Genomic DNA, 56662 nt, shown 5'->3' with positions numbered 1-56662 from the left:
CTTGGGATCGAATGCGCCATGCCACTTGCAGAAGTTGATCATCTCCTGGTAGATGCGGGCGAAGGTGGACTCGGGCATCACGGCCTTCACGTCCTTCAGGCGGCCATCGGCGCCCCACATCTTGCCGCCGTTGCGGATCATGGCGGGCATGGAGGCATCCACGATCACGTCGTTGGGCGAGTGGAAGTTGGTGATGCCCTTGGCGGAATCGACCATGGCCAGCTCGGGGCGGTGCTCATGGCAGGCGTGCAGGTCACGCTTGATCTCGTCCTGCTTGCTTTGCGGCAGCGTGGCGATCTTGTCGTAGAGATTGACCATGCCGTTGTTGACGTTCACGCCCAGCTCTTCGAACAGCTTGGCGTGTTTCTCGAACGCGTCCTTGTAGAAGATGCGCACGCAGTGGCCAAACACGATGGGGTGCGAGACCTTCATCATCGTGGCCTTGACGTGCAGCGAGAACATCACGCCCGTCTTGTGCGCGTCCTCGATCTCTTTTTCGTAGAAGGCCAGCAGGGCCTTCTTGCTCATGAACATGCTGTCGATGATCTCGCCATCCTTGAGCGCGACCTTGGGCTTGAGCACGATGGTCTTGCCGCTGTCGGTCACCAACTCCATCTTCACGTCACGTGCCTTGTCCAGGGTGATGGACTTTTCGCCGTGATAGAAGTCGCCGTGGTGCATGTGCGAGACGTGCGAGCGCGACGCCTGGCTCCACTCGGCCATGGAGTGCGGGTTCTTGCGGGCGTATTCCTTGACGGCCTTGGGGGCGCGGCGGTCGGAGTTGCCTTCGCGCAGCACCGGGTTCACGGAACTGCCGATGCACTTGGCATAGCGCGCGCGGATGGCCTTTTCCTCGTCGGTCTTGGGATCTTCCGGGAAGTCGGGGATCGCATAGCCCTTGCCCTGCAGTTCCTTGATGCAGGCCATCAGCTGGGACACGGATGCGCTGATGTTGGGCAGCTTGATGATGTTGGCATCGGGCTCCAGCGTCTTCTTGCCCAGTTCGGCCAGGGTGTTGGGCACCTTCTGGTCATCCTTCAGGTAGTCAGGGAACTCGCCCAGCACGCGGGCGGCCACCGAGATGTCGCTTTCCACCACATCGATGCCGGCAGGCGCGGTGAACGTGCGCACGATCGGCAGGAACGACGCCGTCGCCAGGCGCGGCGCTTCGTCCGTCAGGGTATAGATGATGGTGGGTTTCTCGCTACTCATGAAATCTCCTCAATGGGGCGCCAAGGCCCCGATGCACTGGAAAAAAGAAAGCGCTGCAGCAGGCACTGGCGGTCGCTGCAGGCCGGCGGCAAGGAGCCGGCGATCGGAATGCGCCGGCAGTGTTCTCACATGTTCTCGATCATCACGCGGCCGAAGCCGGAGCAGCTGACCTGGGTCGCGCCCTCCATCATGCGGGCGAAGTCGTAGGTCACGCGCTTGCTCTGGATGGCCTTCTTCATCGCGCTGATGATGAGGTCGGCCGCCTCGGACCAGCCCAGGTGACGCAGCATCATCTCGGCCGAGAGGATCTCGGAGCCCGGGTTGACGTAGTCCTTGCCAGCGTACTTCGGGCCCGTGCCATGGGTGGCCTCGAACATCGCCACCGAATCGGAGAGGTTGGCGCCCGGTGCGATGCCCATGCCGCCCACCTGCGCGGCCAGCGCGTCGCTGATGTAGTCGCCGTTGAGGTTAAGCGTGGCGATCACGCTGTACTCGGCCGGGCGCAGCAGGATCTGCTGCAGGAAGGCATCGGCGATGCTGTCCTTGACCGTAATTTCCTTGCCAGTCTTGGGATTCTTCAGCTTCATCCACGGGCCGCCGTCGATGAGCTCCGCGCCGAATTCCTTGTGCGCCAGGGCGTACCCCCAGTCACGGAAGCTGCCTTCCGTGAACTTCATGATGTTGCCCTTGTGCACGAGCGTGACGCTGGGCTTGTCGTGGTCGATGGCGTACTGGATGGCCTTGCGGACCAGCCGCTCAGTGCCCTCGCGCGACACCGGCTTGACCCCGATGCCGGAGGTTTCCGGAAACCGGATCTTCTGGATGCCGATCTCGTTGCGCAGGAAGTCGATGAGGCGCCTCGCCTTGTCCGAGCCGGCTTCGAATTCGATACCCGCATAGATGTCTTCGGAGTTCTCGCGGAAGATCACCATGTCGGTCTTGTGCGGGTCCTTCAACGGCGAAGGCACGCCCTCGAAATACTGGATGGGCCGCAGACATACATAGAGGTCGAGCTGCTGGCGCAGCGCCACGTTCAGCGACCGGATGCCGCCGCCGACGGGCGTGGTGAGCGGACCCTTGATCGACACCAGATACTCGCGCACAGCCTCGACGGTCTCTTCCGGCAGCCAGACATCTGGACCATAGACCCGGGTGGCCTTCTCGCCGGCGAACACCTCCATCCAGCGGATGCGGCGCTGGCCCCCATAGGCCTTTTCCACCGCAGCGTCCACCACCTTCAACATGACCGGGGTGATATCGACCCCTGTGCCATCCCCCTCGATGAAGGGGATGATGGGCTGGGCCGGCACATTCAACGACATGTCGGCGTTGGCGGTGATCTTCTGGCCCTCGGCAGGCACCTGAATGTGCTGGTAGCTGGTCATGTAGGGGGTATCTCCGGTGAATTCGTTCAAGGCGTTCTCTGCGCACCGACGAGCTGTCTGCAACCTTTCGATTCTAGCGATAAAGACATTGCGTACTTTGTCAACGAGGGAGGCCAGAAATCCGTTAAAACATGGCCTCGCGGACTTCCCCGCGAGCCTCGTCCTCTAGGAATTGGCATATATGAAAAAACTCCTCGCTGTCCTGATCTCCGCTGGCCTGTACACCGCCGGTGCATTCGCCCAAACCCCGGCTCCAGCCGCTCCCGTGCAGGCTGCACCTGCAGCTCAAATGGCTGACACTCCCGCGCCCAAGGCAGCCAAGGCTCACAGCCACAAGGCTTCCAAGAAGGTGGCTTCCAAGAAGCACAAGAAGCACAAGGCTGCGGCCTGATGCAAGCATGCCCAGCCCCCCGGGGCTTGGCCGAGCAGCCCGCCCCGTGCGGGCTTTTTCTTTTGTCCGCCGTTGTCCCGGCTCGTCCGGCAAGCGCCCAAAGCGACTCCAGGTAGCGACACACCACTCCCCGCCATGACACACAGATTTCTCTCCCGCCTTCCCGTCCGCCGCATGGTCCAGGCCATGGTGATCGCAGCAACGCTGCTGACGGCGTATGGACCGGCGCAGGCGCAACCGCAGGAGCCTCAGCTGCAACTGCAGCGCGTGGACATCACCGCCGGCATCCACCGGATCGACGCACAGGTCGCCGTGACGCCCGAGCAACGGGAGATCGGCCTGATGTTCCGCAAGGACATGCCCGCCCAGGAAGGCATGCTTTTCGTTTTCGAGCGGCCCGCAACGCAGTGCTTCTGGATGAAGAACACTCTGCTACCGCTGACGGCTGCATTCGTCGCCGATGACGGCACCATCGTCAACCTCGCGGACATGAAACCGCAGACACTCGATTCGCACTGCTCCTCCAAGCCCGTGCGCTACGTTCTGGAAATGAACCAGGGATGGTTTGCCCACAAAGGCATCAAATCCGGGTTCAAACTCTCAGGCACACCCTTCCGCAAAGCGCCCTGACTTCAGCGCGCTGCTGCAGCAGGCACACAAACGTGCGGACAAGAAAAAAGCCCGCAGTCTTGGGGACTGCGGGCTTTTCTGAGCGCCAATGAAGGCAATTCTGGTGGGACGTGCGGGGGTCGAACCCACGACAAACGGATTAAAAGTCCGCTGCTCTACCAACTGAGCTAACGTCCCATTACTGCAGCAATCAGCTTTTCTACTGCAGCAAAGCCTTGAATTATAGCCCGATTTTTTGCGGCTTGGCGAGAGCCATCGTATCGAGCACCCAACCAGCCGCACATTGCCCGAACGTCGCGGTCACGGACACCACGGAACCATAGCCATGGCAGTTCAGGCTGCCATCGCCCGCGGCCTCCAGCTGACAAGACGCGTGCGGCGGCGCCACCGGCTCCCGGCTGAACACGCAGGCCACGCCGATGGTCTTGCCTTCGCGGCGGGCGCCGTGTTCCTTGCGCAAGCGGTAGCGCAACTGAGCCAGCAGCGGGTCATGGGTGGTCTTGGAAAGATCGTCGATATCCACCCGGTGCGCGAGCCGCTTGCCCCCGGCTGCCCCCACAGTGATAAAGGCCGTGGAACGCTTGGCCCGCATCGCCCAAGCCGCCAGAACGACTTTCGCTTTCACGTCATCACAGGCGTCGATCACCGCATCGCACCCGGCGGGCAGGAGATCGGGCCAATTGGTCGCCGTGACGAAGTCGTCGATGCCATCGACGACACAACCGGGATGGATGAGTGCGATGCGCTCCTTCATGGCCTCGACCTTGGCTTGCCCCAGCGTCGGCGTGGTCGCGTGGATCTGGCGATTGACGTTGGATTCGGCGATGTGGTCCATATCCACCAACGTCAAACGGGCGACGCCGCTGCGGGCCAGCGCTTCGGCAGCCCACGAGCCCACGCCGCCGATACCGATCACCGCGACATGCGCGGCACGGATGCGGGCGGCGCCCTCCACACCGTAGAGGCGGGCCAGGCCGCCGAAGCGGCGTTCGGCGTCGGCCTGCGCTTCGTGGTCAGCCAGCGCCAGCGCCTGCGCGTCGGCACTGCCGTATGGACTTTCCTCGATCACTTCAACCGAGCGAGGCGTTCCTTGGCAGCCGTGGCCGCCTCGGACTGGGGATACACCCGGATCAGGTCTTCCAGCGTCTTGCGTGCCGCACGCGTGTCTTTCAGCTCAACCTGGCAGTTGGCAATGGAAAGAGCCGCCTCGGGTGCGCGGGCGTGGTCGGGCGCAGCGGCCAGCAAGCCCTTGAAGTTGTCGATGGCGCCCTTGTAGTCGCGCGTGGCATACAGTGCGTTGCCCAGCCAGAAGCGCGCTGAAGGCGCGTAGCCGCTCGACGGGTACTGCCGCAAAAAGCTGCTGAAAAGCGGTGCCGCATCGGCGAACTTGCCAGAGCGGAAGATCGCCAGAGCCGCTTCAAAGTCGCGCTTTTCCGCAGGGTCCGCCTGGAACTCACGGCCATCCACGTTGACCTTGGCGGGCTCGAACTGCCGCAGCCGCTCGTCCACGCCCTGGGCCATTTCCTTCTGGCGACGCTGCATATCGGCCGCGTCGCGCGTCAGCTGTTCGCTCTGGCCGCGCAGCGAAGCCTGGTCGGAGCGCAGCGTCTCGATCTGCGTCTGCAGATCGAGGAGGCTGCGGCGCATCTGCGCTGCGTCATCCGCCGAGCGCGCAGCACTTTGCTGCAGGCTGTCAACACGCTGGCGCAGTTCGAGGATGGCGCGACGAGCCTCGTCGTCCTCGAACAGCGCAGCATGCCCTGCCGGCGCCGCAGCGCCCAGCACGGCAGCCACCAGCGCAGCAGCCGCGAAAGGTGCACGCCTGACGCGATGTTGTGCTGCTGCGGCCATTAGCGGTACGACAGCTCAGCGCGGCGGTTTTGCGCGTACACGTCTTCGGTGTTGCCTTGAGCGGCAGGCTTTTCCTTGCCGAAGCTCACAGCTTCCATCTGGCTGTCAGGCACACCCAGCAGCGCCAGCGCGCGGCGCACGGCCTCGGCACGCTTCTGACCCAGGGCCAAGTTGTATTCACGGCCGCCGCGCTCGTCGGTATGGCCTTCGATCATGACCTTGCGGGTGGGCGCAGCCTTCAGGAACTTGGCATGCGCCTCCAGCACGGACTGGAATTCGTTCTTGATGACGTAGCTGTCGTAGTCGAAATAAATGATGCGGGCCACGCCCACGGGACCTGCGGCATCGCGGGCGGAGGCATCCAGGTTCACCGGAGCCACACCGCTCTGGCCTGCGCCGCCGGCGTTCGCGCCGCCGTTAGTGGACGTCGCGCCGCGGTTTTCCACCGGAGCGTCTTCCAGCTTGACGCCGGAACTGCATCCGGCCATCAGGGCCGTGATGGCGAGGGCGAGGGATACGCGCTTGAGCTTGGCATTCATCATTCAATTTCTCCTGTCAGACTGATCTTCGATAAAGGTAAAGGGTGAATCACTGCTTCTGGAACGGGCCCCAGTCGGGCTCGCGAATGTCGCCACTCTTGCCTGCCAGGCGGGCCTTGATGCGGCCGTCCAGAGTGGTGGTCATGAGCGCCTCGCGGCCTTGCTGCTGGGTCGCGTAGACGATGAGCTTGCTGTTGGGGGCGAAGCTCGGACTCTCGTCAGCAGAGGTGTCGGTGATGGCATTCACGGTGCCCGCTTTCAGGTCCATGACATGCAGTTTGAACGCCCCGCCGACCCGAGAGATATAGGCCAACCACTGGCCATCCGCGCTGACGGACGGAGAAATGTTGTAGGAACCAGAGAAGGTCACGCGTTCGGCGTTGCCACCGCTGGAGGCGACGCGGTAGATCTGCGGCGAGCCGCCGCGGTCGCTCACGAAATAGATGCTGCGTCCGTCGCTGGAGAACACCGGTTCAGTGTCGATGCCGCTGCTTTGCATCAGGCGCCGGGGTTCGCCGCCGTTGGCGTCGATCAGGTAGAGCTGCGAGCCGCCGTCACGGCTCAGCGTAACGGCCAGCGAGCGGCCGTCCGGCGCCCAGGCCGGAGCACTGTTGGAGCCGCGGAAATTGGCGATCAGGCGGCGGCGGCCAGTGGCCACGTCGTGCACATAAACGACGGGCTTGCGCGATTCGAAAGACACATAGGCCAGCTGGCCGCCGGTGGGCGACCAGGCCGGCGAGATGATGGGCTCGGGACTGGAGAGCGCCGACTGCGCGTTCTCGCCATCGGCGTCGGCCACCCAGAGGCTGTAGCGTCCGCCCGCCTTGGTGACATAGGCAATGCGGGTGGAGAACACTCCACGTTCGCCGGTCAGCTTTTCGTAGACGAAGTCCGCGATGCGGTGGGCTGCCAGGCGCAGATCGCCCTCGGTGATGACGAAGCTCTGGCCGCCCAGATCCTGGCCCTTCACCACGTCCCACAGCCGGAAGCGTACGTCGTAGCGGCCATCGGGCTGGCGAGTGACGCTGCCAGACACAAGGGAGTCCGCCTTCTTCTGGCGCCATTGGGCCAGGTCAGGACGGGAGGATTCGTCGAGCGAAGCGTCCGAAGCATCGACGCCCACGAACTGGCCGCTGCGCTCGAGGTCGGCCTGCACGATGGCAGAAATCTTCTGCGGAGACTGCGCTTCGCCCCGAAAAGGCGCAATGGCGATGGGCAGCTGGGTCAGCCCCACGCCCTTGATCTCGACACGGAACTGCGCCAGGGCCGGAACGGCGGGAAGCGCCGAGGAAGCTGCGAGAGCGGCGACCATATGGCGGCGGGAGAGTCGCGGCGCGGCCGCAAGGGGAGCGAGAAGATGAGGAGTTCGGTCAGTAGTCATTGGTCCAACGATCGGGTAACCGTGAGTGCTGGCAACGGAGCCGTGCATGTTACACATCACCTAACGATGCCTGTGACAATCTGTGCAAAGCCAAAACGTAGAATCCGATCCCTCATGCAAGTTCCGAATCATAGCGCCACGCAGGTGCCGCCAGTGGGGGAAACCAGGACCCCCACCCTCCTCGCCCGCATCAAGCGCCTGTATCCGTACTTCGGGTATCAGCATGCGCTGTGGGCCATCGCCATTGCCGCGACCCTCATGGGCGCGATCACCGAGCCGCTCATCCCCGCCCTGCTCAAGCCCCTGCTGGACCAGGGCTTTACAGAGGGCACGCTCAAGCTCTGGATGGTGCCGCTGGCCATCATGGGCGTCTTCCTCATGCGCGGCATCGCGCAGTTCTGCGCGCAGTACGCGCTGGCGCGCATCGCCAACGAAGGCATGCTGAAACTGCGCACCGCTCTGTTCGATCGCCTGCTGGCGGCCGACATGGGTCTTTTCAGCCGGCAGTCGGCCAGCGCGCTCTCGAACACCGTGGTCTATGAGGTGCAGACCGGCTTTCAGTCGCTGGTGCAGGCGCTGATCGGCGTATCGCGCGACGGTTTCACACTGGTGGCGCTGCTGGGCTACCTGATCTACCTGAATTGGCAGCTGACGCTGATCGTGACCGTGCTGGTGCCCGGAGTGGCATGGATCATGAAGAGCCTGTCGCGGCGCATCTACAGCCTCACCAAGAGCAGCCAGCAAGCCACCGATGACCTGGCCTACGTGGTGGAGGAAAACGTGCTGGCCCACCGCATGGTGCGCCTGCACGGCGCCCAGCCCGGCCAGGCCAGGCGCTTCGACCACCTGAGCCAGAGCCTGCGCCGCCTGGCCATCAAGTCCACCATTGCCTCGGCCGCGATGACGCCGCTGACCCAGTTGCTGGCCGCCGCGGCGCTTTCGACCGTGATCTGCATCGCGCTCTGGCAGAGCCAGGCCGCCGGCACGCGCGGCATCACCGTGGGCGGCTTCGCCTCGTTCATCGCCGCCATGCTGATGCTGATCGCCCCGATGCGCCGCATGGCGGACGTGGCCAACCCCATCACCCGCGGGGTGGCAGCGCTGGAACGCGGCCTGGCCCTGCTGGAAAGCTCGCCAGCCGAGCAAGGCGGCGAACACCGCGCGCAGCGCGCGAGCGGCGCCATCGCGCTGCGTGACGTGGGCGTGTCGTTCGGCGCCGAGCATGCACCGGCGCTGGACCAGGTCAACCTGGAAATCCGCCCCGGCGAGGTGGTGGCGCTGGTCGGCCCTTCGGGTGCGGGCAAGACCACGCTGGTGAATCTGCTGCCGCGCTTTCTGGCGCCGACCTCAGGCGAGGTGCTGCTGGACGGCCTGCCGGTGCAGCAGTGGGACCTGGCCGCGCTGCGCAGCCAGTTCGCCATGGTCAGCCAGGACGTGGTGATGTTCAACGACACGGTGGCCGCCAATGTGGCGCTGGGCGCCGCCATCGACGAAGCCCGTGTGCAGGCCTGCCTGGATGCCGCCAACCTGGCCGGCCACGTGGCGGCGATGCCGCAAGGCATGCACACGCTGGTCGGGCACAACGCCACGCAGCTGTCAGGTGGTCAGCGCCAGCGGCTGGCGATTGCCCGGGCGCTCTACAAGGATGCGCCCATCCTCATCCTGGACGAAGCCACCTCCGCGCTGGACACCGAATCGGAAAGGCTGGTGCAGGATGCCCTGCAGCGCTTGATGCGTGGCCGGACCACGCTGGTCATCGCCCACCGCCTGTCGACCATCGAGCACGCTGACCGCGTGGTGGTGATGGAACGCGGCCGTATCGCGGAACAGGGCTCGCACGCCGAACTCATCGCCCGCGGCGGCCTCTACGCCCGGCTACAGGCTCGCAGCGGCCTGCACTGAAACCAGGGTCCACGCGGGGGGCGACGGTGAAAGGCCCCGCACGCCCCCCCTTCAGCCAGGCTCCCAGCAGGCCATCACCACTTGCCCTGGCTGGGCTGCGGCTGGCGCTTGCGCGCGGCTGCGTTGACCAGATCCGCCATGTCGTTACGGTCTGCGCCCTTGGCGAAATCGTAGGCCGTCATGCCCAGCTGGTTCTTGATGGTCGGGTCGGCCCCCTGCTCCAGCAACAGGCGCGCCACGTCACCGGCACCATACCGCACCGCCATCATCAGCGGCGTGGTGCCGTTGGGCGAACCCGCGTCGATGTAGGCATGGTTTTCAAGCAGCAGCGCCGTCATGGGCGCGGCGTCCGGCGTCGTACAGGAAGCCGCGTAGTGCAGTGGCGCCCAGCCGGTCTTGTTGACGTCAGCGTCCTTGGCGATCAGGGCGCGCGCGGCTGGCAGGTTGCCCTTGATGGCGGCCATCATCAGCGGGCTTTCGTCCTGAGCGTTGCGCGCCTCCACGTTGATGGTCGGCGCTTTCATCAAGGCATCGAAGGCTTTCATGGAGCCTTCGCGCAGCGCCAGCGTCAGGCCCACCTGCCCTTTCGCATCGCGGGTGTTGGGATCGAATCCGCGCTTGACCAGCGACGTGATGGCATCGCCGTTGTCGCGGATGATCGCGGTGAAGAACTCGTCGTGGGCTCCCGCGTGGGCGCAGCCCCCCATCGCCAGCATGGCCACCCAGGCCATGCAATGCCGCCGCTGGATCGTCATGGCGTCACTCCTTTGAAAAACAGGTTGTCGAAATTGCGGCTGGTGGCTTCCGCCACATCCTCCACCGGCACGCCCCGGACCGCAGCGATCTGCTGGGCAACGAAGGGAACGTAGGCGGGCGTGTTGGTCTTGCCCCGGTAAGGCACCGGCGCGAGATAAGGGCTGTCGGTCTCGATCAGCATGCGGTCCATGGGCACGAAGGCCGCCACGTCGCGCAGGTGCTGGGCGTTCTTGAAGGTGACGATGCCGGAAAACGAGATGTAGTAGCCCAGGTCCAGCGCGGCCCGGGCGACCTCGGCGGTCTCGGTGAAGCAGTGGAACACGCCGCCGGCCCGGTTGCCCGGGCCGTCCTCGCCCTCTTCCCGCAGGATGGCCAGGGTGTCGTCCGAGGCGTTGCGGGTGTGGATGACCAGCGGCTTGCGCGTGGCGCGCGCGGCGCGGATGTGGGTGCGGAAGCGCTCGCGCTGCCATTCCAGGTCGGCCACGGTGCGCCCGCCCTTGCGGTCGTCCATGCCGTAGTAGTCCAGCCCGGTTTCGCCGATGGCCACCACGCGCGGCAGGGCGGCGCCGTCCAGCAGGTCCTGCACGGACGGCTCGGTCACGCCCTCGTTGTCGGGGTGCACGCCGACCGTGGCCCAGAAATTGTCATGCGCCGTGGCCAGCGCGTGCACGCTGGAGAACTCTTCCATGGTGGTGCAGATGCAGAGCGCACGATCGACACGCGCCTCGGCCATGGCCTGGCGGATCTGCGGCAGCTGCGCCTGCAGCTCGGGAAAGTTGAGATGGCAATGGGAGTCAGTGAACATGCGGGCAGTGCAGTGATTGGAGAAATGGAGGCGCGCCGTGTCAGAAGGTTCAGCGCCGGGCCCGAAAAAAGGCGGAGACCCGTGTGGGACCGCCGCCGATGCCACCCATGCCGCAAAAGCAAATGCCGACCGTGGATCACGATCGGCATGGCATTGTGAGCAGTAACGGCGCCGCGCCCTGTCGGATCAGATCGTCTGCGTGGGCCGGTCGGCCCCCAGGCTGGAGCCCAGGATGGCTTCGATCTTGGCCTTGAGCTGCAGGGATTTCTCGTCCTTGGGGAACTGGATGCCCACGCCCTGGATGCGGTTGCCTGCGGCCCGCGCGGGCGTGACCCAGGCCACGCGGCCGGCCACCGGGTAGCGCTGCGTGTCTTCGGGCAGGGTCAGCAGCACATAGACATCGTCGCCCAGGCGGTAGTCGCGCGGCGTGGGCACGAAGATGCCGCCTTCGGCGAAGAACGGAATGTAGGCTGCGTACAGGGCCGCCTTTTCCTTGATGGCCAGCTGCATGACGCTGGGGCGCGGCGTGGAGGAAGGGCTGCTCATGGAAGAAAGGGGTGGCGGGCGGTGCGAAAGGCGGTGGGCACGGCAGCGGGGCTGCGGCCGGTCAATAACGCGAGTGTAGGGTGTTTCGCGCCTGCGCCGCGAGCGCTTCCAGCATCAGGCCGGCGTTGAAGGGGTGGTCGGCCGTGCGCGACTCCTTGGCCAGCGCCCGGCCCCAGCGGGTGAGTGGCCCCACACCCGGGGGCGTGGGCAGGTCGGCGGCCTCGAAGTAGCGCGGGGCGGCGCCCACGCGCTGGGCCAGCAGGTCGTGGCAGAGCTTCTGCAGCGCGTCCACGGCCTCTGCGGGCGACCAGTCGGCGAGAGCCGTGGCATCGCCGCGCGCCATGGCACGCGGCAGGCGTGACCAGGACTCGGGGCCGCGGCCGGCCTGCGCCAGAGCGAGCGCATCGGCAGGCCGCCCGCCCGCGGCGCGCAGGAAGGCCTTGGCGGCATCGGCCGCTACGCCCTGCGCGGCCAGCCACGGCAGCATCTCGGCCTCGTGTGGCCAGACCATGGTGTGACCCAGGCAGCGGCTACGGATGGTGGGCAGCAGCTGGTGCGCGGCCTCGGTGGCGAGCACGAAGCGCACGTCGCCGGGCGGCTCCTCCAGCGTCTTGAGCAGCGCATTGGCGGTGACGTGGTTCATCTGCTCGGCCGGATAGACCAGCACCGCCTTGCCGCGCCCGCGCGCCGAGGTGCGCTGCGCGAACTCCACTGCATCGCGCATCGCGTCCACGCGGATCTCGCGGCTGGGCTTGCGCTTCTTGTCGTCGATCTCGGCCTGGGCCTTTTCGGGCAGCGGCCAGCCCAGCTCGACCATCTGCGTTTCGGGCATGAGCACGCACAGGTCGGCATGCGCGCGCACGTCGATGGCATGGCAGCTGGTGCAGTGGCCGCAGGCGCCTTCTGGCGTGGGCGCATCGCAGAGCCAGGCACGCACCAGCTCCATCGCCAGCGTGTACTGGCCCAGGCCGGAAGGCCCCTGCAGCAGCCAGGCATGGCCGCGCTGGGCCAGCAGCGCCTGCCGCTGCCGGTCGAGCCAGGGGGCGATGGGCGTGGCGGCTTCGGTCATGCCGCGGCCCGTGTCAGATAGCCGCGCGCGACCAGGGCCTGTTCGAGCTGTGCCCAGACGGCCGCACGCTCCTGGCGGGCATCGAGCCGCACGAAGCGCCCCGGCGCACTGGCGGCGCGGGCGGCGTAGCCGTCGGCCACGCGGGCGAAGAAGGCCTCGGGCTGCGATTCGAAGCGGTCGGGCGCGCGCGCGCCGGCCAGCCGGACGGCGGCCTCGGCGGGCGGCAGGTCGAACCACAGCGTGAGGTCGGGGTTTCGGATGGAATCGCCCTCCAGCCCAGGTGTGGCCTGCACCATGCGCTCCAATATCGATAGCACCTGGGTGTCGAAGCCGCGCCCCGCGCCCTGGTAGGCGAAGGTGGCATCGGTGAAACGGTCGCACAGCACCACGTCGCCTCGGGCCAGGGCCGGTTCGATCACGCAGCGCAGGTGGTCGCGGCGGCCGGCGAAGGCCAGCAGCGCCTCGGTCAGCGGGTCCATGGCGTCGCCCAGCAGCAGCGTGCGCAGCTTTTCGGCCAGCGGCGTGCCGCCGGGCTCGCGGGTGACGACCACATTGCGGCCCTGGGCGCGCAGCGCGGCGGCGAGCGACTCGATGTGCGAGGACTTGCCGGCGCCGTCGATCCCCTCGAAGGTGATGAAGACGCCCTGCGGCCCTGCCCCGCCGGCAGCGGGCGCAGCGGCGGTGGAAGATGCGGAGGAGGAATGCGGAGATAGGCCCATGGCTGGATTCATTGCTGCGTCTGGCCGCGCTGGTAGCGGTTCACGGCGCGGTTGTGTTCGTCCAGGGTGGGGCTGAACTGGCTGCTGCCATCGCCCCGGGAGACGAAGTACAGCGCATTGGTGCGCTCCGGCTGCACGGCGGCCAGCAGCGAGGCCTTGCCCGGCATGGAAATGGGCGTGGGCGGAAGGCCGGGGCGGGTGTAGGTGTTCCAGGGCGTGTCGGTGAGCAGATCGCGCCGGCGCAGGTTGCCGTCGAACTTCTCGCCCATGCCGTAGATGACGGTGGGGTCGGTCTGCAGCAGCATGCCGGCGCGCAGGCGGTTGACGAACACGCCGGCGATCTGGGCCCGGTCGGAGGCGCGGCCGGTTTCCTTCTCGACGATGCTCGCGAGGATCAGCGCCTGGTCGGCCGACTTGAGCGGCGTATCGGGCGCGCGCTGCGCCCAGGCGGCTTCCAGCCGGTGATCCATGGCGTGCAGGGCGCGGCGCAGCAGGGCCAGATCGCTCGTGCCCTTGGAATAGTTGTAGGTATCGGGGAAGAAGCGCCCTTCGGGCGGCACGCCCGGGCGGCCCAGGCGCTGCATGATCTCGGCATCGGTCAGCCCGGCCGTGTCGTGCTTGAGCTGGTCTTCACGGCCCAGCGCCTGGCGCACCTGGCGGAAGTTCCAGCCTTCCACCAGCGTCACGGCGCGCAGGGCCTCTTCGCCGCGCACCAGCTTCTGCAGCAGGCCGTAGGGCGTGGTGCCCACGGGGATTTCATAGTTGCCGGCCTTGATGAGCCGGTCTTTGCCCGACACGCGGAACCAGGCGTAGAGCACGCGCGGGTCGATGGCCACGCCCGCCGCTGCCACGGCCTGGGCCACGCCGCGCGGCGTGGTGCCGGGGTCGATGGCCAATTCCAGCGGCTGGTCGGCCGCCACGCCTGCGCGTGGGCGCATGAGCATGGGCGCCTGCAGCCACCACGCGGCCACGGCGCCCACCGCCAGAACCAATACCAATATCCACGCGATGAAACGACGCACGACGACCCTGCACTCCATAGAAAAGTAGCCGGGCATCATAATTCAGCATGACCTTTTCCCTGCCCGCGCCGCTGGAAGGCGCCACTCCCCTCTCCCACCTGGGCGTGATCCGCGTCGAAGGCGAGGACGCCGCCCATTTCCTGCATGGTCAGCTGACCCAGGACTTCGCCCTGCTGGGCCTGCAGCACGCCCGGCTGGCCGGGTTCCTTTCGGCCAAGGGGCGCATGCAGGCGAGCTTCATCGGCTTCAAGCGTGCCGGCGCCTCGGGCGGTACCGAGGTGCTGCTGATCTGCTCGCGCGACCTGCTGCCCGCCACGCTCAAGCGCCTGTCCATGTTCGTGCTGCGGGCCAAAGCCCGGCTGACCGACGCCACGGCCGACTTCGCGCTCTACGGCCTGGCCGGCAGCGCCGCCGAGGCCGTGCTGGCCGATGCCGCCGAGCCCTGGGCCAAGCGCGATCTGGAAGGCGGTGCCGCCGTGGTGCGCCTCTACCCCGCTGCCGGCCAGGCCCGCGCGCTCTGGGTGGCGCCCGCCGGCACGCCCGCCCCGGCCGGCGCGGCGCTGGAGCCCACGCTCTGGCTCTGGAGCGAGGTGCAGAGCGGCGTCGCGACGCTCACCACGCCGGTGGTGGACGCCTTCGTGCCGCAGATGCTCAATTACGAATCGGTGGGCGGCGTGAACTTCAAGAAGGGCTGCTACCCGGGCCAGGAGGTGGTGGCACGCAGCCAGTTCCGCGGCACGCTCAAGCGCCGTACCTATGTGGCCCATCTGCCAGGTGCCACGGCCGACGCCGCCGCAGCCGGCACCGAAGTCTTCGCCCAGGCCGACGCCGAGCAGCCTGTGGGCACCGTGGTGCAGTCCGCCGCGGCGCCGAATGGCGGCGTGGATGCGCTGTTGTCGCTGCAGATCGCCTCGGCCACGCCAGACGCCGGCCTGCGGGTGGGCAACGCGGCAGAGGGCCCTGCCGTCACGCTGCTGCCGCTGCCTTACGCGCTGCTGGAAGACCTCTGAGCCGCAGCGGGTTGGCCGACCCGTGGGCCGGCCCGAGGGGCTGAGCCTACCCGGCCTTTATCGGCGGGAGCCCTCGGAAATAAAGCGCCATGAGCTATTGAAAACATAGCAAGGCAACGGCTTGACAGCAGCGCCGGCAACCCCTATTCGCCCTCGGCAGCCAGCCACCGCTCCATGGTGACGTGGAGCAAGCCGGCTTCTTCGAAAGGCGCACCGACCGGCGAGAACCCTGCCCGCCGGTAGAAGGCCTCGGCACTGCATTGCGCATGCAACTCGACCAGTTGGTCGCCACGCGCACGCGCCGCCTCGACCAGCCCATCCAGCACCGCAGCGCCCCAGCCCTGGCCGCGCAGAGCCCGGTCCACCGCCATGCGCCCGATGCGGCCGAGGCCAGTCGCAGGCTGCAGCAGCCTCCCCGTGGCCACGACGGCGCCCAGCCGGTTGCGCAGCACGGCGTGAAGGGCCGTGGCGTCCAGCGCGTCGGCCTCCAGCGCTGCGGGCACGCCCTGCTCCTGCACGAACACCGCCTGCCTCAGCGGCCCGGCGGCCTCGCCCAGCGTGGACCAGGGGCCCAGTTCCACATCGACGACCAGATCGCCGGCCTCGAAGGCGCTGAACAGATCCCGCAGCACCGTGGGCACCGGCGCAGGCCGCTGCGTGGCCGGATCGGCGAAGACGTAGATCATTTCGCCATCGACCAGCAACTGCCCCGAACTGGAAAAGATGCCTGCCTCGAACCGCACCGACGACCGGCCCACGCTTGCGCAGCGCAGGCCGATGTCCAGCACGTCGTCCAGCCGGGCCGATGCGTGGTATTGCAGCGTGGCCTTCTTCACATAGAGCTCGCCGCCCAGAGTGGGCATGGCCGTTTCATAGGGCAATGCCAGGGCACGCCAGTAATCCGACATGGCCGTGTCGATATACATCAGATAGTGGGCATTGAAGACGATCTTCTGCATGTCCACCTCGGCCCAGCGCACCCGCAGGCGGTGGAGGCAGCGGAAGCCGGCCTTCTGCAGCGGTTGCGGCCGCGCGGCATTGGCCGGAGCTTCGATGCCGGCGGCAGACGCGGCGGAGTCAATGGGTGCGCTCATGCGGCCCCCTGCCCTGCCAGCTCGGACATACCGAAAGCCTCGCGCAATGCACGGGCGGCATCGGCATGCGCGCGACGTGCCTCCGGAATGGCGCGGCCCATCTTGATGAACTCATGCGTCACCCCACGGTAGATCTCCAGATCCACCGGCACGCCGGCCGCCCGTAGCTTGTCGGCGTACTGCACGCCCTCATCCACCAGCGGATCGCATTCGGCCAGGCCCACCCACGCCGGAGCCACGCCATCCACATCAGGCGCCAGCAGCGGGGCGAAGCGCCAGTCCTCGCGTTCGGCGGGGCTGGACACGTAGTTGCCGAAGAACCAGTCGATGGCCTCACTCTCCAGCACCAGCCCATGGCTGAAGCGGCGATGCGAATCGGTGTCCTGGTGCGCCGTGCAGCCGGGATAGATCAGCAGCTGCAGCGCCAGCGGCAGGCCCGCATCGCGCGCAAGGATGGCATTCACGGCCGCCAAGGTGCCGCCAGCACTGTCGCCCCCGACCGCCAGACGAGCGGCGTCCGCTCCCAGTTCGCCCGCGTGCTGCGAGAGCCAGACCAGGGCATCCCAGGCATCGTTGGACGCGGTGGGAAAGCGGTGCTCGGGCGCCAGCCGGTAGTCGAGCGACACGACCATGCAGCCCGAGAGCCGGGCCAGCTCGCGGCACAGCACGTCGTGCGTCTGCACGCTGCCGACGGTGAAACCGCCGCCATGCAGATACAGCAGCAGCGGCAAGCCGGGATCAGCAGCGGCATCCCTCGGGCGGCCGGCATAGAGCCGGGCCGACAGCAATGCGCCGTCGCGGGCGGGGATGCACAGCTCTTCCACTCGTGCCAGCTCAGCTTTGGGCACCTCCAGCACCCCGGCGCCCACCTCGTAAGCGGCCCGCGCCCGCGCAGGCCCCAGGGTATGCAACGGCGGGCGACCCGCACGAACCATGCGGCGAAGAACATCGCACATCGAAGAAGTGAGCAAGACGTGTGGTTCCAATGTCATGTATTTGTCGCAATTAAGTATCTTCTTGAAACAGAATTAGGTGTATCAATAGTGCAATCACACTCAGGAAGCTGTTAGGCGCTCGCATATGATCCCCCATCCGGAGAAGCGCCCGCTTCGCTTCTCCCCTAGAAAACGATGGGCCGGGCTTAGCGGAGACCGCGCTCAGGACTGCAGATAGCACCTTTCTGAATCCCATGGGTTTGCGCACTCCTTGCTCGTTTCTTCTCCATGACGCATGGGCAGGCATCTTCAGCCTGCTCCTAGCGTCACGCCTTTGATTTCTCTCTGCTTTCGTATCTCCATGAACATTTTTTCTGTGCGCCCGAAAGCGCTCCACATCCATCTTGCAGCAGCTGCGCTACTTTTGAGCTCGGTGCAGCTCGGCGCCGAGGCCCAGGGCCTGGGCTCCACGGGCCCCGGTGCCCTCGCAACCCCGGGCGGCAGCAGTTCCAGCATGGGTGGACTCGGCTACGGCACCACTTCGGGCGGAGCAGCCGGCGGCACTGGAATGGGCTCTGGCACCGGTCAAGGGACGAGCAACGGCGGCCAGGGCATGGGCACGGGCGGCAACGGCTCGGCCATGCAGATGCCCAACGGCATGCCTGCGGGCCCCTTGAATCTGAACAACGACGCCCCGGGCACTTCACGACTAGGCACCGCAGGCGATGAAGGACGCAGCAACGGCCCGCAATCCGACCCTGGCAGCGCGTCACGCAATCGCCCGTCTGCGCGCTCAGCCGAAGCGCCTTTGCAGTTCCAGACCTTCGTGCAGCAGGCGACCGGCCTGATGCTGCCCATCTATGGGCAAGACCTGTTTTCCCAGCCCGACGCCTACCGTGCGGACGCGACCTCTCCCGCACCCGTGGACCACCTGATCGGTCCCGGCGACGAGCTCGCCGTGCAAGTCTGGGGCAGCGTCAACTACCAAGGCAACCTGCGCGTGGACCGCAACGGCCAGATCAGCATCCCGCGCATTGGCCCGGTCAACGTGGCCGGCGTGCGCGTGTCCGAGATCGGCAACACGCTGCGCAACAGCATCGGGCGGACCTTCCGCGACTTCGAAGTGAGCGCCACGGTGGGCCAGCTCCGCAGCATCCAGGTCTATGTGGTGGGCCAGGCGCGCCAACCCGGCACCTACACACTCTCCAGCCTGGACACCCTGGTCAACGCCCTCTTCGCAAGCGGCGGCCCCAGCAGCCAGGGCAGCATGCGCAATATCCAGTTGAAGCGCAACGGCAAGCTCGTCACCACGCTGGACCTGTACGACTTCATCGGCCGGGGTGACAAGAGCAACGATGTGGCCCTGCAGCCCGGCGACGTCATTGTCATCCCCCCCGCCGGCCCGCGCGTGGCCTTCAGCGGCGCGCTCGATACGCCGGCCATTTATGAGTTGAAACCCCAGGCCGACGGCAGCCCCAGCACCGTAGGGGACATCCTCTCGCTCAAGGGCGGCGTTCCCGTCCTGGCCACCTCGCGCAAGGCCCTGATCGAGCGCGTCATTCCGACGATGTCTCCGCCCCGCCAGGTTCAGGATCTGACCTTGGATGCCCAAGGCCTGAAGCAGCCGCTGCGCGACGGCGACATCGTGACCCTGCTGAGCATCAGCCCCGCCTTCGCCAACGCCGTCACGCTGCAAGGCAATGTGGCGGCTCCGCTGCGCTACCGCTGGTTCGACGGCATGCGCATCCGCGATCTGATCCCTGAGCAGGACGCGTTGATTACGTCCGACTATTACTTGCGCAAGAACCTGCTGGTGCAGAACATCGCCGCGGATTCGCCGGCGTCAAAGAAGGACTCTGCAGGCAAAAATCTTGATAATCGATTCAAGAACATGGTCGACCAGATCAACTGGGATTACGCAGTTATCGAGCGACTAGACAAAGCGCAACTGCGGCCAACTCTGATCCCGTTCAACCTGGGGCGCGCAGTGATTCAGAAGGACGAATCTCAAAACTTGTTACTGCAACCCGGTGACGTAGTCTCCATCCTCAGCCAGAAAGACTTGAAACTGCCTGTGGAGCGACAGACCCGCCTAGTGCGCATTGAAGGCGAGGTAGCAGCCCCCGGCCTGTATGAAGCCCAGCCCGGTGAGACCCTGAGCGATCTGCTGCGCCGCGTAGGTGGCCTGACGCCCCAAGCCTATATCTACGGCCTGTCCATTGACCGCGACTCCGTCCGCAAAAAACAGCAAGAAAACCTGGACATGCTGATCCGCCGACTGGAAAGCCAGCAACAGAGTCAGATTCTCTTTCTGCTGGCCAACCGCAACTCCGGTGATACCGCATCGCAAGCGGCGCTGATGCAGCAGCAGCAGCAGCTCGCCCGGAATCAGCTAGACGCACTGCGCAAACTGCAAAGCAATGGCCGTATTTCCCTTGAACTGAATCCGGAAAACGCCACACTCACCAGCTTACCCGAACTCCCACTCGAAGACGGTGACCACATTGTCGTGCCGGCCACCCCAGGCTTTGTAACTGCTACTGGAGCAGTTAACAACGAAAACGTATTCATCTACCGCCCAGGCCGTACGGTCGGTGACATCGTAAAGGTCGCAGGCTTGCGTGAAGAGGCCGACCCGGACCAAATGTTCGTGCTTCGTGCGGACGGCAGCATCGTAAGCCGCAATAACGTAGGCAGCCTGTTCGGTTGGGGTGGCTTCGACAACCTAAAGCTGATGCCGGGTGACGCCCTCGTAGTACCTGAAAAACTGGATCGCGAAACCACCCGGAATTTCGTGGCTCGGCAATTGAAGGACTGGACTCAAATTCTTTCGCAATTCGGCCTGGGGGTTGCAGCAATCAAGGTTATTAAAACACTTTAAATGCAACCATTAAAAGCTCACAAACCGCAACGAAAAACCGAATGAGCACTTTAGACAAAGCCCTCCGTCAAACAGAAGAAAACGTTCAGGAAGACGATGAAGTCAGCCTGCTAGACATACTGCTTGTAGTTTCCCAAAACCTGCGCCTGCTGATAGTGGGGCCAATTGTGGCGGGCGCTATGGCTCTTGGAATTAGCTTCATTGTCACACCGACTTTCACCGCAGAAACAACTTTCCTCCCACCCCAACAACAAACCAGCATGGCAGCTACCATGCTCCAGTCCTTGGGGGCAATTGGAGGACTAGCAGGGGCTGCCTCGGGATTAAAGAACCCTACAGATCAATATGTCGCACTGCTCAAATCCACCACAATTGCAGATGCACTCATTGAGAAATTCGACCTGCTCAATCGATATGACGAAAAATACAGGCAAGACGCACGAAAAATACTAGAAAAAAGAACAAGCATAACAAGCGGCAAAGATGGACTAATCACAATTAATTTTGATGACAAAAGCCCGGATTTTTCAGCCGACGTAGCAAATTCATATGTTGAAGAATTAAGCACACTACTCAACCGATTAGCAGTAACAGAAGCCCAACAACGTCGTGTCTTCTTTGAAAAGCAATTAAAAGAATCCAAAACCGCCTTAGCAAAAGCCCAACAATCCTTGGCCGAAAGTGGAGTGGGAATAGCCGCACTTAATACCAACCCCAACACCGCACTAGAAGGCACAGCCAGGCTGCGAGCTCAGATCACAGCTCAGGAGATCAGAATCTCCGCACTAAAAAGCCATCTCACCACCTACGCCCCCGAAGTAAAACAAGCACAAGCAGAGCTTTCAGCACTACAACAGCAGCTATCCAAAGCGGAACGCGAGCAACCGACACCCAAAGGTAATGACTACATAGAAAAGCTGCGAGACTTCAAATACCAAGAGTCTCTATTTGAACTCTTTGCCAAACAGTTCGAAATAGCAAAAATAGACGAAAGCAAGGAGGGAGCGATTATTCAAGTCGTGGACACCGCAAAGCCTCCAGAAAAAAAATCAAAGCCCAAAAGACTGCTAATCACACTAATTACATTCATTGCCACAATTTTCACAATATTCATCTTCCTCTTACTCAGAAATTCGATGGAAAAAAGCAGCAAAGATGAAACAAAGAAAGAAATAATAAAAGAAATAAAAGCAACCGCAAAAGGAAAATTTCGCCGTGCATGAAAAAATTAGCCCAAATAATTTGCCAAGCGGTTCGCTAAATGGCAATCCAATCGAAACGAAAGCGCACAGCCGCATTCAAAGGGCGACAAAACGGTTGACAGATATCGCAGGTGCAATTTTCTTCTTCATCTTCTTTGGTTGGCTGTATATCTTGGTGTGGATTGCTGTCATTTTGACCACAGGCTCTCCAGCAATTTACAAACATACACGGATTGGGCGACACGGGCGAAATTTTCCTTGTCTGAAATTCCGCTCTATGGTTGTAGACAGTGAAAAAGTGCTGGCCAATCTTCTGGCAAATGACCCCCTAGCTCGCCAGGAATGGGAAGAATCCCACAAACTTCGAAATGACCCACGCATAACTCGATTCGGCCACTTCATACGCAAAACCAGCTTGGACGAACTACCTCAATTCTGGAATGTCTTGAGAGGGGATATGAGTCTAGTGGGCCCACGCCCTGTCGTCCGGAAGGAATTAGATGAGCGATATGGAGTACACAGCCCTGTTTATGAGAGTGTTCGTCCCGGCATCACCGGACTATGGCAAGTAAGCGGAAGATCGAACCTGAGCTACGCAGAGCGTATATCTCTTGACACTCAATACGTAAACAACTGGACACTCGCAAAAGATTTGAAAATCTTATTCCGCACTGTTGCCGTAGTATTACGTGGATCAGGCTCATACTAAACCCCCATCAAACAAAATGCAATGCCCTACCTATCCAACGAAGAACTAAAGAGTTTGGGATTCAAAAGCTTGGGAAGAGAAGTAAAGATAAGCTCTTTTGCAGCCATATACAATTGCCAGGATATCTCTATTGGCGATTTTTCTCGCATCGATGATTTTTGCGTAATCTCGGGGAAAGTCACCATAGGGAAGCGGTGCCACATCACCCCTCAGTGTTTAGTTGCAGGAGGGACGCCAGGAATAACAATCGAAGACTATGCAACACTAGCTTACGGGGTCAAAATATTCTCCCAAAGCGACGACTACAGTGGCGAGTCCATGACAAACTCACTAATACCCAAAAAATACAAGAACGAGATATTCAAATCAGTTCACCTGGGGAAGTACAGCATCATCGGCGCCGGAGCAATAATTCTCCCTGGAGCGAATATTTCAGAGGGCGTTTCGGTGGGCGCCATGTCCTTAGTAACAAAACCCACCACTGCATGGAAAATATATGCAGGCTGCCCCGCTAAAATAATAAAAGATCGCAGCAAAAAATTACTCAACATAGCAAATCAATTCGAGGCAGAGCAAAATGATTCCATTTAACAAGCCTTTTTTACACGGACGAGAGCTAGTTTATATTGCCGAGGCTGTGGCATCGGGAAAGATTTCAGGAGATGGGTCGTTCACAAAACGCTGCCATCAATTCTTTGAACAAAAATATGGCTTCCAGAAGTCATTAATGACGACTTCATGCACGGATGCACTCGAAATGTGCGCCTTGTTGCTCGATATAACGGAGGGAGATGAGGTTATCGTTCCTTCATTCACTTTCGTATCCAGCGCGAACGCGTTCGCCTTACGAGGGGCGAAGCTAGTTTTCGCAGACAGCGCGACAGACAACCCCAATATCGATGCTGGCCAGATTGAAAGCCTCATTACAGCGAGAACAAAAGCCATTGTGGTGGTCCACTATGCTGGCGTGGCGTGCGACATGGACCCCATCATCACCCTTGCGTCTTCCAGAGGTATTTCCGTGATTGAGGACGCAGCTCAGGCCGTCGACTCCTTTTACAAGGGACGCCCCCTGGGCAGCATCGGACGAATGAGTGCATTTTCCTTTCATGAAACAAAAAACGTTATTTCTGGGGAAGGTGGCTTGATTGTACTCAATCAAAAATCCGATATTTCGAGAGCAGAAATTATTAGAGAAAAAGGCACCAACCGCAGTTCTTTTTTCCGAGGAGAAGTAGACAAGTATGGCTGGGTGGAGGTTGGCTCATCCTTTCTACCATCCGACATTATCTCCGCATATCTTTATGCACAATTAGAAAATATTGACCTCATCCAGGCAAGGCGCAAAGATATTTGGCAAAAATATTGGAACGCACTCTCTGGCGAACTTCCACGCCATGGAATCAAGCTCCCCGCAATACCAAAATGGGCAACAAACAATGCCCATATGTTTTATCTAGTCTGCAGCGACATCGGCCAGCGGACCAAAATAATTGCCGATCTGAAAAAATCTGGCGTACATGCCGTATTTCACTATCTCTCCTTGCACGACAGCCCTTACTTCAAAGAAAAGCACGACGGCCGGGCACTACCAAATAGTGACCATTTCTCAAATTGCCTATTACGCCTGCCTCTTTTTTATGAATTGACAGATCAGCAGTGTGACCACGTCATCGACTCATTACTTGACAGCTTGAATTAAGATTTTGAGTGAAAGATTTTAGAAGAACTGCTGGACTTGGTCTGGCACTCGGCATCAAGCTCATTGCGGGCTTGGTAGCCGTGAAGATATGTGCACAACACATTGGCCCTGAAAGCTTCGGAATTACCGGGCAGATCGGTAGCCTGATAAATATTGTCGTCCTTTTGGCGGGGGGAGGGATAGCCATCGGATTGGCCAGGGTTTATGCAGATGATCAATCGACGCCCGCTGACAAAGCTGCCTACGTAAAAACAGCAAGATATGTTGCACTTGGCTTTGCTGCAGTTTTAATGCTCTTATTAATTGTCGCCAACTCATGGCTGCAAAAAACAGTTCTGCAAGGGCGTAACGATGCAGGGCTCATCATCACGGCGCTCATCGCTGCAGCGTTGCCAATTGCCTTGTCTGGAATTGGTCAAGGACAGAATAACGGCAATCAACGAGCAGATCTCTATGCAGGATCGATGATTGGAGGGAGCATGCTGGGACTCGCTGGCATGTGGATGCTCAGCCATTTCTATCACGCAACTGGTGCCTTGCTAGGAATGATCTGGCTGCCCACAGCACAAGCGCTGCCGTTCTTTCTTATTTCCCGCTTTTATTCAAGAGAAATCCAGAAATTCTCAGCAGTGATTTTAAGAAAATCTCAAATCAAGAAGAAGAGCAAATATCTTCTGAGTTTTGGAGTACTTTCCATATCTGCGGGAGCAATTATCCCTGCCGCGCTGATTGCAGTCCGACTGATGATCGAAAAGAATGGAGACAGTTCCACACTTGGGCTTTGGCAGGCTACTACACGCATTTCAGAAGCCTACACCCAACTGCCACTCCTTATTCTTTCCGTAATGCTTTTTGCGCGTTTTGCCAGCAACGCATCTCGGCCATTATCGAAAAAGACACTCTTACAAACGTATACGTTCATGATTGGCCTCATGGCGGTCATTTCCATTTCCGTATTAACGCTAAAAAGCTACTGGATAAGCATCATCTTCACCCCGGCCTTTCAAGGGATGTCTAATTTTTTACCATGGCAAATCGCGGGGGACTTTGCCAGAGTGCTTTCTTATGTAGGCACAACGATTCTGGCAGCGAGAGGGCACGTGCGCTTATGCGTTCTTGGCGAGGTAGTTCAAGGATTAATGCTAATCAGCATAAGTCATCTCTTTATTCCAACACTAGGATCTTTGGCGCCCTTTTATGCATACATACTGACATATTGCATCTACCTCATACTTACTCTACTGCTGCTGCGCGCAAAAATTTAGAAATAATTTAAACAAACAGCATATGGAATTTAATCAGCGCCAATAATCCAATGAGACTACTAATTGTCAACCTACATTTCGAAATAGGTGGCGTTGAAACGCTTCTAGCCAGAATCATTCCACTGCTTAACAAATCAGGGATAGATATCACCCTCCTCCTTTTACAAAAAAAAACAAACCACGAACTCCTTAGTGCAGTCACTCCTTATTGCAGGGTGATTTTTTTACAAGAGGCATTCCCCTTTTCTAAAGGAAAAATCAGAAAACTCTTGGGCCAAGATTTTGATGTCGCCTTCTATACCATCTCACGAGCACTATTGATTGGGTCCTGGCTTTTGTGTCAAGGAGGCTACAGAGAAACGAAGGCTTGCCTTGGCGCCTATCAGACTGAAATTTTTTGCCCAAAAACCAGCCTCTTTGGTTTTCATCACAAAAAATTGAGAGAAATAATAAAAACGCAAGTTCCAGCCAGCTCAATTATTTTTGGCAACTCAGCAGGAAGAGATTTTCACTCCCAAGAACTTGGCATTGACCTCCATGACTCACATGTAATCAGGCTTTTCGTTGATACTGAAAAATACACATTCATCGATCGCAGCAGTATAAAAAGAAAAAAAATTGTATCTATCGGCCGCATAACCAGCTTCAAAACCTACAACTTTACGCTAATACCCGTCATAAAAAATCTTTTAGATGATTACAGCGATTTGGAGTGGCATATCCACGGCGATGGTGAGCAGCTAGACGAACTTAGGGACGCCGTGAAAGAAAATAGCCTTTCAGGCAATATATTTATTCATGGGAAAATGAGCTACTCTGAATTCGAAAACGCTCTAAAGGATGCCTTCCTATTCATTGGCTCAGGAACCAGTCTAATTGAAGCATCTGCCTGCGGGGTTCCCTCGCTGACAACAGTAGAGTACTCTAAAGCGGCAATAAGTTATGGCTTCATATCAGAAATAGACGGCGACAATCTCATAGAACCCAATGCCAACCGACCGGCTCAAGACATAGAAAATTATATTCGCAAGACAAAAAAAATGTCGGCGAAGGATTACAGCGAACTACAAATCGAATGCAGGGAGAAATCAAAATCCTACTCGGGAGAAAAAATAATCCAAGAGTACATAAGCGCCCTGGATCATTCAAAAATAAATGGCAACCCCATAAAAACAAGCACTGCAACACTGGTCGCCTCAATAATTGGATTTTTTTTATCGAAACTATTCGAAAATCCAAAACAAGTTTAAAATAATTATGGGCACAGCAATTAATAGATGGCTACTGATTACTGTTATATTATTTGCAACCCTTGATGGCTTAAGAGACACATTCATACCCGGCAATCCGATTTCATACATCAAGGAGATTGCGGTTTTCCTTTTATTCATCAACCTACTTTGCGCCAGAATAAAAAAATCAGAAAACATCATCCGCCCTGGCATAATATGGCATGCAGGCTGGATGTTTTTTCTAATCATAACTCTTTCAACGACCATATACTTCCATGGCGAGAAAATAGGGAGGGCAGATGAGTTATCTTTTGGTGGGGCTAGTGTCTGGCTTAAACTTCTTATTCAATACCTATTGATTCAAGCGCTTATATGGCTAAGAGAAGATAGCCCAAGCGTGTACAAATCAATCCCCACGACATACATAACCGGCGCGTTAATATACTGCGCCTTATCGATCATAGCTCTCACAACTGGATTATCAGAGCGCCTAACACCTAGAGACTGGGGCGGAAGATACTCAATCGGCTACCCAACAATGGACTCATACATGCTTGCCACGGCAGGTCTATTTGTAGCATACTACATGAATGCAAGGACTGCGCAAAAGACATTGGGAATTATTATATTTGCATTCCTATTGATGCAAAACACAATAACTGGCTACCTACTAATATTTATCGGCCTAGCCTTTCTTGTAATTTACCTCCCGGGTAAAAAGAAGATCACTCCAGTTGCATTGATAGCTGCGCTTTTAATCATTGGCGCATACCTCTACTTATATGTACTTGATTCAATGGGAGTTTTTGGAGCCCTATTAATCGACAAGATAAATGGCATATTCCTAGGATCGCAAACCGCATCGAGCACAGTAAGACAAGATCAGATTGCAAGACTGGTCGCTTTAGCCGCATCCGACCCTATCCAGACCCTATTTGGAATGGGAGGAGAAGCTGCATTTATCGTAGAAAACAATTACATTGCCCTTTATGGGCTTGGTGGGGTTTTCGCTGTGATTCTGTTTTTTTTGGCTTTGATTAAATTAACTGCCGCAGCAATTATTTCAGAAAACAAAAAAATGTTAATTCCTGCGATAGCAATGTATCTAGCAGGCGGGCTGTCACTGATTTCATTCTACCTATTTCCTTTTATTTTTGCATTCGCTTATATAGCATCCGAATCACTAACCCCCAAGAAAAGCAAGAGAAATGAAATGCATATTTGACTCTCGCTGGAATGGATCTCATGGCATTGGACGATTCGCAAATGAACTGCAGGGTAGGATCCGCACAATAGATTTCCCCCTGGATGGGCGGCCCATGTCTCCTTTAGATCCGATCAAACTATCCATTATATTTCTCAAACTACCATCCGATGGTTATTTCTACCTATCCCCGGCTTATAATTCCCCTCTATTCGGAAATACACCCTACTTTATTACCCTGCATGATCTAAATCACATAGACCGGCCTGAGAACTCCAGCGCCCTAAAGAGAATTTATTACCGAATTGTACTTCGCCGCCTTTGTAGTAGAGCGCAGTCCATCTTCACGGTATCAGAATACTCAAAATCCAGAATAATTGATTGGCTGAATATTCCAGCCAATAAGGTCATCAATGTCGGCAATGGAATTTCCGGAGATTTCTCGGTGAGTGGCGAGAAATTGTATGGAGACAAAAAATACGTTCTTTGCACGGGCAATCGGAAAGGCCACAAGAACGAGAAATCAGCGCTGGCTGCGTTTTCGTCTGCGGAGCTGGGGAGCGATGTTTCTTTGGTTTTTACAGGAGAGCCATCAAAAGAGTTGATGGATTATGCTGCACAGCTCGGAATAGAGAAAGCTATATCCTTTGCCGGCCGGTTATCCGAGGCAAAGCTTGCTGCGCTGTACAGGGGGGCATCTGTGGTGCTCTTCCCCTCATACTATGAAGGCTTTGGTCTTCCCATCGTTGAAGGATTCGCCTCCGGCGTTCCCGTTGTCACATCTAATGTCACGTCCATGCCTGAAGTTGCGGGAGGCGCCGCAGTGCTTGTAGATCCCTACAGCATTGACGATATACGCAATGGCTTATCCAAGGCATATTACGATCATGATTTGCGCAATCGACTCATCGCAGATGGCCTGCGAAGAGCTCAGGAGTTCACTTGGGAAAAGGTGGCAGACAAAGTGAAATTTGAAGTCAGAGAAAAAGGGTTTTCGATTTGAAAAATAATGCTTTGCCCCACGACCTGCGGATTGCCATAGTGCATGAGTGGTTTACCACAATTGCCGGCTCCGAAAAGGTGATCGAGCAGCTACTGAAGGTCTTCCCCTCAGCTGATATTTTTGCTGTGATTGCAGATCCACAAGTGGTGCAGAATTCAGGTTTTCTCGCCGGCAAGAAACTGACAACCAGTTTCATTCAAAAACTTCCTGGGGCACAAAATCACTTCAGAAACTATCTTCTGCTGATGCCTCTAGCGGTTGAGCAGTTCGATCTTTCAAGCTACGATGTTGTAATATCCAGCGCACATGCCGTCAGCAAGGGAGTGTTGACAGGGCCTGACCAATTGCATCTGAGTTACGTGCACTCACCGATCCGATACGCCTGGGATTTACAGCATCAGTATCTTCGTGAATCAGGACTAACCTCTGGCGCAAAATCGTGGTTAGTTCGATGGATGCTCCATAAGATTCGTATCTGGGACTATAGAACGTCAGCCGGCGTGGATCATTTTATCGCCAATTCCCGATTCATAGCCCGGCGTATCCGTAAAGTTTATCGGCGAGAAGCGGAAGTCATTTATCCGCCTGTCGATGTCACCTCATTTGAGCTGTGTGAGGAGAAGGATGAATATTATCTCGCAGCATCCAGACTGGTCCCGTATAAACGCATGGATCTGATCGTCAGGGCATTCGCGAAGATGCCCCGCCGACAGCTAGTCGTGATTGGTGATGGGCCTGACATGCAAAAGCTTCGAGGAATCGCAACATCGAATATAGAGCTTTGCGGATATCAGCCCTTCGAGCAACTAAAGTCCAAGATGCAACGGGCTAAGGCATTTGTCTTTGCAGCAGAAGAAGATTTCGGAATAACCCCGGTGGAGGCCCAGGCTTGCGGAACGCCCGTCATTGCTTTTGGTAAGGGTGGTGCACTGGAGACCGTTGTTGACGCAGACAACGAACTGGAGGCCACTGGGGTTTTCTTTGAGGAACAAACAGAAAGCAGTTTAATCAGCGCTGTTGAGCGGTTCGAAAGCCTGCCTTTTAAGGTGCAACCGGTCGTCTGCCGCCGGAACGCCGAGCGTTTTTCAGAAGAGCGTTTTTGCAAGAATTTCGAACAGCTGGTTACCACTAGATGGAGCAAGCTGGAATCCGAGATAAATCAACGACCTCTCGACAACTGAATTCACCTCTCGCGGATTATTCAGCTGCACTCAAAAGACTTAAAATCCATAAGCGATCCTTACCATTCAACCATCATGATCCCTGTCATCCTCTCTGGCGGCTCCGGCACGCGTCTCTGGCCCCTATCCCGCGCGGGCTATCCCAAGCAGTTCCTCGGGCTGACCGAAGAGCAGACTCTCTTCCAGCTCACCATCTCGCGCCTCGCGGGCTTTGATGGCAGGCAGCCAGTCAGGCCGCTGGTGGTGTGCAACGAAGGCCACCGCTTCATCGTGGCTGAGCAGCTCCGAGAGATGAGCCTCTCGGCTCATTCCATTGTGCTGGAGCCTGTGGCACGTAACACTGCGCCAGCGATCGCGGCAGCGGCCGTCGCAGCCATGGCCGATGGCCATGACCCCCTGCTGCTGGTGCTGGCGGCAGACCACGTCATTCCCGACACGGCGGCGTTCCACGAGAGCGTAAGCGCAGGCATACCGGCTGCGGAAGCCGGCAAGCTGGTGACTTTCGGCATCGTGCCCACTGCCCCCGAGACCGGCTATGGCTACATCAGCGTGGCCGAGCGACTAGATGCAGCGCAGCCGGTGGCGCCGGTCGCCGTGCAGGCCTTCGTCGAGAAGCCCGATCTGGCCACGGCCAAGACGTATGTGGACGGTGGCCGCCATCTCTGGAACAGTGGCATGTTCCTCTTCAAGGCCTCGGCCTATCTGCAGGAGCTGGAACGCTTCGCGCCTTCCATTGCCCAGGCGGCCCGAGCTGCCGTCGAGCAGGGCAAGAAGGATCTGGATTTCGTGCGCCTGGATGCCGCCGCCTTCTCCAAGTCGCCTGAGGATTCCATCGACTACGCCGTGATGGAGAAGACCGACAAGGCGGTGGTAGTGCCGCTGCGTGCCGGCTGGAGCGACGTAGGCGCCTGGAATGCAGTGTGGCAGGTGAGCGCCAAGGACGAGCAAGGCAACTCGCTGCGCGGCGACGTGCTTGCCCACGATGTGCACAACAGCCATGTGCATGCGGAGCACCGCCTGGTGTCCGTGCTGGGCCTGGACGACGTGGTGGTGGTGGAAACCGCCGACGCGGTGCTGGTGGCCGACAAGTCCAAGGTGCAGGACGTCAAGAAGATCGTGGAGCAGCTCAAGGCCCAGGGCCGTTCCGAAGCGTCGGCGCACCGCAAGGTGTATCGCCCCTGGGGGGCCTACGACTCCATCGACAAGGGCGACCGCTACCAAGTCAAGTGCATCACGGTGAATCCGGGCGAGAAGCTGTCGGTGCAGATGCACCATCACCGCGCCGAACACTGGATCGTGGTGTCGGGCACGGCCAAGGTGCAGATCGGCGACAAGGAGATTCTGCTGGGCGAGAACCAGTCCACCTACATCCCGCTGGGCGTGATCCATGCGCTGGAGAACCCGGGCAAGATTCCGCTGGAACTGATCGAGGTGCAGTCGGGCTCGTATCTGGGCGAGGATGACATCGTGCGCTTTTCCGACCGTTACGGCCGGGTAGGTTGAAGACGACGAACGGCGGTCGACTTGGCCCCGTTCGGACAAACCTCGACAGCGGCACGGCAGCGATGCCGGAAGCCAAAAGATCAAGGGCACCCCATATACCGGGTGCCCTTTCTTTTGTTCTTGTGCGTTTCCCCTCTGCCGTACCGCTGCTTTGGCCCGGCGAAGCCGGCCTATTTGAACGCCACCGTCACAGGCTTGGCGCCAGGCAGACCCAGATAGGTCGCAGTCACAGTGAGGCCTGCGCGCGGCGGCAGCAGCGGCGAGAACGAGCCCAGGCTGACCAGATCGCCCGGCTGCAGCGTGATCTCTTCCTTTTGCAGCGCCTGCGCCAGCCAGACCACCGCCTGCAGCGGGTGGCCCAGGATGTCGCTGCCCTTGCCTGCGGGGGCCAGCAGCTCGCCCCGCTCGTTGGTCAGCTGCACGCTCATGCGCCCCAGTGCCTCCAGCAGGGCATAGCGCTCGCCACGCGTCGCAGGGATGCCGATCGGCTCGCCGGCCACGCCCAGGCGGGCGCCGACGTTGATGGCCGCGACGCCCGGGCCGTTGAGCTGCGGGGGCGACTGCACCAGCAGGTCGGGCAGTTCGATGAAGGGAATGATCTGGTCGATGTGGTCGAGCACCTCCATGGGCGTGCGCGCATGGTTGATGGCCGCGCTCTTCACGCGCACCAGCATGTCGGCCTCGTAGAGCGGGCGGGCGCCGAAGGCAGCCTCCACCACCAGCCCGTTGGGCCGCACCATGCCCTCGTAAAGCTTGCCCCACACGGGCTGGTCGGTACTGAAGCGCTTTTGCACGGCCGGATTGGTGAGGCCCGCCTTGTAGCCCACGACCTTGCCCAGCTTCTGGGCCAGCAGCTGGTTGAAGCGGGCCCGGGTGCAGGCGCCATCGGACGCCGACGGTGTCGGGAAGTTGGGCGCGGGCGTGCGGTCCATGTAGTGCTGGGCCAGGTCGGCCACCTGGGCGGGGCTCAGGCATTCCGCCCGGGCTGGCGCGATGCCCACCGCGGCTGTCGCGATGGCGACGGCGGCCCACGCCGTGAGGGTTTGCTTCATGGTCATTGCGCGATCCTGCTTGTAGGGTGGAGGGCCCATCTCATCACAACCCGGGATCGCGCGCACCATGGCTTTCATCAATTACGTCACCCAGATCCAGTTCGAGTTCGGCGCCATCCAGCTGCTGCCGCAGGAATGCCAGCGCGTGGGCATCACCCGTCCGCTGGTGGTGACCGACCCGGGGGTGAAGGCCGCTGGCGTGCTGCAGCAGGCCCTGGATGCGCTCGCCGGCATGGACGATGTGGCGGTGTTCGACCAGACGCCCTCGAACCCCACCGAGGCCGCCGTGCGGGCTGCGGTGGACATCTACCGCGCCCGGCAATGCGACGGGCTGATCGCCGTGGGCGGGGGCTCGGCGATCGACTGCGCCAAGGGCATCGCCATCGCAGCGACGCATGAAGGGCCGCTCAAGACCTACGCGACCATCGAGGGCGGCTCGCCGAAGATCACCGAGCGCGTCGCGCCGATCATCGCCGTGCCCACCACCAGCGGCACGGGCAGCGAGGTGGCGCGCGGCGCCATCATCATCGTGGACGACCACCGCAAGCTGGGCTTCCATTCGTGGCACATCGTGCCGCGCACCGCCCTCTGCGATCCGGGCCTGACGCTGGGCCTGCCGCCGCAGCTGACGGCCGCCACGGGCATGGACGCGATCGCGCACTGCATGGAGACCTTCATGTCGTCCGCCTTCAACCCGCCGGCCGACGGCATCGCGCTGGACGGGCTGGAGCGCGGCTGGGCGCACATCGAGCGCGCCACCCGCGACGGCAGCGACCGGGAGGCGCGGCTGAACATGATGAGCGCCAGCATGCAGGGCGCCATGGCCTTCCAGAAGGGCCTGGGCTGCGTGCATTCGCTCAGCCACAGCCTGGGCGGCGTGAACCCGCGCCTGCACCACGGCACGCTCAATGCCGTGTTCCTGCCTGCGGTGATCCGATTCAATGCCCAGGCCGATGCGGTGCGGCAGAGCCGGCGGCTGGAGCGCATGGCCCATGCCATGGGACTGGCCGGCGCGGGCGACGTGCCCGAGGCCGTGCGTGACATGAGCGCCCGCCTGGGCCTGCCCACGGGCCTGGCGGCCATGGGCGTGACCGAGGATCTGTTCGACGATGTGATCCGCGGCGCACTGGCCGACCACTGCCACAAGACCAATCCGCGCGAGGCGACGGCACAGGATTACCGGGAGATGCTGCGCGCCTCGATGTGAGCCGGTGCGCTGCGGTGGATGTGCGCGGCGTCGAGCCGCGGCGCTCAGAGCGGCTGCACCCGGCCCAGGTCCGGTCGGCGCAGCCATTCGGCCCATTCATCGGCCAGCTGCCGGCTGGCCGACGTGGCGGCGCTCCAGGCGCGCACGCGGGCTGCGGTGTCGGTGCCGTAGTGGGTGAAGTCGTTGCGGTCGGGCAGCTTGGCGCGGGGCAGCGCGGCCACCCAGTCCGGGTGGGGCGAGAGCACGATCATGTTATTGAGCGCAGGCGTGCTGCGGTGCCGCCAGCGCAAGCCCTTGTCCAGCCAGCCGGGCACCACGCGGGGCTGGAAGTGAGGGTAGAGCACCAGCGCGCCGTCGTCCCCGTAGGCGCTGCCGAATTCAGTACCGTTTTGGCCGCCAGCCCTTGATTCAAGAGGGCTATCAGCTATGAATCCAATAGCACCCGATTCCGAGAGCCGCTCGGCGGGACGGCGGTAGCGCAGGTGCAGGTGGTAGTCGGTGATGCCGCCATCCCAATACGCGCCGCGCGGCGCGCCGGGAATGTCATGCACGGCCTGCAGTACGAAGGGGATGGAGCAACTGGCCTGCAGCGCGGGCATGAAGTTCTGCTCCGTCAATGCCACCTGCCGGGTGGAGAAGTCATTCGCATCGAAAGGCAGCGGCGCCGGGCCCGCGCCGGCATCCGCCCCGCCCTGCCCCGACGAGAACACCACGCGCTGCAGCCAGCCGCCCAGCCCGGGCCGATGCAACGCGTTGGTGGCGAAGGCGCCCAGATAGCCCAGGGGCGTGGCCCAGCGGTGCTCGCGCCGCAGCAGATGACGCCCGCGCGCGGTGACGATGTGCAGCCGATAGCGTGGATGCGCCAGCAAGGCCTCGGCCTGCCCGCCGAAGAAGGCACGCAGACTGGAGCCGAAGCGTTCGCTGACGTGCGCCGGCGTGGGCCGGCGCGCGCCCGGCGGCACGTCGTAGGTCTGGTGGATGTAGTCGTGCTCCAGCCGCTCGAAGGCGGCCACCGCGCCCGTGCCCAAGCAGGCCGTGGCCATGCGCCAGGCGCCGATGGAGGCACCCACCAGGTGCACCGGGTGGTTCGCCCCGGCCAGCCATTCGCCGAAGAGAAAGCGGTCCAGCGGCCCCAGGATCAGGCCCTTGGGCCCGCCGGCTGCCGCGGGCACCACGCCCACGTCTTCGGGCCGCAGGCCGCCTTGCGCCCGCAGATGGCGCAATGCGCCAGGGCCGGCATGGATGCAGAGGGCCTTCACCGCGATGCACCTGCCCGCCACGGCTGGCTCATGCTGTGGGGCCCTCGCCATCCACCGCGGAGCGAGGGGACCAGTCGATAGGGTCCTGCTGCAGCACCATGTCGATGTCCAGGCCCAGCGCCACGCCGACTTCGCCGGGAAAGCTCACCGCCAGTTCGCGCTCGTCCAGCCCGGCTTCGGCCGCGCGCGCGCGCCAGGCGGCCAGATGCAGCACGCCGGCCAGGGGTTCGTAAACACCGTTCTCGAACGGCGCGCAGTGGTATTCCATGGCGTCTGTCACCATGAGCGGCAGGTGCCATTGCAGCGCCATGCCGGCGCTGACGTGGGCGTAGCAGTAGCCCATCAGCCGCATCTCCAGCCGCGCGCGGCGCAAATCCAGGGGGGGAGCCAGCGGGTCGAGGGCATGCGCGTGCCCGGGATTGCCCAGATGCAGGACCAGCTCGCCCAGGCCGTGCAGCAGGCCGGCCGTGTAAGCGGCCAAAGGATTCTGATGAACAACGCCCGCCAACGACCGCGCCAGCTTGGCGGTACGCAGGCTGTAGCGCCAGAACTGCGGCAGGTTCATGCCCGGCACCGAGCCTGCGGAGGTGCCCAGCGTCGCCGAGAGGACCAGTTCGCGCACCTGGCGCAGCCCCAGCAGGGCAAGCGCCTCCGGAATGCCCCTGACCAGCCCCTGGGCGCCGGCGGCGGGCGCGTTGGCCTGCTGCAGCAGCCGGGCGGCCAGGGCGGGGTCGCTGCCGAACAGCAGATTCAAGCGGCGCAGATCAGGCTCAGGCGCAGCCAGCTCGCTCATGAGCAGCGCCACGGCCTTGGGCAGGCTGGGCAGTGCGACGGATTGGGCCAGGAGGGCGTTCAGCTCCATGGGACGGCAGGGCGGGCTTCGGGTTCGGTCAAAGTGGCTTCATTATCCAGGCGCGCACGCATTTATGGGCGAACGCTGAGCCGCGCCCAGCCACTCAGCGCCGCCCCTGCTGCAGCTTGGCGAAGGCCGATGCCATGGCCGAGGAGGCAGCCGGCTCATTCTGGCGGCGCGGCGGCTGGGCGTAGCCCCGGCCGGCGCCTTCGAAACGGTTGTCGCGCGGGCCGTCGCGGCGGGCGGGCGCGGCATCCAGCTTCATGGTGAGGCCGATGCGCTTGCGCTCCACATCGACCTCCATCACCTTGACCTTGACGATGTCGCCGGTCTTGACCACCTCGCGCGCATCGTTCACGAACTTGTGGCTCAGCTGGCTGACGTGAACCAGGCCGTCCTGGTGCACGCCCAGGTCGATGAACGCGCCGAACTGGGCCACGTTGCTCACCGTGCCCTCCAGCACCATGCCCTCCTTCAGGTCCTTGATGTCGTCCACGCCGTCGTTGAAGCGGGCCACCTTGAAGTCCGGGCGCGGGTCGCGGCCGGGCTTCTCCAGCTCGCCCAGGATGTCCTTGACGGTGATGACGCCGAACTTCTCGTTGGCGAAGAGTTCGGGCTTGAGGGTCTTGAGCATGTCGGCGCGGCCCATCAGCTCGGCCACCGGCTTGCCGGTCTTTTCCATGATCTGCTCGACCACCGGATAGGTCTCGGGGTGCACGCCCGTCATGTCCAGCGGGTTGTCGCCGCCGCGGATGCGCAGAAAGCCCGCGCTCTGCTCGAAGGTCTTGGCCCCCAGGCCGCTCACCTCCATCAGCTGTCTGCGGCTCTTGAACGCGCCGTTGGCCTCGCGCCAGCGCACCACGGCCTTGGCCACGCTGCCCGACAGGCCCGACACGCGCGAGAGCAGCGGCACGCTGGCCGTGTTCAGGTCCACACCCACCGAGTTCACGCAGTCTTCCACCACCGCACTCAGGGTGCGCGCCAGCTCGCTCTGGTTCACGTCATGCTGGTACTGGCCCACGCCGATGCTCTTGGGGTCGATCTTGACCAGCTCGGCCAGCGGGTCCTGCAGGCGCCGGGCGATGGAGGCCGCGCCGCGCAGGCTCACGTCCACGTCGGGCATCTCCTGGCTGGCGTATTCGCTGGCGGAATAGACGGAGGCGCCGGCCTCGCTCACCACCACCTTTTCGATGCTGCGCTCCACCTTGGCGGCCATCTTGATGAGTTCACCGGCCAGCTTGTCGGTCTCGCGGCTGGCGGTGCCGTTGCCGATGGCGATCAGGTTGACGCCGTGCTTCTCGGCCAGCTTGGCCAGCGTGTGCAGGCTGCCGTCCCAGTCGCGGCGCGGCTCGTGCGGATAGACGGTGGCGGTGTCCACCAGCTTGCCGGTAGCATCGACCACCGCCACCTTCACGCCGGTGCGGATGCCCGGGTCCAGCCCCATCACCACGCGCGGGCCGGCAGGCGCGGCCAGCAGCAGGTCGCGCAGGTTGTCGGCGAAGACCTTGATGGCGACTTTCTCGGCCTCTTCGCGCAGGCGGGCGAAGAGGTCGCGCTCGGTGGAGAGGCTCAGCTTCACGCGCCAGGTCCAGGCCACGCACTTGCGGATCAGGTCGTCGGCCGCGCGGCCCGCGTGGCTCCAGCCCAGGTGCAGGGCGATCTTGCCTTCGGCGATGCTGGGTTTGCCGGGCTCCGGTTCCACGGGCAGCACCAGCTTGGCTTCGAGGATCTCCAGCGCCCGGCCGCGGAACACGGCCAGCGCGCGATGCGAGGGCACGCGGCCGATGGGCTCGTCGTACTCGAAGTAGTCGCGGAACTTGGAGACCTCGGGGTCGTTCTCGTTCTTGCCATCCACCTTTTTGCTGCGCAGGAGGCCCTCGGCCCAGAGCCATTCGCGAAGCGACTGCACCAGCGCGGCGTCTTCGGCCCAGCGCTCGGAGAGGATGTCGCGCACGCCGTCGAGCACGGCCGGCACGGTGGAGAAATCGGCGCCGGGCTTGCCGTCATCCAGCACCTCGGGCGGGCGGGTGAAGGCGGCGGCCTCGGCGGCCGGGTCCAGCGTCGGGTCGGCGAAGAGCTTGTCGGCCAGCGGCTCGATGCCGAATTCGCGGGCGACCTGGCCCTTGGTGCGGCGCTTCTGCTTGAAGGGCAGGTAGAGGTCTTCCAGCTCCTGCTTGGTGGGGGCTGACGCGATGGCCGCGCGCAGGGCGTCCGTCAGCTTGCCCTGCTCGTCGATGGCCTTGAGCACGGCGGCGCGGCGGTCTTCCAGCTCGCGCAGGTAGGAAAGGCGCGCCTCCAGCTCGCGCAGCTGGATGTCGTCCAGCCCGCCCGTCACTTCCTTGCGGTAGCGCGCGATGAAGGGCACGGTGGCGCCGCCGTCCAGCAGCTCCACCGCCGCGCGTACCTGTTGTTCACTGACCCTGATTTCTGCGGCCAACTGCCGAATGATCTGCTGCATGTGCTGCCGATGTCTGAGACGAAAAAGCGAAGCGCGCGAGTTTGCCATAGCGTCTTGCGCCGCCTCTCAGCCGGTGCCGCCTACACCCAGCACGGCCTGTGGCTGACACGGCTACCGATGCCCGCGTGTCACGATCGGCCCACATTCAACTCCTACAGGGAACCGCTCATGAACCGCAAGACACTGTCCGCCCTCGCCGCCGCCCTCGCCCTGATGGGCACAGCCTCCATCGCCACCGCCCAGGTCGGCAAGGCAGCCTCGGAAGCTTCCGACTCCGTCGAACACAAGATGGAACAAAAGCAGGCGGAGAGCGACGCGAAGAAAAGCGGCCCGGTGGGCAAGGCGGTGAACAAGACGAAGGCGAAGTACCACAAGAGCCGCTCGAAGAACTCCGCCGACAAGGCCAAGCAGTCGCTGAAGAACGCTGGCTGACTGACTGAACGAGGCCGAAGCTCGCACCCGGCCCGCCAGGGCCCGCGGTAACGACCGGCGACCGGGCAGCGACAAAAATTCACCCGCCAGGGTCTCCATCACTCGGAGACCCTGGCGGGTGAATTTTTTTGGGTGATACAGGCCTTCACGCCAAGTGGAAGGCGCTGACCAGCGGGCGACGAACGACGCCCGCGCCAACGACGCATTTGCGGGGTCCGTAGCGTGACCGTCAGCCCCGTTACGCTCTTCACTGCCAGGCTGCCGCCTTCGCAGCGCTGGCGGCACGCTGCTGGGTGCCTAGTACCGGCAACCCAATCCCCCGGCGCCGCGAGGCCTGCGCCCGCTCCCTAGAATGGGTGAATCCCCGCCACGGCAGCCGGTGTGCATTGTTTGTTCCGCCCTCGATGACGACGCCCTTTCCCTTCCCCGTCCGCACCGAATGCCCGCCCGGCGCCTGCACGTGCGAGCGGGAAGCGCTGATGCGCCAGCCCGACGGCGACGTGCGCATCCTGCGGCTTACGCGCGAGGAGGAAAAGCGCCTGATCGCGCGGCTGGAGAATCTGGCCGACCTGGCTGACCTGCGCCGCATGGAAGAGCGCCTCTTCCAGCAGCTGGGCGTGCGCCTGACGATCGCCGTCAGCCCCAACGAAGTGCGCACGCTGCGCGGCATCACTATCCTCGTCCACGAACAACCCGGGCTGTGCCGCAAGACGCGGCAGGCCATTCCGGCCGCCATCAAGAAGAGCATGGACCAACGCCCGGCCATCGCCTTCGATCTGCTCGACGAAGGCGGCCTCTTCGGCGGCGCCTGAGGGCGCCCCACGCACCGGCATGCAAGAAGATCTTTTCGGCGGGCCGCCCGCAGCGCCACCGTCACCACCGCCCTCCCCCGCGCCCGCCGGCGAAGAAGCCACCCCGGCCCGCCGCCGCACGGGCGTCCACCCCGCCGCCTGGGACGAGGCCCTGCAGGCCCTGGGCCGGTCGCTGCCGCCCCGGCTGCGGCTGGGCACCTCCTCGTGGAGCTACCCGGGCTGGAAGGGCCTGGTGTGGGAAGGCGAGCATTCCGAAGCCACGCTCTCGAAGAACGGCCTGCCCGTCTATGCCCAGCACCCGCTGCTGCGCACCGTCAGCATCGACCGCAGCTTCTACCGGCCGCTCACGGCCGAGCAATGTGCCCGCTACGCGGCGCAGGTGCCGGGCGATTTCCGCTTCGTCGTGAAGGCGCCCAGCCTGGTCACCGATGCGCTGGTGCGCAGCGAAGACGGGCGCGGCAAGCAGCCCAACAGCGCCTTCCTCAACCCCGAGCTGGCGGCGCAGGAGTTCGTCGAGCCCGCGCTCGAAGGCCTGGGCGGCCGCGCCGGGGCGCTCATCTTTCAATTGAGCCCGCTGCCGCCCGCCATGCTGCAGCGGCTGCCCGAGGTGATCGGGCGGCTGGCCGCCATGCTGCGCGCACAACCGCCGCTGGCCGCCCGGGCGCCCGACGCCGTGCTGGCCGTGGAGGTGCGCGACCCCGAATGGCTGGCGCCGGAAGTGCTGCCGCTGCTGGCCGATGCGCTGCGCGCCGGCGGCGCCACCTACTGCCTGGGCCTGCATGCGCGCATGCCGGCGCTGGCGGACCAGCTGCCGCTCTTGCGCCTGCTCTGGCCCGGCCCGCTGGTCTGCCGCTGGAACCTGCACCCCATCCACGGCATGTACGGCTACGAAGACGCCGAAAAGCTCTATGCGCCCTACGACCGCATCCACCACCCCGAACCGGAACTGCATGCCGAACTGGCGCGCGCCATCGCGGGCGTCACGCAGCGCGGGCAGAACGCCTATGTGACCCTCAGCAACCACGCCGAGGGCTGCGCGCCGCTCACGGCGCGCTCGCTGGCCGAACAGGTCGTGGCCCGCATCGGCTAGCTATTTTTTTCATAGCGCAAGGCCTAGGCACAGTGAGCGCTGCAGGCCCCAAAGACCTGCAATCGCCCGGCTTCAGCGCCGCACCACGCGCAGCGAGCTGCTGATGCCCGAGAGCACGGCGCTCACGGCGGCCACCATCAGGGCCGCCGATTCGCCTCGGCCGTCGTGCCCCGTCCAGACGGCGAAGATGCCGGCCAACAGCACCGCGCCCAGCGTCTGGCCGGTGAGCCGCGCCGTGCCCAGCATGCCGCTGGCCGCGCCGCTGCGGTGCAGGGGCGCGGTGGTCACGATGGTGTGGTTGTTGGGCGACTGGAAGAGTGCGAAGCCCGCGCCGCAGAGCGCCATGCGCCAGGCGATGTCCCAGGCCGCCGCCTGCGCAGGCTGCCAGGCCAGCAGCAGCAGGCCGGCCGCGAACACCGCCATGCCCACGCCGCCCAGCAGGCCGTCGGCGATGCGGCCGATGAGTCGTCCCGCGATGGGCGCCACCAGCACGATGGCCAGCGGCCACACGGTCATCAGCAGCCCAGCCTCCACATGCGAGCGCCCCTGCACTTCGAGGAAGAGAAACGGCAGCGCGAGAAAGGCCAGCATCTGCGCGCAGAAGGCCGCGACCGAGGCGCCCATGGAAAGCGCGAACACCGGAATGCGCAGCAGATCGACCGGAAAGAGCGGTGCCGCCAGCGGCCACTGCCGCCGCAGGTACACCGCTCCCACCGCCAGCCCCGCCGCCAGCAGCAGCCAGCCGGTGGCCGCGCCGCCCGCCTGCGAAGCGGCGGCAGCAGAACCTTCCATGCGCACGCCCAGCCGCTCCACTCCGAGGAAGATGAGCGTGAACATAGCGATGTTGAGGGCCACGTCGAGCAGCGCGATGGGCTGCCCGCTGCCGCCCGGCTTGGCGGGATTGAAGGGCAGCGCCCTCCGTCCCAGCCACAGTGTGAAGATGCCCAGCGGCAGGTTGAGCGCGAAGAGCCACGGCCAGTTGCCGACCGAGAGGATGGCAGCAGCCACCGACGGCCCCGCCATGGTGGCCCCTGCCACCACCAGCGAGTTGAGCGCCACGCCACGCCCCAGCAGTGCGCGCGGATAGATCAGCCGGACCATGGCCCCGTTAACGCTCATGATGCCGGCCGAGCCCGCGCCCTGCAGCACCCGCGCCACGATCAGCGCCTCCAGCGAAGTGGCCAGCATGGCCCCCACCGAGGCCACGGTGAACACCGCCATGCCCACCAGATAGACGCGCCGGTAGCCCAGGCGGTCCCCCAGCGCGGCCAGCGGCAGCAGCAGCACCAGCGCGGCGAGCTGATAGGCGTTGACGATCCAGATGGCGCTGGAGGCATCCGCCTGCAGTTCGCGCGCGATGCCCGGCAGCGCGAGGTTGACGATGCTGATGTCCAGCACCGACAGCGTGAGGCCGAGGATGATGACCAGCATGGCGCGCAACCGCGCCGGCTGCGGCACCCCGTCGGGCGCGGCGCTGTCCGCTGCGTGGGCGCCGCTCACCGCCCGCCCCCGGCCACGCGGTGCGCGCGCCGCCCGCCCAGCGTGAGCCAGGTCAACGCGAAGCCCAGCAGCGCGCCCGAGGCCATGCCCGCCACCATGGGCAGCGGCTTGCCGTTGGCAAACGCGCCCGCCACGCCCATGGCGATGGCCCCTGCCAGCATCTGCAGCGTGCCCAGCAGGGCCGAAGCGGTGCCGGCGATGGCGCCGTGCTCCTCGAGCGCCAGCACCGAGGTGGTCGGGATCACCAGCCCCATGGCCGCGCTGGCCATGAAATACAGCACCAGGAGCACCGCCAGCCGGTCGCCGCCCAGGCCGTAATAGGCCAGCAGCGCCACCATGACGGCCGCTGCCACGGTCACGGCCGCCTTCACCACCCGCACCAGCCCGAAGCGCCGCCCCAGCCGCGCCGTGAACTGGGCCGACGCGAAGAACGCCGCCGCATTGATCGAGAAGGCCAGGCTGTATTGCACCGAGCTGAGGCCGTAGTGGTCGATCAGCACGAAGGGCGAGCCCGCCAGATAGACGAAGAAGCCCGCCATGGAGCAGCCGCCGATCAGCACCAGGCCCAGGTAGTGCATGTCGCGCAGCAGCAGGCCATAGGTGCGCAGCGCGCCCGGCCCTTCGCCGTGGGCGGCGCGCTGGGCCGGCGTGCGCGTTTCCTTCAGCGCCAGGCGCACCAGCACCAGCCCGGCGAGGGCCGCCAGCGCCACCGCCCAGAACACGCCGCGCCAGCCGGCCAGCGCGATCAGCCCGCTGCCGGCCAGCGGCGCCAGCAGGGGCGAGACGCTGAAGACCAGCATCAGCAGCGACATGAGGCGGGCGGCCTCGGTGCCGGTATGCAGGTCGCGCACCACGGCGCGGGGAATCGCCATGCCGGCCGCAGCGCCCAGGCCCTGCAGGAAGCGCAGCGCCACCAGCACGTCGATCTGCGTGGCCAGCGCACAGCCCACGCTGGCCACAGCGAAGAGCGTCAGGCCGAAATAGAGCGGCGGCTTGCGCCCCACCCGGTCCGACACCGGGCCATAAACCAGCTGCCCCACCGCCAGCGCCAGAAAGAACGCCGTCAGGCTCCACTGCACCGCGCCCACCTCGGCCCGCAGGCTGGCGCCGATGTCCGGCAACGCGGGCAGGTACATGTCGATGGCGAACGGGCCGATGGCCGAGAGCAGGCCCAGCACCAGGGCCAGGCCGAGGAAGCGGGGGCCGGCGGCCGGCCGGGCGGCAGGCGAAGAGGAAGACACGGAAGAAGAACTCATCCGGCCGATTGTCACCAAGGCCGGGACGGACCGCCCGCGCAAGGTCTCATAGGAGAACTCCAGCGAACTGCAGCACCAGCATCAACTGTGCTCGCAGCCATCAAACGATAGAAGAGCATGGGCGCAGCGGTAGGCTCCCGGTCACGTCGGCCCGCGGCTGGCCGCCGGGGACGGGGATGTGAATCAACCCCTTTTCGGAGATCGCCTTGACGAATCCGGCAGGCCTTCGCGCGGCGGCCGGAGTATCGTTAGCACATGACCGCATTCGCGCCCCCTTCGCCGCATCGCGCGGCCCTGCCCTCCCCCGTGTTCAGCGGCCTGGCCGCGTTGTTCCTGCTGCTGGCGGCCCTGCCGGCGCAGGCAGCGCCGCCCCACCCGGCCGAGCCGGCGGCATCAGCGCAGGAGGCCGCCGACGATGCCGATGACGACGAAGCGCCTGAGTCTCCTCCCCGCCCGCTGCCGACCATGCACCCCTCGGACGATGGTCTTTACGTGATCGACGATCGAACCCGCCTGGCCTGGCCGCGCTGCGTGGAAGGCATGCAGTGGAACGGCCAGACCTGCACCGGCCAGCCGCGCCGCATGACCTATGCGCAGGCCCAGGCCCTGGTCGCAGAGCGCGGCAAGGCCGAAGGAGTGCGATGGCGCCTGCCGCGTGTGCCGGAGCTGCGCCGGCTGGTCAACCGCAGCCACCAGCCGCCGACGGTGGACCCGGTGCTCTTCCCCGCCACGCCGCGCGAGTTCCACTGGACGGGCACCGCCAGCGTCAATACCGCGCCGGTCAATCCCTATGCGTACAGCAACGTACAGCGCGGCGGCGCCGGTGAAAGCGGCATTCGCGCCCAGCAAGGCTGGGCGGTGGACATGGACAGCGGCGAAGCCCAGGGCAGTGTCGGCAAGGGCGTGCGGCTGCCGGTGCGGCTGGTGAGGCCCAAGCCGTAGCGGGCGCCCAGCCCCGGCCGATCGACTTCAGACGGCCCGCAGCTGAGCCCTGAGCTGCGCGCCCAGTTCGGGCTTGTCGGCAAAGGCGTCCGTGGGGTTGCGGGCCTGCAGCACATCTTCCAGCCGGGTCTGAACGGGGCCCAGGGCCTGCGGATGGCTGTAGATGTAGAACTGGTTGGCCGCTACGGCCGCGAAGACCTTCGCGGCCACATCGGCGGCCGAGACCTTGCCGCTGCTGACGGCGCGGCCGACCATGGCCTGGCCGATCAGCTGGCTCTTGGTGGGCTGGCTGGCCGCCAGCGCGCCGGGGCGGTTGCGTTCGCTGGCGTTGATGCCAGTGGCGACGAAATACGGGCACAGCACGCTGGCGCCGACCTGCTCGGTGACGAGCGACAGATCCTGGTAGAGCGTCTCGGTCAGGCTCACCACCGCATGCTTGCTGACGTTGTAGATGCCCATGTTGGGCGGGTTCAGCAGCCCCGCCATACTGGCGGTGTTGACGATGTGGCCGCGCCAAGCCGGGTCCTTCGCGGCGGCGGCCAGCATCATGGGCGTGAAGAGGCGCACGCCATGCACCACGCCCCAGAGGTTCACGCCCAGCACCCATTCCCAGTCGGCCACGGTGTTCTCCCACACCAGCCCGCCCGCGCCTACGCCGGCGTTGTTGAAGACCAGATGCGGCGCGCCGAAGCGCTGCTGCACGGCGGTGGCCAGCTGCTCCATCTGCTGCGCGTCCGACACGTCCACACGCTGGGCCAGCACCTGGGCGCCGGCCGCCTGCATCTCGGCCGCGGCGGCGTCGAGCGCGTCCTGCTGCACGTCGGCGAGCACCAGGTTCATGCCGCGCTGCGCGCCGATGCGCGCGCACTCCAGCCCGAAGCCGGAACCCGCGCCCGTGATGACGGCGGTCTTGCCGTGGAAGTCTTCGATCATCTTTGTCTCCTGCGTATGGTTTTATGTGAATCGTCGGACGGGGCAGGTGCCGCGCGCGCCGCGCTTCTTCAGGCGGCCGGCTTCAGCGCATAGCCGATGCGCGGGAAGTGAACGTGCACCGTGCCCGCACGCGGATCGGTGCGGCGCAGCGTGTAGCGCGTGCGGGTGGCGGCCACCAGCGTGCCGTGGGTGGGCTCCGGGCCGAAGGTCTCGGCGGTGATCGTCACCGCGGTGCCCAGCGCGATGCCGTGGTCGTCCTGGAAGGCCTCGCGCACCAGCGGCAGCGGCTCTGAGCGGGCCGCCACGGCGATGGCGCTTTCGGCGTCGAACTTCTCCATGCGGCCATGGCCCAGCGCGGCGAGGCGGTCCATCCATTCGATGACGGCTGGAGTGGCGGTGAAGATGTCGGCCATCACCGGCACGCACTGGCGCGTGAACCAGAGCGGGTGGTAGGCGGCGAAGTCGGCCACGCAGGGCTCGGCGCCGAAGAGGAAGTCGTGCTCCTCGGCCATGTGGGCGATGCGGCGCAGGTAGGAGCGATAGGCACCCGTGGCGTCGCCCGCATCCAGCCGGTGCATCCCGCCGCTCATCGCGCGCCGATCGGCCACGAAGGCCTGCTGTGCAGCCTGCGGCAGGTTGGCGAAGAGCACGCCGGCGCCCTTGGGCTGCAGGTTGTAGGCCATGGCGGCCCAAAAGAGCGTGGTGTCGGCCCACTGCGCGAAGACGCGGGCCACGCCCTTCAGGTGCGGCGGATAGAGCGCCGGCTCGGGCTGGGCGTGCTCCAGCACGTCGCAGATCAGGGCCGTGTCGCAATAAACGTCCGCGCCCACCTGCAGAAAAGGCGTGCGGCGGTAGCCCCCCGTGAGCGCGACCACGTCGGGCTTGGGCGCGACGCTGGGCACGATGACGGATTTCCAGGCCAGCTGCTTCATGCCCAGCACGAGGCGGATCTTTTCCGAGAACGGCGACGAGGGGTAGTGATGCAGGATGAGTTCGGTAGTCATCGGGGAGCGCTCCTTTTCCTTTTCTTCTGCCGGGCCCTCAAGCCGGGCCGCAGAGCATCTCGACATGGGGGATGCCGTCTTCCAGGTATTCGGGCGAGACGGCGACGAAGCCCTGCTCGCCGTAGAAGCGCTGCAGGTGGGCCTGCGCGCTGATGCGTACCGACTGCCCCGGCCACGCCACGCGGCAGCGCGCCAGGCCCTCGGCCACCAGCGCCCGGCCGGTGCCGGTGCCGCGCGCCTCGGGCGCCGTGACCACGCGGCCGATGGAGGGCTCGGGATAGTTCACGCCCGGGTCCACCACGCGCAGCGTGGCCAGCAGCGGACCGCCGGGCGCGGCGCGGCCCAGCAGGTGCCAGGACCGCTTGTCCGCGTCGTCAGGGTCTTGATACGGCCCCTGCTCCAGGATGAATACCCGGCAGCGCAGCGCCAGCGCGTCGTGCAGCGCATGCACGCCCAGGTCGTCGAATCGGGCCCAGGTCCAGTGCAGCAGCGGGGGGGGCGGCGCTGCCATGGCTCTTCAGACCAGCTTGACCAGCTGCTTGCCGAAGTTCTTGCCCTTGAGCAGGCCCAGGAAGGCCTCGGGCGCGGCGGCCAGGCCCTCGGCGATGGTCTCGCGCGGGCGCAGCTTGCCGGCGGCGACCAGGCCGCCCAGCTCCTTGAGCGCCTCGGGCCAGATCTCCATGTGCTCGCTCACGATGAAGCCCTCGACCTTCATGCGGTTGATGAGGATCAGCGCGGGGTTCTGCAGGGGCAGCGGCTTGCCATCGTAGCCGGCGATCATGCCGCACACCGCCACGCGGGCGAAGGCGTTGGAGCGCAGCAGCACGGCGTCGAGGATGTAGCCGCCCACGTTCTCGAAGTAGCCGTCGATGCCGTCGGGGCAGGCGTCCTTCAATGCCTTGGACATGGCTTTCAGGTCGCCATGCTCGCGGTGGTCGATGCACACGTCGAAGCCGAGCTCTTCAGTGGCGTAGCGGCACTTTTCAGCCCCGCCGGCAATGCCCACGACGCGGCAGCCGCGCGCCTTGGCCAGGGCGGCGAACGCGCTGCCCACGGCGCCTGTGGCGGCGCTGACCACCACGGTCTCGCCGGCCTTGGGCGCAATGATCTTCACCAGGCCATACCAGGCCGTCACGCCCGGCATGCCCACGGCGCCCAGATAGTGCGAGAGCGGCACATGGGTCGTGTCCACCTTGCGCAGCATGCCGGGCTCGTTGCCGTCCACCACGCCGTATTCCTGCCAGCCCCCCATGCCGACGACCTTGTCGCCCACTGCGTACTTGGGGTGGCGGCTTTCCACCACCTCGCCCACCGTGCCGCCGATCATCACCTCGCCCAGCGGCTGGCTGGCCGCGTAGCTCTTGCTCTCGTTCATGCGCCCGCGCATGTAGGGGTCCAGGCTCAGGTAGTGGTGGCGCACCAGCACCTGGCCGTCGGCCAGAGCCGGCGTGTCGGTGGTGACGAGCTTGAAGTTGCCGGTGGTGGCTTCGCCCTGGGGGCGGTTGTCCAGCAGGATCTGTTGATTGCGTGGCATTACGGTATCTCCTTTGCTACTTTTACGATAGCTGCTCGCGCTCATGAATCAAGCGCTGCAGCACGATTGGATGCACAAGTTGCAAGCCGGTGCAGTGGCCCTCCTGCACGGGCCGGCGGGCGAAGCGGTTCGGCTCAGTCGGTCGGCACGCCAGCGCCTTCGGCCGGCTGCCTGCGCACGTACTTGAAGGTGCCGGTGGCATGGCTGCAGGCCCGGCCCTGGGCGTCGTAGACCGTGCCCTCGACGAAGGCGATGGAGCGCGTGCGGTGCAGCAGCCTTCCCCTGGCCACCAGCGGCCCGACGGCCGGCTGCATGAAGCTGGTCTTCATCTCGATGGTGACCACGCCGAATTCCGGCGATACGCTGCGCGCGGCCGTGGCGAGCGTCACGTCCAGCAGCGTCATCGTGGCGCCGCCGTGCGTGACGGAAAAGGAGTTGAGGTGCTCGGGCGCGGCCTCGTAGCGCAGCTCGGACTCGCCGCCTTCCATGCGGTGCAGGGTGAAACCCAGATGGGTCACGAACGGGATCTCGACACCGAAACCCGCAAAGGCGTTTTCCATGGACATGTGCAGTGGGACAAGAGTGGATGCGTGCGGCGGAGGGCTGGTTGTACCCCAGATCAGCCACCGGTCACCACGCTCACCCCGCCGTCCACCGCCATCCACTGCCCGGTGATGTGCTTGCCCGCATCGCTGGCGTAGAGCAGCGCGATGCCCTTCAGGTCTTCGTCGTCGCCCAGGCGCCGCAGCGGGGCGTGCTCGGCCATCTTCTCCTCGCCCAGCGTCTCGATCAGCACCGAGGCCATCTTGGTCTTGAAAAAGCCCGGGCAGATGGCGTTGACGTTGATGCCGTAGGCCCCCCATTCCGCCGCCAGCGCCCGCGTGAAGTTGATGACCGCGCCCTTGGAGGTGTTGTAGGCGATGGTCTTCATCGCCGTGGGGTTGCCTGCCAGACCGGCAATGGAGGCCACGTTGAGGATGCGCCCCCGATTGCGCGGAATCATGCTGTGCTTGGCGATGGCCTGCGATAGCAGGAAGTAGCCGCGCACGTTGAGGTTCATCACCTTGTCCCAGGCAGCGGTGGGATGGTCTTCGGCCGGCGCACCCCAGCTGGCGCCCGCGTTGTTGACCAGGATGTCCACGTCGCCCATGCGCTGCAGGGTCTCGGCGGCCAGCCGCTGGATATCGGCCTCCTGGCCGCAATCGGCGGCGATCCAGCGCGCGTCGATGCCGGCGGCCTGCAGCGAGGCCGTGGCCTCTTCCAGGTCGGCCGCCTTGCGGGACGTGATCAGCACGCGGGCACCGGCCTCACCCAGCGCATGGGCGATCTGCAGGCCCAGGCCGCGCGATCCGCCGGTGACGAGGGCGGTCTTGCCGGAAAGGTCGAAGAGTTGCTGAACGGTGCGGCTCATGGTGGCGGGTCTCCTTGGAACGTGGCTGAGGTGGTGTCGTCAGATCGGGGGCATTGTGCGGCGCACTGCCCCAGGAAATGTGTCGCGCCGTTGACCCGGCATGGGCGTGAGCCGCGTCGCGTCGTTGGCCCGGTGCGCGGGCGCTCAGAACGGGTTCAGAACGCGTCTTCGGGCAGCGCCGCACAGGTCGTATCGCGCTGGCGAACGACATTCAGCCAGGCGCCGATCTTGGGGAGCTCGTAATGGAAGAAATAGCGCATGGCGCCCATCCTTCCTTCGCTGGAAGCTATCGAAAGCGTAGCATCCGCGCGCAGCGTGGCGAGGGCCAGGTCGAGCCACATCCAGGCCAGCACCGTGTGGCCGAAGGCCTGCATGTAGGGCACGGCGTTGGCCAGCGCATCGGCGGGCTCGCCCGTGGCCCAGGCGGCCTTGGTGGCTGCGCCCACTTCGGCCAGCGCGCCGGCCAGGGCATTGGCATGGGCGGCCAGCGCGGGTTGCTGGATGGCCTGCTGCACCGTGGCGTCGATGCAGCCGGCCAGCAGCATCAGGCCCCGGCCGCCCTCCATCAGCACCTTGCGACCCAGGAGATCCATGGCCTGGATGCCGTGCGTGCCCTCGTGGATCATGTTCAGGCGGTTGTCGCGCCAGTACTGCTCCACCGCAAAGTCGCGCGTGTAGCCGTAGCCGCCGTGGATCTGGATGGCGAGCGAATTGGCCTCCAGGCACCATTCGCTGGGCCAGCTCTTGGCGATGGGCGTGAGCACTTCCAGCAGCAGCCGCGCTTCGTCGGCCGCCTGGGCGCTGCCGGTGTGCTGCTCGTCCACCAGCCGCGCGCAATAGAGATTGAGCGCCAGCGCGCCTTCGCCGTAGCTCTTCTGCGCCAGCAGCATGCGCTTGATGTCGGCGTGCTCGATCAGGCGCACCTGGGGCGCGGCGGCATCCTTGCCGCCCTTACCCAAGGGCCGGCCCTGAGGGCGGTTCTTCGCATAGTCCAGGCTGGCGTAGTAGCCCGCCAGCCCCAGCATGGTGGCCGCCATGCCGATGCCGATGCGCGCCTCGTTCATCATGTGGAACATGCACTTGAGGCCCTCGCCAGGCTGGCCCACCAAATAGCCGATGGCGCCCGCGCCGCCGCGCACCGGGTAGGTGCCCTCGCCGAAGTTGAGCAGCGTGTTGGTCGTGCCGCGCCAGCCCAGCTTGTGGTTGAGGCCGGCGAGCGCCACGTCGTTGCGCTCGCCGGTCAGGCGCCCTGCTTCGTCCACCAGCTGCTTGGGCACGATGAAGAGCGAGATGCCCTTGACGCCCGGCACCAGCTTGCCGTCGGGCCCGGGAATCTTGGCCAGCACCAGATGCACGATGTTCTCGGTCATCTCGTGGTCGCCCGAGCTGATCCACATCTTGTTGCCGGTGAGCCGGTAGCGCGGCCCGAGCGCATCGCCCTCGAAGCCCTCGCCATCGGGCACGGCGCGGGTCGCCACGTCGGAGAGGGACGAGCCCGCCTGGGGCTCCGACAGGCACATGGTGCCGGCCCAGCGGCCGTCGAATTCGTTCTGCGCGAACACCTGCTTTTGTAGCGGCGTGCCGTGCGCCATCAGCAGGTTGGCATTGCCCGACGTAAGCAGGTTGGAGCCGATGCTGACCGAGGCCGCCGCGAAGAAGCTGTTGGCTGCCGCCTCCACCGTATAGGGCAGCTGCATGCCGCCGATGGCGTAGTCCTGCGCGGCGCTCAGCAGGCCCGATTCGGCGTAGGCGCGGCGCGCGGCGTGCGTGGCCTCCGGCAGCACCACGCGCAGCGTGCCGTCGGGCTGGGTGGCGGTGCGCGGCTCTTCGGTATCGACCAGCCGGTTGAAGGGCGCGAACTTCTCGCGCGCGATGCGTTCGCTGGTATCCAGCACGGCATCGAAGGTCTCGCGCGAATGGTCGGAAAAGCGCTCCCGGGCGGTCAGCGCATCGGCCTCAAGCCAGTGGTGGAGCAGGAACTCGAGGGTGGAACGCAGTGAGGTGGTCATGCGGGAAATTATGGAGAGGGGGTGCGGTGCGGCATGTCCGCTGGGTGACGCAAGGCATCGTCCCTTGCCTGAGCCGGCCTATAGTCCGGCAGCGCCGCCGCAAGCCCGACCATCCGCCGGAAACACCCCACGCCATGACCGCCCTGCTCGCCGAACTGCAAGCGCTCGAAGTCGAACTGCACCACCCCGGCCAGCCCTGCAGCCGCGAACGGCTGGAGCAGTTGCTGCACCCCGGTTTCCATGAGGTCGGCCGATCAGGCTGCCCCTATACGCGGGATACGGTGATCCAGTACTTGGCCGGGCTGGTGTCGCCCCCTGCCGTGCTATCCGACGGCTTCGCCGTCACGCTGCTGGAGCCCACGGTGGCGCTGCTCAGCTACCGATCCGCCCGCCGCCGGACCGACGGCGGCCTGGAGCTGCACACGCTGCGCTCGTCGGTCTGGCAGCGGACGGCGCTCGGCTGGCAATTGCGCTACCACCAGGGCACGCCCGCCGCGCAGTCCTGGTGAATGACCCGCGCGCCAACGAAAACGCCCCGCGCGGGCCTGCAGGCCTGGCGGGGCGCCAATAGGAAGGCGTAAGGTCAGACGCTCTGGCGGCTTAAAGCACCTCGAAGATGCCCGCAGCGCCCATGCCGCCGCCGATGCACATCGTGACGCACACGCGCTTGGCGCCGCGCCGCTTGCCTTCGATCAGGGCGTGGCCCGTCAAGCGCTGGCCGCTCACGCCATAGGGGTGGCCCAGGGCGATGGCGCCGCCGTTGACGTTCAGGCGGTCGGCCGGAATGCCGAGCTTGTCGCGGCAGTAGATGACCTGCACGGCGAAGGCCTCGTTCAGTTCCCAGAGATCGATGTCCTGCACCGAGAGGCCCAGTTTCTTGAGCACCTTGGGCACGGCGAAGACGGGGCCGATGCCCATCTCGTCGGGCTCGCAGCCGGCCACGGCAAAGCCCAGGAAGCGGCCCAGGGGCTTGAGGCCATGCTTGCCGGCGTAGGCTTCGCTCACCACCACGCAGGCGCCCGCGCCGTCGCTGAACTGGCTGGCGTTGCCGGCCGAGACCAGGCCGCCCGGCAGGGCGGAACGCAGGCCGCGGATGGCCTCCACCGTCGTGCCTTCGCGCGTGCCTTCGTCCTTGGAGACGGTGACCTGCTTGGTGATGAGGCCCAGCGTCTTGTCGGCGATGCCGGCGGTGACGGTGATGGGCGCGATCTCGGCGTCGAACAGGCCGGCGGCCTGCGCGGCGCAGGCCTTCTGCTGGCTGGCGGCGCCGTATTCGTCCATGGCCTCGCGGCCGATGCCGTAGCGCTTGGCGACCTGCTCGGCCGTCTGCAGCATGTTCCAGTAGATCTCGGGCTTCTGCTTTTCCAGCGCCAGGTCACGGATCATGTGCAGGTTCATTTCCTGCTGCACGCAGGAGATGCTCTCGACACCGCCGGCGACATAGACATCGCCCTCGCCCGCGATGATGCGCTGGGCGGCGGTGGCGATGGTCTGCAGGCCCGAGGAGCAGAAGCGATTGATGGTCATGCCCGAGGTCGTGACGGGCAGGCCGGCCTTGATCGCGATCTGCCGGGCGATGTTGCTGCCGGTGGCGCCTTCGGGCGTGGCGCAGCCCATGAGGACGTCATCGACGTCTGCGCCGTCGATGCCGGCGCGCTGCACGGCATGCTGCACGGCGTGGCCGCCCAGCGTGGCGCCGTGGGTCATGTTGAACGAGCCCTTCCAGCTCTTGGCGAGCGGGGTGCGGGCGGTGGAGACGATCACTGCGGAGGTCATGTGCGGAATTCCTTGTTCTGTCGGCTGGGTGCTGCAAAAGCGCTGCGCTGAGCGGTGCTCAGGCGAAGGCCTTGCCTTCGGCGGCCAGGCGTGAGAGCAGCGGCGCTGGCTCCCACGCGGAAGCGTCGTCCAGCGGGTTCTTCGCGAAGCGCTTCATGGCCTGCTCGACGTTGAAGAGGCCCAGTTCGCTCGCGTAGTGCATGGGGCCGCCGCGGTGGATGGGGAAGCCGTAGCCGGTCAGGTACACCATGTCGATGTCGCCGGCCTTGCTGGCGATGCCCTCGTCCAGGATCTTCGCGCCCTCGTTCACCAGCGAGAACACCAGGCGCTGAACGATCTCCTCGTCGCTGATCTTGCGCGGCGTGATGCCCAGTTCCTTGCGGTGGTCTTCGACCATCTTGTTGACCAGCTCGCTCGGGATGGCGTCGCGCTTGCCGGCCTGGTAGTCATACCAGCCCGCGCCCGTCTTCTGGCCGAAGCGGCCCAGCTCGCAGAGCTTGTCGGCCGTGCGGCTGTACTTCATGTCCGGGCGCTCGACGGCGCGGCGCTTGCGGATCGCCCAGCCGATGTCGTTGCCGGCCAGGTCACCCATGCGGAACGGGCCCATGGCGAAGCCGAACTTCTCGATGGCGCGGTCCACCTGCTGGGGCGTGGCGCCTTCGTCGAGCAGGAAGCCGGCCTGCTGGCTGTAGCGCTCGATCATGCGGTTGCCGATGAAGCCGTCGCACACGCCCGAGACCACGGCCGTCTTCTTGATCTTCTTGGCGATGGCCATCACGGTGGCCAGCACGTCCTTGGCCGTGGCCTTGCCGCGCACCACTTCGAGCAGGCGCATCACGTTGGCGGGGCTGAAGAAGTGCATGCCCACCACGTCCTGCGGGCGCTGGGTGAAGGCGGCGATCAGGTCCACGTCGAGCGTGGAGGTGTTGGAGGCCAGGATGGCGCCGGGCTTGGCCACGGCGTCGAGCTGCTTGAACACGGCTTCCTTGACGCCCATTTCCTCGAACACGGCCTCGATGATGAGGTCCGCGTCCTTCAGGTCGTCGTAGCTCAGCGTGGTTTGGAGCAGGTCCATGCGCTGCTGGTACTTGTCTTCCTTGAGCTTGCCCTTCTTGACCTGGGCTTCGTAGTTCTTCTTGATGGTGGCGATGCCGCGGTCCAGCGCCTCCTGCTTGGTCTCCAGAATCGTGACCGGGATGCCGGCGTTGAGGAAGTTCATGGCGATGCCGCCGCCCATGGTGCCGGCGCCGATCACGCCCACCGTCTTCACGGCGCGCTGGGGCGTGTCGGAGGGCACGTCCGGAATCTTGCTGGCCGCGCGCTCGGAGAAGAAGATGTGGCGCAGCGCCCGCGATTCGGGCGTCCACATCAGGTTGATGAAGATCTCACGCTCATAGGCCATGCCGTCGGCGAACTTGCGCTTGGTGGCGGCTTCGACCGCATCCACGCACTTGGCGGGCGCGGGCAGGTTCTTGGCCATGCCCTTGACCATGTTGCGTGCGAACTGGAAGTAGGCATCGCCTTCGGGGTGCTTGCAGGGCAGATTGCGCACCAGCGGCAGCGGGCGCGCATCGGCCACGCTGCGGGCGAAGGCCAGCGCCTCTTCAGCCAGAGATTCAGTCGAGGCGGCCATCTTGTCGAACAGCTTCTGACCGGGGAAGGAACCAATCAGCTCGCTCTTGACCGGCTCGCCACTCACGATGATGTTGAGCGCCGCTTCCACGCCCAGCACGCGCGGCAGGCGCTGCGTGCCGCCCGCGCCGGGCACGAGGCCCAACTTCACCTCGGGCAACGCCACGTTGCAGCCGGGCGCAGCGATGCGGTAGTGGCAGCCCAGCGCCAGTTCCAGCCCGCCGCCCATGCAGACGGTGTGGACGGCCGCAACCACGGGCTTGGCGGAATTTTCGACCGTGCTGATGACGGACAGCAGGTTGGGCTCCTGCAGCGCCTTGTCGGTGCCGAACTCCTTGATGTCGGCGCCGCCCGAGAAGGCCCCGCCCGCGCCGGTAATGACGACGGCCTTCACGGCCGCATCGGCATTGGCACGTTCGATCCCGTCAGTGATGCCCTTGCGGGTGGCATGGCCCAGGCCGTTGACCGGCGGGTTGTTCAGCGTGATCACGGCGATGTCGCCGTGAACTTCGTAGGCAGCAGTCATGCTCTGTGGTTCCTCGGAAGTGAATAGAAGATGGCAGCAGCGGCACGGGGCCGCCAAATCGAACGATCGTGCTTTTTCATTCTAGGGGCGGCGGATGCAGGTTCCAAGACGGTTCTGTCCCAGACCGGACAGCCGGCGCGGATGCCCCGCCGGAGCACCCGTCGGTGGAGGTTAGACCTCCAGCCACTCCTTGCGCACGCCGGCATCCGCGCGCAGCGCATCGGGCGTGCCGTCGAACACCACGCTGCCGTGGCCCATGACCAGTGCACGGTCGGAAATCGTCATGGCGATGGTGAGCTTCTGCTCGATGAGCAGCACCGATACACCGCGCGCCTTGATGGCCGTGAGGTACTGGGCCACCAGCTCGACGATCTTGGGCGCCAGGCCCTCGGTGGGCTCGTCGATGATGATGAGTTCGGGGTCGCCCATGAGCGTTCGGCAGAGCGTGAGCATCTGCTGCTCGCCGCCCGACATCACGCCCGCCTCGGTGTGCTGGCGCTCCTTCAGCCGCGGGAACATCTCGTACATGTCGTCGAAGCTCCAGCGGCTGCCCCGGCCCTTGCCCTTCTGGCCCAGCAGCAGGTTCTGGTGCACGGTGAGATGGGGAAACACATCGCGGCTCTCGGGCACGTAGCCCAGGCCCAGGTGGGCAATCTCGTAGGCCTTCTTGCCGGTGAGCGGCTGACCCTTCCATTCGAGCGTGCCCTGCCAGTCCACCAGGCCCATGATGGCCTTGGCGGTGGTGGAGCGCCCCGAGCCGTTGCGCCCCAGCAGGGCCACGATCTCGCCGGGCCGCACGTCGAAGGAAACGCCGTGCAGCACATGGCTCTTGCCGTAGTAGGCGTGCAGGTTGTCGATGTGAAGCATGTCTAGTGCCCTCCTTCCTGCTGCGCCGCGATGACCGAGCCCAGATAAGCCTCCTGCACGCGCGCATTGGCGCGCACGGCCTCGGGCTCGTCGAAGGCGATCACCTCGCCATAGACCACCACGGCGATCTTGTCGGCCAGGCCGAAGACTACGCCCATGTCGTGCTCCACGGTCAGCAGGGTGCGGCCCACGGTCACCTCCTTGATGAGGTGGATGAAGCGCGTGGTCTCGCTCTTGCTCATGCCGGCCGTGGGCTCGTCCAGCAGGATCACGCTGGCGCCACCGGCGATGGTGATGCCGATCTCCAGTGCGCGCTGCTCGGCGTAGGTCAGGTTCATGGCCAGCGTGTCGCGCTTGCCGCCCAGCTGGATCATCTGCATGAGCTGTTCGGCCCGCTCGTTGGCGTCGTGCAGGCCCGAGAGGAAGCGCAGGAAGGTGTAGCGGTAGCCCAGGCTCCACAGCACGCCGCAGCGCAGGTTCTCGAACACGCTGAGCTTGGGGAAGATGTTGGTGATCTGGAAGCTGCGCGACAGGCCCAGCCGGTTGATCTCATAGGGCGCCTTGCCGTCGATGCGCTGGCCGTGCAGCAGCACCTCGCCGCTGCTGGGCCCGAAGCGCCCGCTGATGAGATTGAACAGCGTGGACTTGCCCGCGCCGTTGGGCCCGATGATGGCCACGCGCTCGCCCGGCGCAACGGCCAGGTTGGCGCCGCGGATGATCTCGGTCTTGCCGAAGCGCTTGCGCACGTCGCGCAGTTCCAACGCCGGCGTCTGGGTGCTGCCGCAAGCGCCGGCAGCACCGGCCGGGCTCTTCTGTGGGTGCGCATTGCTGCTGCTGAGGTTCAGGTTCATTCAGGCGCCCTCCCCGCGCTGCATGCGATGCTCGATGGCTTCCTGGATGGCTTCCCAGCGGCGCCTGAAGTCCCGGCGCCGCCACTCGAAAAGGCCCACGCCGATGGCGAAGAGCACGGCCGCGCCGAT

General features: G+C 63.9%; 51 protein-coding genes, 1 tRNA gene and 1 pseudogene (2 of these 53 running past the window's edge). 20 read left to right on the top strand and 33 right to left on the bottom strand.

Going from position 1 to position 56662, the window contains the following annotated elements:
* Both AC3A84_RS05330 and icd read right to left on the bottom strand, forming a co-directional pair.
* Window positions 1-1212, bottom strand: partial view of an NADP-dependent isocitrate dehydrogenase gene (locus AC3A84_RS05330; protein ID WP_487968604.1) — the 5' portion only. 1020 nt of this gene lie to the left of the window's left edge; the window shows 1212 of its 2232 coding nt (coding positions 1-1212); its start codon is at window positions 1210-1212; the stop codon falls past the left edge of the window.
* A 125-nt stretch (window positions 1213-1337) separates the two neighbouring features.
* Entirely contained in the window at window positions 1338-2597 is a 1260-nt protein-coding gene (icd, locus tag AC3A84_RS05325; RefSeq protein ID WP_487968628.1) for an NADP-dependent isocitrate dehydrogenase, read from the bottom strand.
* 526 nt (window positions 2598-3123) lie between these two features.
* On the opposite strand from icd, the gene AC3A84_RS05320 reads away from it, so the two are divergent.
* Window positions 3124-3618, top strand: coding sequence for a DUF192 domain-containing protein (locus tag AC3A84_RS05320; protein ID WP_487968603.1), 495 nt, complete (start codon window positions 3124-3126; stop codon window positions 3616-3618).
* 101 nt (window positions 3619-3719) lie between these two features.
* Here AC3A84_RS05320 and AC3A84_RS05315 read toward each other — a convergent pair.
* From AC3A84_RS05315 to tolB, 5 genes are all read right to left on the bottom strand, one after another.
* Window positions 3720-3795: transfer RNA gene (locus AC3A84_RS05315), tRNA-Lys, on the bottom strand.
* A gap of 43 nt (window positions 3796-3838) precedes the next feature.
* Window positions 3839-4645, bottom strand: a complete 807-nt coding sequence (locus AC3A84_RS05310) for a tRNA threonylcarbamoyladenosine dehydratase (protein WP_487968627.1) — start codon at window positions 4643-4645, stop codon at window positions 3839-3841.
* Window positions 4646-4683: 38 nt separating this feature from the next.
* Window positions 4684-5469, bottom strand: a complete 786-nt coding sequence (gene ybgF, locus AC3A84_RS05305) for a tol-pal system protein YbgF (RefSeq protein WP_487968602.1) — start codon at window positions 5467-5469, stop codon at window positions 4684-4686.
* The gene (gene pal, locus AC3A84_RS05300) at window positions 5469-6011 is read right to left on the bottom strand and encodes a peptidoglycan-associated lipoprotein Pal (protein WP_487968601.1); all 543 of its coding nucleotides are present in this window, start codon (window positions 6009-6011) and stop codon (window positions 5469-5471) included. The genes ybgF and pal overlap by 1 nt, the downstream gene beginning before the upstream one ends.
* 46 nt (window positions 6012-6057) lie before the next feature.
* Window positions 6058-7389 carry a Tol-Pal system beta propeller repeat protein TolB gene (gene tolB, locus AC3A84_RS05295; RefSeq protein WP_487968600.1) on the bottom strand — a complete coding sequence of 444 codons (1332 nt, stop codon included), beginning with the start codon at window positions 7387-7389 and terminating at the stop codon, window positions 6058-6060.
* Between the two features lie 114 nt (window positions 7390-7503).
* Here tolB and msbA point away from each other — a divergent pair, with 114 nt between their 5' ends.
* On the top strand, window positions 7504-9291 hold the full coding sequence (gene msbA, locus AC3A84_RS05290; RefSeq protein ID WP_487968599.1) for a lipid A export permease/ATP-binding protein MsbA: 1788 nt from the start codon (window positions 7504-7506) through the stop codon (window positions 9289-9291).
* Between the two features lie 74 nt (window positions 9292-9365).
* On the opposite strand, the gene AC3A84_RS05285 is transcribed toward msbA, so the two are convergent.
* The 6 genes from AC3A84_RS05285 to mltG all read right to left on the bottom strand — a co-directional run bounded on the left by AC3A84_RS05285 (window position 9366) and on the right by mltG (window position 14226).
* A complete protein-coding gene (locus AC3A84_RS05285) occupies window positions 9366-10046 on the bottom strand; it encodes an ankyrin repeat domain-containing protein (RefSeq protein ID WP_487968598.1) in 681 nt (226 codons plus the stop codon).
* Window positions 10043-10852 (bottom strand): TatD family hydrolase, encoded by an 810-nt coding sequence (locus AC3A84_RS05280; RefSeq protein ID WP_487968597.1) that lies wholly within the window; start codon window positions 10850-10852, stop codon window positions 10043-10045. The genes AC3A84_RS05285 and AC3A84_RS05280 overlap by 4 nt, the downstream gene beginning before the upstream one ends.
* A 186-nt stretch (window positions 10853-11038) precedes the next feature.
* The gene (locus AC3A84_RS05275) at window positions 11039-11398 is read right to left on the bottom strand and encodes a PilZ domain-containing protein (RefSeq protein WP_487968596.1); all 360 of its coding nucleotides are present in this window, start codon (window positions 11396-11398) and stop codon (window positions 11039-11041) included.
* A 61-nt stretch (window positions 11399-11459) separates the two neighbouring features.
* On the bottom strand, window positions 11460-12467 hold the full coding sequence (locus AC3A84_RS05270; RefSeq protein ID WP_487968595.1) for a DNA polymerase III subunit delta': 1008 nt from the start codon (window positions 12465-12467) through the stop codon (window positions 11460-11462).
* A complete protein-coding gene (gene tmk / locus AC3A84_RS05265) occupies window positions 12464-13186 on the bottom strand; it encodes a dTMP kinase (protein WP_487968594.1) in 723 nt (240 codons plus the stop codon). Before tmk ends, AC3A84_RS05270 begins: the two co-directional genes overlap by 4 nt.
* Window positions 13187-13194: 8 nt before the next feature.
* Complete coding sequence (gene mltG, locus AC3A84_RS05260; protein WP_487968626.1) at window positions 13195-14226, bottom strand: endolytic transglycosylase MltG; 1032 nt, start codon at window positions 14224-14226, stop codon at window positions 13195-13197.
* 29 nt (window positions 14227-14255) lie between these two features.
* On the opposite strand from mltG, the gene ygfZ reads away from it, so the two are divergent.
* Entirely contained in the window at window positions 14256-15218 is a 963-nt protein-coding gene (gene ygfZ, locus AC3A84_RS05255; RefSeq protein WP_487968593.1) for a CAF17-like 4Fe-4S cluster assembly/insertion protein YgfZ, read from the top strand.
* Window positions 15219-15361: 143 nt separating this feature from the next.
* Here ygfZ and AC3A84_RS05250 read toward each other — a convergent pair whose 3' ends face one another.
* Both AC3A84_RS05250 and AC3A84_RS05245 read right to left on the bottom strand, forming a co-directional pair.
* Window positions 15362-16237, bottom strand: a complete 876-nt coding sequence (locus AC3A84_RS05250; protein ID WP_487968625.1) for a YbgC/FadM family acyl-CoA thioesterase — start codon at window positions 16235-16237, stop codon at window positions 15362-15364.
* Between the two features lie 71 nt (window positions 16238-16308).
* Window positions 16309-17304, bottom strand: a complete 996-nt coding sequence (locus tag AC3A84_RS05245; protein ID WP_487968592.1) for an alpha/beta hydrolase — start codon at window positions 17302-17304, stop codon at window positions 16309-16311.
* A 304-nt stretch (window positions 17305-17608) separates the two neighbouring features.
* Between AC3A84_RS05245 and AC3A84_RS05240 the strand changes: the two genes are divergently transcribed.
* The 11 genes and pseudogenes from AC3A84_RS05240 (at window position 17609) to AC3A84_RS05190 (ending at window position 31129) form a co-directional block, all read left to right on the top strand.
* A complete protein-coding gene (locus tag AC3A84_RS05240) occupies window positions 17609-20128 on the top strand; it encodes a polysaccharide biosynthesis/export family protein (RefSeq protein WP_487968591.1) in 2520 nt (839 codons plus the stop codon).
* 41 nt (window positions 20129-20169) lie between these two features.
* Complete coding sequence (locus tag AC3A84_RS05235; RefSeq protein ID WP_487968590.1) at window positions 20170-21351, top strand: Wzz/FepE/Etk N-terminal domain-containing protein; 1182 nt, start codon at window positions 20170-20172, stop codon at window positions 21349-21351.
* Window positions 21344-22039: a sugar transferase gene (locus AC3A84_RS05230; protein WP_487968589.1), complete on the top strand. Its 696-nt coding sequence runs from the start codon at window positions 21344-21346 to the stop codon at window positions 22037-22039. Before AC3A84_RS05235 ends, AC3A84_RS05230 begins: the two co-directional genes overlap by 8 nt.
* A gap of 21 nt (window positions 22040-22060) precedes the next feature.
* Window positions 22061-22630: an acyltransferase gene (locus AC3A84_RS05225; RefSeq protein ID WP_487968588.1), complete on the top strand. Its 570-nt coding sequence runs from the start codon at window positions 22061-22063 to the stop codon at window positions 22628-22630.
* Window positions 22617-23741, top strand: a complete 1125-nt coding sequence (gene rffA, locus AC3A84_RS05220) for a dTDP-4-amino-4,6-dideoxygalactose transaminase (protein WP_487968586.1) — start codon at window positions 22617-22619, stop codon at window positions 23739-23741. The genes AC3A84_RS05225 and rffA overlap by 14 nt, the downstream gene beginning before the upstream one ends.
* An 8-nt stretch (window positions 23742-23749) precedes the next feature.
* Window positions 23750-25006 carry an MATE family efflux transporter gene (locus AC3A84_RS05215; RefSeq protein WP_487968585.1) on the top strand — a complete coding sequence of 419 codons (1257 nt, stop codon included), beginning with the start codon at window positions 23750-23752 and terminating at the stop codon, window positions 25004-25006.
* 50 nt (window positions 25007-25056) lie between these two features.
* Window positions 25057-26256: a glycosyltransferase family 4 protein gene (locus AC3A84_RS05210; RefSeq protein ID WP_487968584.1), complete on the top strand. Its 1200-nt coding sequence runs from the start codon at window positions 25057-25059 to the stop codon at window positions 26254-26256.
* A gap of 7 nt (window positions 26257-26263) precedes the next feature.
* Window positions 26264-27463, top strand: a complete 1200-nt coding sequence (locus AC3A84_RS05205; RefSeq protein WP_487968583.1) for a hypothetical protein — start codon at window positions 26264-26266, stop codon at window positions 27461-27463.
* A gap of 94 nt (window positions 27464-27557) precedes the next feature.
* Window positions 27558-28445 carry a glycosyltransferase family 4 protein gene (locus AC3A84_RS05200; protein ID WP_487968582.1) on the top strand — a complete coding sequence of 296 codons (888 nt, stop codon included), beginning with the start codon at window positions 27558-27560 and terminating at the stop codon, window positions 28443-28445.
* Between the two features lie 23 nt (window positions 28446-28468).
* A pseudogene (locus tag AC3A84_RS05195) lies at window positions 28469-29557 on the top strand (glycosyltransferase family 4 protein); the annotation flags it as partial.
* Between the two features lie 144 nt (window positions 29558-29701).
* Entirely contained in the window at window positions 29702-31129 is a 1428-nt protein-coding gene (locus AC3A84_RS05190; RefSeq protein ID WP_487968581.1) for a mannose-1-phosphate guanylyltransferase/mannose-6-phosphate isomerase, read from the top strand.
* Between the two features lie 170 nt (window positions 31130-31299).
* On the opposite strand, the gene AC3A84_RS05185 is transcribed toward AC3A84_RS05190, so the two are convergent.
* Window positions 31300-32187 carry a 2-keto-4-pentenoate hydratase gene (locus AC3A84_RS05185; RefSeq protein WP_487968580.1) on the bottom strand — a complete coding sequence of 296 codons (888 nt, stop codon included), beginning with the start codon at window positions 32185-32187 and terminating at the stop codon, window positions 31300-31302.
* A gap of 61 nt (window positions 32188-32248) precedes the next feature.
* Between AC3A84_RS05185 and AC3A84_RS05180 the strand changes: the two genes are divergently transcribed.
* On the top strand, window positions 32249-33388 hold the full coding sequence (locus AC3A84_RS05180; protein WP_487968579.1) for an iron-containing alcohol dehydrogenase: 1140 nt from the start codon (window positions 32249-32251) through the stop codon (window positions 33386-33388).
* 44 nt (window positions 33389-33432) lie between these two features.
* Here AC3A84_RS05180 and AC3A84_RS05175 read toward each other — a convergent pair whose 3' ends face one another.
* The 3 genes from AC3A84_RS05175 to AC3A84_RS05165 all read right to left on the bottom strand — a co-directional run bounded on the left by AC3A84_RS05175 (window position 33433) and on the right by AC3A84_RS05165 (window position 37958).
* Entirely contained in the window at window positions 33433-34647 is a 1215-nt protein-coding gene (locus AC3A84_RS05175; RefSeq protein WP_487968578.1) for a patatin-like phospholipase family protein, read from the bottom strand.
* A 28-nt stretch (window positions 34648-34675) separates the two neighbouring features.
* Window positions 34676-35509, bottom strand: a complete 834-nt coding sequence (locus AC3A84_RS05170; RefSeq protein WP_487968577.1) for an HDOD domain-containing protein — start codon at window positions 35507-35509, stop codon at window positions 34676-34678.
* 94 nt (window positions 35510-35603) lie between these two features.
* Window positions 35604-37958 (bottom strand): Tex family protein, encoded by a 2355-nt coding sequence (locus AC3A84_RS05165; protein ID WP_487968576.1) that lies wholly within the window; start codon window positions 37956-37958, stop codon window positions 35604-35606.
* Between the two features lie 168 nt (window positions 37959-38126).
* On the opposite strand from AC3A84_RS05165, the gene AC3A84_RS05160 reads away from it, so the two are divergent.
* From AC3A84_RS05160 to AC3A84_RS05150, 3 genes are all read left to right on the top strand, one after another.
* Complete coding sequence (locus AC3A84_RS05160) at window positions 38127-38390, top strand: hypothetical protein (RefSeq protein WP_487968575.1); 264 nt, start codon at window positions 38127-38129, stop codon at window positions 38388-38390.
* A gap of 404 nt (window positions 38391-38794) precedes the next feature.
* Entirely contained in the window at window positions 38795-39202 is a 408-nt protein-coding gene (locus AC3A84_RS05155; RefSeq protein ID WP_487968574.1) for a hypothetical protein, read from the top strand.
* A gap of 19 nt (window positions 39203-39221) precedes the next feature.
* Window positions 39222-40292 (top strand): DUF72 domain-containing protein, encoded by a 1071-nt coding sequence (locus AC3A84_RS05150; RefSeq protein ID WP_487968573.1) that lies wholly within the window; start codon window positions 39222-39224, stop codon window positions 40290-40292.
* Window positions 40293-40364: 72 nt separating this feature from the next.
* On the opposite strand, the gene AC3A84_RS05145 is transcribed toward AC3A84_RS05150, so the two are convergent.
* Both AC3A84_RS05145 and AC3A84_RS05140 read right to left on the bottom strand, forming a co-directional pair.
* Entirely contained in the window at window positions 40365-41723 is a 1359-nt protein-coding gene (locus AC3A84_RS05145) for an MFS transporter (protein ID WP_487968624.1), read from the bottom strand.
* A gap of 65 nt (window positions 41724-41788) precedes the next feature.
* Window positions 41789-43048 (bottom strand): multidrug effflux MFS transporter, encoded by a 1260-nt coding sequence (locus AC3A84_RS05140; RefSeq protein ID WP_487968572.1) that lies wholly within the window; start codon window positions 43046-43048, stop codon window positions 41789-41791.
* Window positions 43049-43303: 255 nt separating this feature from the next.
* Between AC3A84_RS05140 and AC3A84_RS05135 the strand changes: the two genes are divergently transcribed.
* Window positions 43304-43990, top strand: a complete 687-nt coding sequence (locus tag AC3A84_RS05135) for an Lcl C-terminal domain-containing protein (RefSeq protein WP_487968571.1) — start codon at window positions 43304-43306, stop codon at window positions 43988-43990.
* A gap of 27 nt (window positions 43991-44017) precedes the next feature.
* On the opposite strand, the gene AC3A84_RS05130 is transcribed toward AC3A84_RS05135, so the two are convergent.
* From AC3A84_RS05130 to AC3A84_RS05100, 7 genes are all read right to left on the bottom strand, one after another.
* Complete coding sequence (locus tag AC3A84_RS05130) at window positions 44018-44923, bottom strand: SDR family oxidoreductase (protein ID WP_487968570.1); 906 nt, start codon at window positions 44921-44923, stop codon at window positions 44018-44020.
* A gap of 68 nt (window positions 44924-44991) precedes the next feature.
* Complete coding sequence (locus AC3A84_RS05125) at window positions 44992-45927, bottom strand: glutathione S-transferase family protein (RefSeq protein ID WP_487968569.1); 936 nt, start codon at window positions 45925-45927, stop codon at window positions 44992-44994.
* Window positions 45928-45964: 37 nt separating this feature from the next.
* Window positions 45965-46438 (bottom strand): GNAT family N-acetyltransferase, encoded by a 474-nt coding sequence (locus AC3A84_RS05120; protein WP_487968568.1) that lies wholly within the window; start codon window positions 46436-46438, stop codon window positions 45965-45967.
* A gap of 6 nt (window positions 46439-46444) precedes the next feature.
* Entirely contained in the window at window positions 46445-47461 is a 1017-nt protein-coding gene (locus tag AC3A84_RS05115) for an NADP-dependent oxidoreductase (protein ID WP_487968567.1), read from the bottom strand.
* A 134-nt stretch (window positions 47462-47595) separates the two neighbouring features.
* Window positions 47596-48027 carry a PaaI family thioesterase gene (locus AC3A84_RS05110; protein WP_487968566.1) on the bottom strand — a complete coding sequence of 144 codons (432 nt, stop codon included), beginning with the start codon at window positions 48025-48027 and terminating at the stop codon, window positions 47596-47598.
* Between the two features lie 53 nt (window positions 48028-48080).
* Window positions 48081-48872, bottom strand: a complete 792-nt coding sequence (locus AC3A84_RS05105; protein WP_487968565.1) for an SDR family oxidoreductase — start codon at window positions 48870-48872, stop codon at window positions 48081-48083.
* Between the two features lie 155 nt (window positions 48873-49027).
* Complete coding sequence (locus tag AC3A84_RS05100; RefSeq protein WP_487968564.1) at window positions 49028-50881, bottom strand: acyl-CoA dehydrogenase; 1854 nt, start codon at window positions 50879-50881, stop codon at window positions 49028-49030.
* 134 nt (window positions 50882-51015) lie between these two features.
* Here AC3A84_RS05100 and AC3A84_RS05095 point away from each other — a divergent pair, with 134 nt between their 5' ends.
* Window positions 51016-51390: a nuclear transport factor 2 family protein gene (locus AC3A84_RS05095; RefSeq protein ID WP_487968563.1), complete on the top strand. Its 375-nt coding sequence runs from the start codon at window positions 51016-51018 to the stop codon at window positions 51388-51390.
* Window positions 51391-51481: 91 nt separating this feature from the next.
* On the opposite strand, the gene AC3A84_RS05090 is transcribed toward AC3A84_RS05095, so the two are convergent.
* The 5 genes from AC3A84_RS05090 to AC3A84_RS05070 all read right to left on the bottom strand — a co-directional run.
* Window positions 51482-52657 (bottom strand): acetyl-CoA C-acyltransferase, encoded by a 1176-nt coding sequence (locus AC3A84_RS05090; protein WP_343589134.1) that lies wholly within the window; start codon window positions 52655-52657, stop codon window positions 51482-51484.
* Between the two features lie 58 nt (window positions 52658-52715).
* A complete protein-coding gene (locus AC3A84_RS05085; protein WP_487968562.1) occupies window positions 52716-54815 on the bottom strand; it encodes a 3-hydroxyacyl-CoA dehydrogenase NAD-binding domain-containing protein in 2100 nt (699 codons plus the stop codon).
* A 171-nt stretch (window positions 54816-54986) separates the two neighbouring features.
* A complete protein-coding gene (locus AC3A84_RS05080; RefSeq protein WP_288511311.1) occupies window positions 54987-55682 on the bottom strand; it encodes a branched-chain amino acid ABC transporter ATP-binding protein in 696 nt (231 codons plus the stop codon).
* 2 nt (window positions 55683-55684) lie between these two features.
* Window positions 55685-56533 carry an ABC transporter ATP-binding protein gene (locus tag AC3A84_RS05075; protein ID WP_487968561.1) on the bottom strand — a complete coding sequence of 283 codons (849 nt, stop codon included), beginning with the start codon at window positions 56531-56533 and terminating at the stop codon, window positions 55685-55687.
* A protein-coding gene (locus AC3A84_RS05070; protein ID WP_487968560.1) for a branched-chain amino acid ABC transporter permease crosses the window boundary here: on the bottom strand, window positions 56534-56662 show its final stretch. Its footprint extends 1191 nt past the window's final position; 129 of the gene's 1320 nt are visible here — the last part of the coding sequence; the start codon falls outside the window, past its right edge — the gene reads right to left on this strand; the stop codon is at window positions 56534-56536.

The organism is Paracidovorax sp. (assembly GCF_057642795.1).
The sequence above is the reverse complement of the archived record's forward strand: the minus strand, read 5'-3'. Positions and strand labels throughout refer to the sequence as shown.

Coding starts and splice junctions, on each gene's coding strand:
- icd (WP_487968628.1), bottom strand. CDS start 2,597: ATGACCAGCTACCAGCACATTCAGGTGCCTGCCGAGGGCCAGAAGATC.
- AC3A84_RS05320 (WP_487968603.1), top strand. CDS start 3,124: ATGACACACAGATTTCTCTCCCGCCTTCCCGTCCGCCGCATGGTCCAG.
- ybgF (WP_487968602.1), bottom strand. CDS start 5,469: ATGGCCGCAGCAGCACAACATCGCGTCAGGCGTGCACCTTTCGCGGCT.
- pal (WP_487968601.1), bottom strand. CDS start 6,011: ATGATGAATGCCAAGCTCAAGCGCGTATCCCTCGCCCTCGCCATCACG.
- tolB (WP_487968600.1), bottom strand. CDS start 7,389: ATGACTACTGACCGAACTCCTCATCTTCTCGCTCCCCTTGCGGCCGCG.
- msbA (WP_487968599.1), top strand. CDS start 7,504: ATGCAAGTTCCGAATCATAGCGCCACGCAGGTGCCGCCAGTGGGGGAA.
- AC3A84_RS05285 (WP_487968598.1), bottom strand. CDS start 10,046: ATGACGATCCAGCGGCGGCATTGCATGGCCTGGGTGGCCATGCTGGCG.
- AC3A84_RS05280 (WP_487968597.1), bottom strand. CDS start 10,852: ATGTTCACTGACTCCCATTGCCATCTCAACTTTCCCGAGCTGCAGGCG.
- AC3A84_RS05275 (WP_487968596.1), bottom strand. CDS start 11,398: ATGAGCAGCCCTTCCTCCACGCCGCGCCCCAGCGTCATGCAGCTGGCC.
- AC3A84_RS05270 (WP_487968595.1), bottom strand. CDS start 12,467: ATGACCGAAGCCGCCACGCCCATCGCCCCCTGGCTCGACCGGCAGCGG.
- tmk (WP_487968594.1), bottom strand. CDS start 13,186: ATGGGCCTATCTCCGCATTCCTCCTCCGCATCTTCCACCGCCGCTGCG.
- mltG (WP_487968626.1), bottom strand. CDS start 14,226: ATGGAGTGCAGGGTCGTCGTGCGTCGTTTCATCGCGTGGATATTGGTA.
- ygfZ (WP_487968593.1), top strand. CDS start 14,256: ATGACCTTTTCCCTGCCCGCGCCGCTGGAAGGCGCCACTCCCCTCTCC.
- AC3A84_RS05245 (WP_487968592.1), bottom strand. CDS start 17,304: ATGACATTGGAACCACACGTCTTGCTCACTTCTTCGATGTGCGATGTT.
- AC3A84_RS05240 (WP_487968591.1), top strand. CDS start 17,609: ATGAACATTTTTTCTGTGCGCCCGAAAGCGCTCCACATCCATCTTGCA.
- AC3A84_RS05235 (WP_487968590.1), top strand. CDS start 20,170: ATGAGCACTTTAGACAAAGCCCTCCGTCAAACAGAAGAAAACGTTCAG.
- AC3A84_RS05225 (WP_487968588.1), top strand. CDS start 22,061: ATGCCCTACCTATCCAACGAAGAACTAAAGAGTTTGGGATTCAAAAGC.
- rffA (WP_487968586.1), top strand. CDS start 22,617: ATGATTCCATTTAACAAGCCTTTTTTACACGGACGAGAGCTAGTTTAT.
- AC3A84_RS05210 (WP_487968584.1), top strand. CDS start 25,057: ATGAGACTACTAATTGTCAACCTACATTTCGAAATAGGTGGCGTTGAA.
- AC3A84_RS05205 (WP_487968583.1), top strand. CDS start 26,264: ATGGGCACAGCAATTAATAGATGGCTACTGATTACTGTTATATTATTT.
- AC3A84_RS05200 (WP_487968582.1), top strand. CDS start 27,558: ATGTCTCCTTTAGATCCGATCAAACTATCCATTATATTTCTCAAACTA.
- AC3A84_RS05190 (WP_487968581.1), top strand. CDS start 29,702: ATGATCCCTGTCATCCTCTCTGGCGGCTCCGGCACGCGTCTCTGGCCC.
- AC3A84_RS05185 (WP_487968580.1), bottom strand. CDS start 32,187: ATGACCATGAAGCAAACCCTCACGGCGTGGGCCGCCGTCGCCATCGCG.
- AC3A84_RS05180 (WP_487968579.1), top strand. CDS start 32,249: ATGGCTTTCATCAATTACGTCACCCAGATCCAGTTCGAGTTCGGCGCC.
- AC3A84_RS05170 (WP_487968577.1), bottom strand. CDS start 35,509: ATGGAGCTGAACGCCCTCCTGGCCCAATCCGTCGCACTGCCCAGCCTG.
- AC3A84_RS05165 (WP_487968576.1), bottom strand. CDS start 37,958: ATGCAGCAGATCATTCGGCAGTTGGCCGCAGAAATCAGGGTCAGTGAA.
- AC3A84_RS05160 (WP_487968575.1), top strand. CDS start 38,127: ATGAACCGCAAGACACTGTCCGCCCTCGCCGCCGCCCTCGCCCTGATG.
- AC3A84_RS05155 (WP_487968574.1), top strand. CDS start 38,795: ATGACGACGCCCTTTCCCTTCCCCGTCCGCACCGAATGCCCGCCCGGC.
- AC3A84_RS05150 (WP_487968573.1), top strand. CDS start 39,222: ATGCAAGAAGATCTTTTCGGCGGGCCGCCCGCAGCGCCACCGTCACCA.
- AC3A84_RS05145 (WP_487968624.1), bottom strand. CDS start 41,723: ATGCTGGTCATCATCCTCGGCCTCACGCTGTCGGTGCTGGACATCAGC.
- AC3A84_RS05140 (WP_487968572.1), bottom strand. CDS start 43,048: ATGAGTTCTTCTTCCGTGTCTTCCTCTTCGCCTGCCGCCCGGCCGGCC.
- AC3A84_RS05135 (WP_487968571.1), top strand. CDS start 43,304: ATGACCGCATTCGCGCCCCCTTCGCCGCATCGCGCGGCCCTGCCCTCC.
- AC3A84_RS05130 (WP_487968570.1), bottom strand. CDS start 44,923: ATGATCGAAGACTTCCACGGCAAGACCGCCGTCATCACGGGCGCGGGT.
- AC3A84_RS05125 (WP_487968569.1), bottom strand. CDS start 45,927: ATGACTACCGAACTCATCCTGCATCACTACCCCTCGTCGCCGTTCTCG.
- AC3A84_RS05120 (WP_487968568.1), bottom strand. CDS start 46,438: ATGGCAGCGCCGCCCCCCCCGCTGCTGCACTGGACCTGGGCCCGATTC.
- AC3A84_RS05115 (WP_487968567.1), bottom strand. CDS start 47,461: ATGCCACGCAATCAACAGATCCTGCTGGACAACCGCCCCCAGGGCGAA.
- AC3A84_RS05110 (WP_487968566.1), bottom strand. CDS start 48,027: ATGTCCATGGAAAACGCCTTTGCGGGTTTCGGTGTCGAGATCCCGTTC.
- AC3A84_RS05105 (WP_487968565.1), bottom strand. CDS start 48,872: ATGAGCCGCACCGTTCAGCAACTCTTCGACCTTTCCGGCAAGACCGCC.
- AC3A84_RS05100 (WP_487968564.1), bottom strand. CDS start 50,881: ATGACCACCTCACTGCGTTCCACCCTCGAGTTCCTGCTCCACCACTGG.
- AC3A84_RS05095 (WP_487968563.1), top strand. CDS start 51,016: ATGACCGCCCTGCTCGCCGAACTGCAAGCGCTCGAAGTCGAACTGCAC.
- AC3A84_RS05090 (WP_343589134.1), bottom strand. CDS start 52,657: ATGACCTCCGCAGTGATCGTCTCCACCGCCCGCACCCCGCTCGCCAAG.
- AC3A84_RS05085 (WP_487968562.1), bottom strand. CDS start 54,815: ATGACTGCTGCCTACGAAGTTCACGGCGACATCGCCGTGATCACGCTG.
- AC3A84_RS05080 (WP_288511311.1), bottom strand. CDS start 55,682: ATGCTTCACATCGACAACCTGCACGCCTACTACGGCAAGAGCCATGTG.
- AC3A84_RS05075 (WP_487968561.1), bottom strand. CDS start 56,533: ATGAACCTGAACCTCAGCAGCAGCAATGCGCACCCACAGAAGAGCCCG.